Source organism: Streptomyces malachitofuscus (assembly GCF_055571035.1).
The window spans coordinates 56130-113800 of the sequence record NZ_JBVIGA010000019.1 but is presented as its reverse complement, the minus strand read 5'-3'; the positions used below and the strand labels follow the sequence as shown (position 1 = coordinate 113800).

Sequence of the window (57671 nt, the reverse complement as noted above, 5' to 3'; positions counted from 1 at the left end):
CCAGTTGCCCGACGGACGCGCCTGCGCCCGCTTCAGCGCGGCGGCGATGACGGCGGGCCGTGCCTCGCGCCAGGTGGGACGCTGCCGGTCCCACGGCACCGCACGCCGGCGCAGGGACAGCGGCAGACGCCTGCGCCCGCCCGCGGATTCGGAGCTCATGCGACCCCCTCGGAACCGGTCGGGGACAAGGTGAGCGGTCGGACGTCCGGCAGCCGCCGGCCGGCGCGACGGTCACGCAGCCGGGCGGCGGCCACCCGGGCGAGCCCGTCGGCGGCGACCACGGCACGCCGCCGGCGGGGGACCACCGCCCGGCGGTGCAGCACCGCGTAGCCGTCCCGGGCCACGGCGTCCAGGATGCCGCCGTACAGCACGAACGCCGTGCGGATGCACGGCCGGGACACCGGCTCCAGCATGGCGAGCCCCGGTGCCGCCTCCCGGTACACGCCCCGCGTCAGTGCCGCGAACTCCTTCAGCGCCGCGGTGACCCGCCGGTCCCGGCGGCCCGTGTCCCGGCTCCACCGCAGCAGCGCGCGGTCCGCGCCGTGCGCGGCGAGCAGGTCGGCCGGCAGGTAGACGCGCCCCCGGTCGAGGTCCTCGCCCACGTCGCGCAGGAAGTTGGTGAGCTGGAACGCCACGCCCAGGGCGGCCGCGTGCGGCTCGGCGACGCCGCGCGGGACGACCGTGCCGAGGACCGGCAGCATCTGCAGGCCGATGACCGCCGCGGAGCCGTGCATGTACCGTCGCAGCTCCGCGTAGTCGGCGTAGTCGGTCACCACCAGGTCGGCACGCATGGCGGCCATGAAATCGGTGAAGTGGCCGTGGTCGATGCCGTACCGGTGGGCCGTGTCGGCGAGGGCACGCACCACCGGTTCGCCGCTGTCGCCGTCCCGCAGGCCCTTGCCCAGTTCGCGCTCGAGCGCGGACAGCTCCGCGTCCCGGCGTGCCGTGTCCGCCCCCGTGCCGAGGGCGTCGACGATGTCGTCGGCCCACCGGGCGAAGCCGTACAGGGCGTGCACGGCGGGGCGCCGCTCGACGGGGAGCAGCCGGGTGGCGAGGAAGTACGTCCTGCCGTGCCGGGCGTTGAGCACCCGGCAACGGCGGTACGCCTCGCGCAGTGCCGGGTCGGTGACGCCCGCGGCGTCCAGTTCACGGTCGGTCATGCGGAAGCCTCCTGCGTCGCGTCGTGGGGGACACGCGGCCGCCTGGGACCGCCGGTGATACGCGCCGCGGCCAGCTTCCCCGACAGCAGCACGGTCGGCACGCCGACGCCGGGGGTGGTGCCGCAGCCGGCCAGTACGGCGTTCTCGGTGCCGCGGACCAGGTTGCGGGGCCGGAACGGTCCCGTCTGGGCGAAGGTGTGGGCCGTGGCGAACGGAGTACCGGCGGCGAGCCCCTGCGCGTGCCAGGCAGCGGGCGTGACCAGGCACTCGGCCTCGATGGCCGACCCCAGGCCGGCCAGCCCGCGCCGCTCCAGCTCACGCAGCAGCCCGTCCCGGTAGCCCGGGGCCAGGTCGGTCCACGCGGCGGCGCCCGGCCCGATGTCGGTGTTGGGGCAGGGAGCGAGCACGTAGTGCAGATGGCGCCCCGGCGGAGCGAGGCCGGGGTCCGTGGCGGTGGGCCGGGTGATGAGCAGCGACGGGTCGCTCATCAGCCGCCCGGTGCGGGTGAGCTCGTCGAACGTGGTGTGCCAGGCGGCGCCGAAGGAGAGTGTGTGGTGGGCCAGTTGGGGCCAGGTCCGGTCGGTGCCGAGGTGCAGCACGACCGCCGACGGGGAGTGCCGCAGCCGCACCGGCCGCCGTGGTGTGCGTCCCAGGAGCCGGTAGGCGACGGGAAGGTCCGGGGTCAGCACGACCGCGTCGCACGGCACGCGGTCCCGGTCGGTGACGACGGCGGTGATCCGGTCACCGGAGCGCTGCAGCCGGGTGACCTCGTGGCCGAACCGCAGATCGGCGCCCGCTTCGGCGGCGGCGTCCGCCATGGCGCGCGGCAGCGCGTACATTCCGCCGCGCGGGAAGTACACACCGGCGACGGTGTCCATGTAGGCGATGACGGCGTACGCGGCCAGGGCCCTGGCCGGCGGGACGCCCGCGTACAGAGCCTGGAAGGTGAAGACCCGGCGCAGCCGCTCGTCCCGCACGAAGCGCCCGATGCGCGCGTCCAGCCGTCCGAAACCGCCCAGCGCCGCCAACCGGGCGAGGTCGGCGGTCAGCAGGCCGAGCGGGGAGTCGAAGTTGGCGTCGATGAAGCGACGCATCTGCGCCCGGTGGAGCCGCTCCAGCCAGTCGCGCAGCCGCAGGTACCCCGCGGCCTCGCGGGGGCCGGCGAAACGCTCGACCTCCGTCGCCATCGCCTCGGCCCCGGTGTGCACGTCGAGACTGCTCCCGTCGGCGAAGCGGGCCCGGTAGGCCGGATGCAGCGGCACGAGCTCCACGCGCTCGCGCAGACTGCCGCCGACGGCGGCGAACGCCTCGTCGGCGAGGTCCGGCATGGTCAGCACGGTGGGGCCGGTGTCGATCCGGTAGCCGTCGAGATCCAGTCGCCCGGCGCGACCACCGGGCCGCGCCTCCCGCTCGACGACGGTGACGCGCCGGCCCGCGCCCAGCAGGTGCAGGGCCGCCGACAGCCCGGCCAGCCCGGCGCCCACGACCACCACATGATCCGTACGGCCCGCCACGGTGCGCGTCACCGGCGGGCCTCCCCGTCACCGGCGGCCCGGCCGAACACGCCGGACACGTCCCGGTCCTCCTCACCTGTACAGCCCATCCCGGTTCCTCTCGTCGCGAACACCGATCGTTCCGTCACCGATGTGCTTCCGCCCGTGCACGACACGCGGATGCGGGACAACGGAACGGGTGGGTGAACCGCCGCCGCATCTCTTCCCCCGGCCGACCCCGTCCCGGTGGCGGTCCGTCACACATCCGAGTGACCTGAATCCAATCGGGCACACAGCCAGGAATGCTGGCGAGGTGGGTGTGTGCCGAGGAGTGGGAGGAGCGTGCCGTCGTGCTGGACGCCGAGGTGGCGATCGTGGGGGCGGGTGCCGCCGGACTGTCCCTGGCCCACCGGCTGTCGGAGGCCGTGCCGGGAGCCCGGGCCCCGTCGGTCGTCCTGGTGGACGCCCCGCCCGGCCCGTTGCGTCCCCCGCGGCGCACCTGGTGCTTCTGGGAACCGGTCAGGGGCCGCTTCGACGCCGCCGTCACGGCGAGCTGGCGGCACCTGCGGGTGCGTCCGCCCTCGGGCCCGGCGGCACAGGACGACATCGCGCCGCTGCGCTACAAGATGATCCGGTCCGACGACTTCGAGGACCTGGTCGCCCGCGACCTGGCCGGCAGCCCGGTCGTGCGCAGACTGGAGGCGACCGTCGAGACCGTGGAGGACGTGCCCGGGGGAGCGCTGGTCCGTCTGCGGGACCCCGGTGGACGGGCCCGCGCCCTGCGGACCCGCTGGGTGTTCGACTCCCGTCCCCCGGGCAGCCTCCCTGCCGCCCGCACCACCCTGCTGCAGCACTTCCACGGCTGGTTCGTCCGCACCGAACGGCCGGTCTTCGACCCCCGGACCGCGGACCTGATGGACTTCCGCACCCCCCAGCCGGCGACCGGCCTGTCCTTCGGTTACGTGCTGCCCCTCGGGCGGCGCGAGGCACTGGTGGAGTACACCGAGTTCTCCCCGCGCCCCCTCACGGCGGCCGGCTACGCGTCGGCGCTGCGGCACTACACCGAGGAGGTGCTCCGGCTGGGCGACCTGCGGATCCTGTCCGAGGAGACGGGGATCATCCCGATGACCGACGCCCCGATGCCCCGTCAGGTCGGCGCCCGCGTCTTCCGCATCGGCGCCGCGGGCGGCGCCACCCGCCCCTCGACCGGCTACACCTTCGCCGGGATCCAGCGGCAGACGAGCGCCGTCGCCGCCGCGCTGCGCCGGGGCCGCACCCCCGTGCCGCCTCCCGCCCATTCGGCCCGCTCCCGGGCCATGGACGCCGTGCTGCTGCGTGCCCTGGACAGCGGCCGCGCCGACGGCCCCGCGCTGTTCTCGCGCCTCTTCGCCCGCCTGCCCATGCGGCTCCTCCTGCGCTTCCTCGACGGCCGCACCCGGCTCCACGAGGACCTCACCGTCGGCCTGCACACCCCGGTCGGCCCCATGCTCCGCTCGGCGCTGGAACTGCGCACCCTGCCGCGCCGCCCGTTCGACGGCCCCTGATCCGGGCCCGCCCGCACCCGCCCCTTCTGCCCCGGGAGACCGCATGACCCTGCTCCGCGACGAGGATCTCACCGCCGCGTTCGACCACGCCGCCCGCGGCTACGACACCTTGGTGGCAGCCAACCCCGGCTACCACGCCCACCTGCGCCGCTCGGCCCGCCGTCTGGGGCTGCCGCGAGGGGGCGAGGGCCTGCGGGTCCTGGACGTCGGCTGCGGCACCGGAGCGTCGACCGCCGCCCTCGCCGGCGTGCTGCCGGGCGCACGCATCGTCGCCGTGGACGCCTCCGCCGGCATGCTGGCCCGCGCCGCCGCCAAACCCTGGCCCGACCGGGTGACCTTCGTACGGGCGGCGGCGGAGGACCTGGCAGGGGCGGGGGTGGAGGGCCCGTTCGACGCGGTGTTCGCGGCCTATCTCCTGCGCAACGTCTCCGACCCCGACGCGGTGCTCACCACCGTGCGGGACCTGCTGGTCCCCGGCGGGAGACTGGGCGTGCACGAGTACACGCTCGGCGGACGCCGTGCGGACCGCGCGGTGTGGACCCTGGTGTGCCGCGGCATCGTCCAGCCGGCGGCCACCGTGCTCGGGGACGGCGAGCTGTACCGCCATCTGTGGCGCAGTGTCGTGGAGTTCGACACCGCGAGCCGGTTCGCCGGCCGGCTGCGTGCGAACGGCTTCGACGCCGTGCGGGTCCTGCCCCTGCCGGGGTGGCAGACGGGCATCACCCACACCTTCGTCGGCCGCAGGCCGCGCACCGGGAACGGGGCCGAGGGATGACGGGCCCGCGCCCTTCGGCCGCCGTGCGGCCCGGCCGGGACCGCCGTGCCCGGCTGCTGGTGCCCCCGCCCGGAGCACGCCGCACCGAAGGCGTCCGCCCCACGACCGCCGTCGTCGGCGGCGGTGTCGCGGGGCTCGCGGCGGCGACCGCGCTGGCCGAGCGCGGCGTCGCCGTGACCCTCTACGAGCGCGAACCCTTCCTGGGCGGACGGGTCGGCGGCTGGCCCGTCGAACTGGCCGACGGCACCCGGGCGACCATGAGCCGCGGCTTCCACGCCTTCTTCCGTCAGTACTACAATCTGCGCGGTCTGTTGCGCCGTGGCGATCCGGGCCTGGAACGGCTCACCGGTCTGCCGGACTACCCGCTGCGCCACAGCAACGGACTGCGGGACGGCTTCCGAGGCGTTCCGCGCACACCGCCGTGGAGCGCGCTCGGCTTCGCCGCCCTCAGTCCGTCCTTCCGGCCGGGCGACCTGTGCCGGATGAACCCGGTCGCGGCCCTCCCGCTGCTCGACGTGCGCGTGCCCGACGTGTACGAACGCCTCGACGGCGTCAGCGCCCACGACTTCCTCGACGCCATCCGCTTCCCGGAGAGCGCCCGGCATCTGGCGTTCGAGGTGTTCTCCCGCAGCTTCTTCGCCGATCCCCGGCAGCTGTCGGCGGCCGAGATGGTCCTGATGTTCCACATCTACTTCCTGGGTTCCGCCGAGGGGCTGCTGTTCGACGTGCCCGGCGCGCCCTTCCCCACCGCCCTGTGGGACCCGCTGGCCGGCCATCTGCGCCGGCACGGCACCGACATCCGCACCGGCACGGCGGTGGAGCACATCGCCCCCGCCGGGAACGGCGGCTACGTAATCACCACCGCCGCGGAGGAGCGGCGACACGAGTCCGTCGTCCTCGCCCTCGACGCCGAGGGACTGCGGTCCCTGGTCGCCCGCTCCGACCGGCTGGGCGACGGCCCGTGGCGGGAACGGGTCGCCCGTCTGCGCAACGCGCCGCCGTTCCTGGTCACCCGCCTCTGGCTGGACCGGCCCGTGGCACCCGGCCGTCCGGCGTTCCTGGGCACGAGCGGCTACGAGAGCCTGGACAACATCAGCGTGCTCGACCGTTACGAGGACCAGGCGTCCCGCTGGGCCGCGCGCACCGGCGGCTCCGTGGTCGAACTGCACGCGTACGCCCTGGACCCCGAAGCCTCCCGGGAGACCGAGCAGAAGCGGCTGATCGCCCAGCTGCACCGCGCGTACCCGGAGACGGCGGGCGCCGCGATCGTCGACGCCCGCCATGTATGGCGCTCCGACTGCCCCCTGTTCCCCGTCGGCGGGTACGCCGACCGCCCCACGGTGCGCACACCGGACCCCGCGCTGGTGGTCGCCGGAGACCTGGTCCGCACCGAACTGCCGGTGGCCCTCATGGAACGCGCGGCGACGACCGGATTCCTGGCCGCCAACGCCCTGCTGGAACGCTGGGGCGTACGCGGCCAGACCCTGTGGACGGTACCCTCCCGGGGACGCAGCGCCCTGCTGCGCGGCCTGGCCCACTGGGGAAGCCGGCGGTCCGGCTGACGGCATGGCCACCGGGGTTCCGCCCGGCGGCCGGCGTCGGCGGCTTCGCTGCCGCCCCGCACGGCCGGGCGGCACTCGCACCGCGCCGCCGGGGAGCAGGTCCGCGCCTTGTTGCGGGGCCTGGCCGGCCGGTGAGCGCCGGTGATCGGCTGACGTCCTCGCCGCCCGGGCTCGGTCCGCCGACCGCCTGCCCGCGCTGCCTGCGAACATCCCCCGGCCGTGCCTGTCGGCGCGCGCCCTTGTGGGGCGACGCAGGCACCGCGGCCTGGGTGTTGGCGCCGACGGGTTCACCGCCGGTGGTGCTCAGCCCCCGGCGCCGGGAACGGCCGCGTCGGCCGACCGGGCGCGGAGCAGGAGCGCGCCCTCGTGGACGAGGCGCAGGCCCCGGGGGAAGTCGTGCAGTTGTTCCGCGAGGATGTCGAGCCCTGTCACCAGGGAGTGCACCGGGACCCCGCGCGCCGCGAGCACCTCGCAGGTCCATCCCAGGAATTCGGTGAACACCTCCGCGTCGTCCATGTACAGAGCGGTGGCCAGGAAGTCGAGGATGTGGACCAGGTCCTCCGCGGTCCGCTCCCGCTGCGCGTCGCTGTAGCCGCGCATCGCGGGAAAGCGGCTTTCGAGGTCCACCAGCATCTGCTTGACGAGGCGGCTGCGGTCCCGGACCACCATCGTGTACTCCTGGTCCGCCAGGTGCGGCAGGTCGTCGACCGCCTGCCGTACCGCCATGGGGCGCGGCAGACCGGCCTCCAGCACGTCGGCCGCGCCCCGGGCGTCCGGGGCCCACCCGTCGGCGCCCAGGGCCCGTGCGAACCTGCCGTCCGCGCCGAAGGCCCTGCCCCCCGCCAGCACGGGCACCCCGATCGCCCGGCAGGCGGTGATCGCCGCGTGGGCGGCCGGCAGATGGGTGGGAATCGACCCGGAGAGCAGCACGGCGTCGGAGTTGGTGTGGTGCTGATGGGCGACGAGATGAGGCGTCGGCGTCTGGGCACCCAGATAGTCCACCAGCCAGCCCCGCAGCCGCAGGACCTCGGCGACGAGCCGTGCCGGGAAGGCGTGCCACTCGCCGTCGACACAGGCGACCGTCACCCGCCCGCGGTGCGGGACGGGCCGGCCGGCCGCCGGGCCGTGGACCAGTGCGGCGATCACCCGCTCGTTGATGGACGTGGCCGCGTGCTCCTGGGCGACGGTGATCCGGTCGGCGGCCCACTCGGCCCCGATCTTCTCCTGCACCCGGGCGACGACGTCCAGGAGCAGCTCCTCCTCCCGCCACCCCGCGTCGAGACCGGCGCGCACACAGTCGACGGCGTCGTACTCGCCGCCCTCGAGCACCGCCTGCCACAGCCTGTCGCGCAGATCGGCGGCCGACGGGCGGGACCCGCTCACGCCGTCCCCCGCGGTCCGTCCGTGCCGTGGTCCGCCCCCGTCGGCGGGACCGCGCGCGGCGCGCTGACGGCGAGGGTGGCCATGTCGTCGTGGCTGCCGGGACCCAGCCACTGGGCGGCCAGCATCTGCACCCGTTCCACGATCGCCTCTCCCGGAATCCCGCCGCACTCGGCCAGAGCCTTCCGCAGACGGTGCTCCCCGAAGAGCTCGTCGCCCAGCGGCCCGCCACGGGCTTCGGTGATGCCGTCGGTGTACAGCAGGCACGTCTCCCCGGGAGCGAGCCACTCCTCGGCCGTCCGCACCGTGATCGACGGCAGCGCCCCGACGAGGGTGCCGTGGGTGTCCGCCTCCTCGACGCGGCCGTCGGTGCGGACGATCAGCGGCGGCATGTGCCCGGCGCTGGTCAGCCGCAACCGGACCCGGTCGTCGTCCTCGCGCCTGACGCAGGCCAGCACCAGAGTGGCGAACCGGGTGTGGCGGGAGGTGAGCAGCGCTCCGTTCAGCAGGGTCAGGACCTGCTCGTGGTCGGATGCCAGCGGCAGCAGCGCGTGCAGCGTGTTACGGATCTTCCCGGTGAGGACCGCAGCGTCCAGCCCCTTGCCCGCCACGTCGCCCAGGACGACGAACGTCTCCTGCGAGGCGTCGTCCCCGGGGTGGACGTCGTAGAAGTCACCGCCGATCCGCTCGTGGTCGCTGGCGGCCCGGTAGTGCCCCGCGTAGTCCACCCCGTGCAGGCACCCGAGCACGGGCGGCAGCAGCTCCCGCGTGAGCGTCGAGGTGATCGCGCTCTGCTCGCTGTACAGGCGCGCGGCCGACAGCGCGGCGCCCGCGCGGGCGGCGAACAGCCGGGCGAAGGCCTCCTCGTCCGGGGAGAACGCGCGCTCGGCGCTGGAGCGGAGCAGGATCAGCGCACCGGCGGACACTCCGTGGCCGGGAAGCGGCGTGACGATGACGGAACCGACCGGCCCGGTGAAACCCGCAGGGAGGACCCACCCGGGAAGGACATGGGGGTCGATCCAGCGCGCGGGGACCGGCGGGAATCCCTGGAGCGCTTCCGCCAGGCCCGGAACCTCGCGGGGATCGAGCGGGAGCGAGCTGTGCACGGCGGGTTCGCCCCGCAGGGCGTGGGTCACGGCGAAGCGGCGCCCGACGGGGGGCAGGACGAGCAGCGCGGCGTCGGCCAGGTGCTCCGCCGCCAGCTGCGCCGCGACCTCGGCGCAGCGCGGCACGTTCAACGACGACAGCAGGGTGCTGGAGACCATGGCGCGGGTCGCCGCCTGCTCCCGGGCGCTGGTCAGGGCTGCTTCCGCCCGGCGGCGGCCGGTGTCGTCGAGCAGCCACCATGCCACCCCTCCGTCCGCGACCGGACTGGGGTGCGCCGCGAAGAACCGGTCACCGATCTCCCCGGCGGCCGCCACGCCCTCCGGCGGGACACCGCCGTCGACGAGCCCGCGGTGCGCGGACATCAGCCAGGACGGCACCACGACCCGCGGAGCCCCTCCGTCCTGCGGGCGCGCCAGCATCAGCCGGGCGGGCGGGTTCGCGTCCACGACCTCGCCGCTCGCGTCGAGCGCCAGCACCGGACAGGGGGCATCCTTCCACGTCGGAGCGGCACGGACGTCCGTGCCGCGGGGTTGGGCGGGTGAGCCGGGGGAAGGAATCACAAGCGCAGGCACGCGTCGTGCGTACCCCACCACCTCTCTGCCGGGGGGACTGGACTCAGCTGTCACGGTCCCCCATCTCCACCTGCGAAAGCAACCGACCCGGGCGGCGGCCCGCCCGCTGGTGGGCTGCGTACCCCGGCGAGCGGTTCCTACGCCTGTCTCCGTGCGCCCGTTCTCACACCGTCGGCACGGCAGCCCGTACGGCGCGGTGGACGGCACGCGCCAGCCGGGCGCCCCACAGGGAGCGGGGCCCGGCGAAGGCGTGCGTCTCCTCGCCGGGGCCGGGCGTGCGGGCGGTCACGCACACCGCGTCGGTGGGGGTGCCGGAGCAGTCGAGCCCGGCCTCCACGAGGGCCTGCACCTTCGCCTCGGTGACGGTGGCCACGGCGTTGACCAGAGCGGCGTCGCTCAGCGGCACAGGCACGGCGACGACGATGTTGATCGTGCCCGGCGCCTGCGGTCCGCCCAGGTCCGTGCCGGGCGCGGCGGCCCAGCCGCGCACGTCGATGCCGGCCGTGACGAAGGCGTCCGCGCCCTCGTTGTGCGCGTGGGCGCAGGCCGAGACGTCCGCCGCCGTCATCAGCCCCACCCCCGGGCCCCGGGCGCCGGCGGCGTCGGCGAGGCCGGCGAGGTGCCGGTCGGGATCGGTGCGCCGGTAGCCGTGGGAGACCTGGGCGTTCAGGACCCAGGACCGTTCGCCGATGCCTCCGCCGAGCACCGCGCTGCTGATCATTCTGTGGCCGGGCCCCGCGGACCAGAGCAGTGCGTGCAGCCGTTCACCGTCCTCGATACGGGTCAGGCGCCGTGGCGGCGGCAGCGGGCGGACGGTGCGGGGCGGCGGGAGGACGGCGGTCACCGGGCGGGGCTCCTTGCAGGCTCGGACCGGCCGATCGTACGGCCGGGCGGCCGGCCCGCCCGTACCGGGGCGGATCAGCACGGCGCCGCCTCGGGAAGGGGACAGCGGAAACAGGCGGTGACGGTCTTGCCGTGCGGACAGGGGTGGGCCTCCCAGGCGTCGGCCAGGGCGTCGACGAGGAGCATGCCGCGCCCGCCGACGCGTTCGCTGCTCGGTCCCCGGGGCGTCGGCAGAGCGGCGGAGGTGTCGTGCACCGAGACGTGCAGACACCGCTGGTCCCAGGTCATGATCAGCTGGGCGGTGCTGTGGGCGTGCCGGTGGGCGTTGGTGACCAGCTCCGACACGGTCAGCAGCACGGCGTCCGCCGTCTCCGGGGCCGTGGTGGTCCAGCCCAGTGCGTCGAGATGCCCGCGCGCCCAGTCCCGGGCCGGCTTCACCTCGCTGTCCAGCGGCAGTGAGCGCGCCCAGCCCACTGCGCGGACCGACGATCCGGTCATGGTGGTCCTTCCTGGTCACGGACGCGCGGCCCGGCGAGCCCCGGGCCGCGCGGAGGGGGCAGAGGGCTCAGCGGTGGCCACCGCCGCGGAGCCTGCCCAGCAGCCGCTGGGCCTGGGCCCGGCGCCGGGGGTCTGCCGCGGCCCGCCGTACCTGCTCGGCCGTACGGCGTCCCTGAGGGCTCCTGGCGAACTGCTTGATGCGCTCCATCATGGTCGGCATGGGTGCTCCTTTCCGCGGGTGTCCGCTCTGGTGCCCGCCGTACTCCGCCTACCCTCCGTGAGCGGAGTCAGCCCTGCGGCCCGGCCGGGGCAGCCGGGCGGTCTCCCGCGGCGGCGCCACGTCACCGGCATGCCGCACACCACCGCCCCCGTGTCGAACGGCGGCGAATGAGTCAGAACCGCCTCGCCCAACTCCGCGCGCGCCGATGGCCGTTCGGCCGCACCTCCGGCCAACTGGCGTGACGGACAGCCCTCCAGGGTGCGCCGCCCCGTCGGTGTCGTCCCGGCCGCCCCCGAACGCGTCGGAGGGACGGCGTGTTTGCCGGGGGAGTCAGCGGCAAGTCGGTGTCCATGAGTGAACAGAACAAGAATCCGAACCGTAAGACCACGTCCGCCCGGTCCGCCGCGACCAAGGCCCGGGAGACCACCGACAAGGCGACCGCCCCCGCGGAGCGGGCGGCCGGCAGCGCGGCCGGCAAGGCGAGTGACGCGGCGTCGACGGCCGCGTCCGGCGCCGAGCGTGCGGCCCAGGCGGCGAGCGGGGCCGCGCAGACCGCGGCCAAGGGCGTCGAGGCGGGCCGCCGCGCGGTCGTCGCCACCTCGGGCCAGGTCGCCGCCGGGGCCAAGACTGCCTGGACGGTCATCGCCAACCGCAGGATGGTCGCCGCCGGTGCCGCCGCCGGCCTGACCGCGCTGACCGCCGCCTCCTACGCGGTGGGCCGTCGCGCCGAACGCCACACCCACGGCCCCCTCACGCGGATGACCGGCGGACGGATCTGACCCCGGGGCGGCCGGGCGCCGCCCTCGGGCGCCGGGCCCACTCGCGCGCTGCGGTCCCGACGAGGAAAGATGTCTCCGCAAGCGAAGAATCAACCCATGCGGAGGAGTGGGCACATGCAGCACGAGCGAGCGGGCGGCCCGGCCGGACCCGAGGATCTCGTCGACGTCGCTCGGCTGGTCACGGCGTACTACGCACTGCACCCGGACCTCGACGATCCGGGACAGCGCGTCGCGTTCGGGACGTCGGGACACCGCGGTTCGTCTCTGGCGGCCGCGTTCAACGAGGACCACATCGCCGCGACCAGCCAGGCCATCTGCGAATACCGCGCCGGGCAGGGGACCGACGGTCCGCTCTTCCTCGGCGCCGACACCCACGCGCTGTCGGAGCCCGCGCGGGTCACGGCCCTCGAGGTGTTCGCCGCCAACGGGGTCACGGTGCTCATCGACACCGCCGACGGCTACACCCCGACCCCGGCGGTCTCGCACGCCATCCTCGCCCACAACCGGGGCCGCACCACCGGCCTCGCGGACGGCGTCGTCGTCACCCCGTCCCACAACCCGCCCGCCGACGGCGGGTTCAAGTACAACCCGCCGAGCGGCGGCCCGGCGGGTTCGGACGCGACCGGCTGGATCCAGGACCGGGCCAACGAGATCATCCGCGGCGGCCTCAAGGACGTCCGCCGTATCCCGTACGCCCGAGCCCTCGCCGCACCCGGCACGGGACGTTACGACTTCCTCGGCACCTACGTCGCGGACCTGCCCGACGTGCTGGACCTGGACGCGATCCGGTCGGCCGGCGTGCGGATCGGCGCCGACCCGCTGGGCGGGGCGTCCGTCGCCTACTGGGGCCGGATCGCCGAACAGCACAGGCTCGACCTCACGGTGGTCAACCCGCTCACCGACCCCACCTGGCGGTTCATGACCCTGGACTGGGACGGCAAAATCCGCATGGACTGCTCGTCGCCGCACGCCATGGCGTCCCTCATCGGCCGGCGTGACAGTTTCGACATCGCCACCGGCAACGACGCCGACGCCGACCGGCACGGCATCGTCACCCCGGACGCCGGTCTGATGAACCCCAACCACTACCTCGCCACGGCGATCGGCTACCTCTTCGCGCACCGCGAGCACTGGCCGGCGGCGGCCGGGGTCGGCAAGACCCTGGTGTCCTCCGCGATGATCGACCGGGTCGCCGCCGATCTGAAGCGGGAACTCGTCGAAGTCCCCGTCGGTTTCAAGTGGTTCGTGGACGGACTGGTCGACGGCTCCCTCGGCTTCGGCGGGGAGGAGTCCGCCGGCGCCTCCTTCCTGCGCCGGGACGGCTCGGTGTGGACCACCGACAAGGACGGCATCATCCTGGCCCTGCTCGCCTCCGAGATCACGGCGGTCACCGGGAAGACGCCCTCCGAGCACTACGCCACGCTCACCGCACGCTTCGGCGAACCCGCCTACGAGCGCATCGACGCCCCGGCCACCCGCGAGGAGAAGGCCCGCCTGGCCAAGCTCTCCCCGGCCCAGGTCACCGCGGACACCCTGGCGGGGGAAGCGGTCACCGCGGTGCTCACCGAGGCACCGGGCAACGGCGCGTCCATCGGGGGCATCAAGGTGACCACGGACAGCGCCTGGTTCGCCGCCCGCCCGTCCGGCACCGAGGACGTGTACAAGATCTACGCCGAGTCGTTCCAGGGCCCCGACCACCTGCGCCGGGTGCAGGAGGAGGCCCGGTCCGTGGTGCTCGCGGCACTGGGCGGCTGAGCCGGACCCCGTACGTCCCGGTCGCCCGTGACAGGTGGCCGGGACACCTCAGCCGGCCTGGACCGCGGGGCCGGAGGGCGGCGGAGAGGAGACGCCGGGCGGCTCGGACGTCGCCGTGGGCAGCTCCGCGGGAGCCACCTCCGACTGCTGCAGGACGGTGTCGTCGCCGGGCCCCTCGACGGGGGCTCCGGCCCCGGTGGACAACTGGGACCACGCGCCCAGAGCCAGGGCGATCGCGGCGGCCGTGCCCACCACGCGTCCCACGCGGCGCAGCCTGGCGCGACGGTCCATGTCCCGCCAGGACGGGCCCTCCCACGGGTCGTCGGGACGCCACAGATCACCGACCGCCGCGGCCCCGGCGTCGGCCGGGGCCGCACCGTCCGGGTCGGGAGGCTCCGGCCGGGTCCACGGGGTCCGCTGACGCGCCGACGGTTCCCTGGGTGCGGTGGCCCGGATGGCGTGTTCGGTGTCGTCGAGGAACCGCTGCCAGACGTCCTCGGGCACGGACGGCGTACCGTCGTGCTCGTCCGGCGGTCCGCCGGCGCCCGGGGTCTGCGCGGTCACGTGGGTTCATTCCTCTCATGCGCGGGAGCCCGCGACGGCCTCTCGGCCGACGCGCCGGGGTCCCGCCAGGATCATTGCACAGCGCAAAAACGGAAGGACAGGGGGCCGGGCCGCTGTTCACTCCCGATGCGGCCGTTCGTGCCGATACAGCGAGAAAACGCCCCCGCAATCCTTACGGCCGGCTGACGGCGCCTCCCGGCCGCCCCCGCACCGCCTGCCGCACGTGCCACTCTGATGACCGCACCGCAAGCGCCGCGGCACACGGGGAAGCGGCTGCCGCGGACCGGCGCCCCGGACAGTCCCGTCCGGGGCGCCGCGCGTGCCTGCCCGGTCCGCGAGCCGGGACTCGATTGGATAAAGGTCCGTCACGGGGGTCACGACGGCCCCGCGACCTTTGCATAGTCTAAAGGTGGGGGAGGGGCGTCTGCGGAGAAAACGGGCGGCTCTCGAGTGCCCTCGACACCGCTGGAGCAGTGCATGACCGACGTGAAACCGCCCCCCGGCCAGCGGGCGCTGGCCTGGATGCCGATCCTGGTGATGGCGGTGATCGCGGTCGTCGACGTCCTGGCGGGGCCGACGATCGGACTGCTGCCGCTGGTGTCGCTCGGGCCTGCCTTCGCCGGGCTGGTCGGGGGATGGCGCCGCACCGCGGTGATCGGGGCACTGGCGCTGCTGCTCTGCATCGGACTGGGGCTGTACAACGGGCTGTTCGTGAAGCCCCGGGGCTACACCGCCATGGTGTCGGTGGCCGGGGTGACCGGCGTCGGCATCGCGGCCGCCGTGGCCCGCTCGCGGCGGGAGGCGGAGCTGGCCAGCGTGCGGTCGATCGCCGAGGTGGCGCAGCGGGTGCTGCTGCGGCCGGTGCCGCTGACCGCCGGCCCCGTGCAGGTGGCCGTCTCCTACACCTCCGCCGTCGCGGAGGCCCGCATCGGCGGTGACCTCTACGAGGTGGTGGCCTCGCCGCACGGTGTGCGCGTCATCCTCGGCGATGTGCAGGGCAAGGGCCTGGCGGCCGTCGAGACGGCCGCCGTGGTGCTGGGCGCGTTCCGGGAGGCCGCCTACGACGAGCCCGACCTGGTCGGGCTGGGGGAGCGCGTGGAGCGCAGCGTGGCCCGGGAGCTGGAGGGCGAGCGGTTCGTCACCGCCGTTCTCGCCGAGATCGGCACCGACCACGAGGTCGTCCTCCTCAACTACGGCCATCCGGCGCCCCTGCTCGTGCGCCGCGACGGCCGCGCCGACTTTCCCGAGCCGCCGGCGTTCGCGCTGCCGCTGGGCCTGTCCGCGCACGGGGCCGACGGCCCGCAGCCCTACCGGGTGGCGTTTGCCCCCGGTGAGCAACTGCTGCTCTACACCGACGGCGTCACCGAGGCCCGCGACCGCGACGGCCGCTTCTACCCGCTGGGCGAGCGCACGCACCTGCTGAAGGAACCCGACGCGCACCGCGCCCTGGAAGGCCTGCGCGAGGACCTGGTCCAGCACACGGGAGGGCCGCCCGACGACGACGCCGCGATGCTCCTCCTCCGCTACCACCGGCATCAGGAGCCGGGGCCCGCTCCCGGATGAGCCGCGGCTCCTGGAGGGAGGTACAAAGGACACATGCCGGAGCGTGCGGCCCCCGACGGGGCCCTGGACGACGTCGAAGAGGTCACCCGCGCGGTGCTGACCGCCTCACGGCTGCTGGTGGCCGTCTCGGCGCGGTCCCTGGCCGCCGTCGAGGACCGGGTGACGCTGCCGCAGTTCCGGATGCTCATGGTGCTCTCCACCCGTGGCGCCACCAAGCTCGTCGCACTCGCCGACCTGCTCCATGTCGCCCCGTCCACCGCCATGCGCATGGTGGACCGGCTGATCGCGGCCGGCCTCGCCGACCGGCAGACCAATCCCGTCAACCGCAGGGAGACACTGCTGCGGCTCACCGACGAGGGCCGGCGCACGGTCGAGGACGTCACCGCGCGCCGCCGGGCCGAGATCGCAGCGATCGTCGAGCGGCTGGGCCCGCGGCAGCGGGCCGCCCTGGTCGGCGCGCTGACCGCCTTCAACGAGGCCGGCGGCGAACCGCCCGCCGGCGAACCGGAACCGTACCCGCTCGGCTGGGCGATGGACGGGGCGGGCGCGCACGGCGGTTGAGCCCGGCGGGCGCCCTCTTTTGCCGGACCGGCAACACCGCTCGTCCCGCCGAGGCCGCCGCGGCCATGCTCGACGGACGAGCTCCGGCGCCGCGCGGACAGAGCGGCCCGGAGACCGCGGACAACCCTGGAGCTCACATGTCACAGCACCCGGCGAACGGTCCCACGCACCGGCTCGTCCCTTCGCCCGCCGGCCGGACACACGTGGTGGAGCAGGGCAGCGGCCCCCTGGTGCTGCTCGTCCACGGCTTCCCCGAGTCCTGGTACTCCTGGCGCCACCAGTTGCCGGTCCTGGCGGCGGCCGGCTACCGCGCGGCGGCGGTCGACGTGCGCGGCTACGGCCGTTCCTCCCGCCCGGCCGCCGCGGAGGCCTACCGGATGCGGGAACTGGTGGCGGACGCCGTCGCCGTGGTGCACGCCCTCGGGGAACGAACCGCCGTGATCGTGGGCCACGACTGGGGATCGGCCGTCGCCTCCAACGCCGCCCTGATCCGGCCCGACGTCTTCCGCGCGGTGGCCATGCTCAGCGTCCCGTACGCGCCGCGCGGCGGCCCGAGGCCGAGCACGGTCTTCGCCTCGATGGGCGGCGACGACGAGTTCTACGTCTCGTACTTCCAGGAACCGGGCCGAGCCGAGGCCGAGATCGAGCCCGACGTACGCGGCTGGCTCGCCGGGTTCTATGCGGCGCTGTCCGGCGACACCATGCCCGCACCCGGCGCACCCCTGCCCCACTTCGTGAGCCCGGGCGGAACCCTCCGTGACCGGTTCCCCGCCGGCCGTCTCCCCGCCTGGCTGAGCGAGACGGACCTCGACGTCCTCGCCGGGGAGTTCGAACGCACCGGGATGAGCGGAGCCTTGGCCCGCTACCGCTCCATGGACCGCGACTGGGAGGACCTCGCCGAACACGACGGCGCGCCCGTGACCCAGCCGTCCCTCTTCATCGGCGGAGCACTCGACGCGTCCACCACCTGGATGGCCGACGCGATCAGCGCCTTCCCCGTCACCCTCCCCGGCCTGGTGTCCTCCCACATCCTCGACGGATGCGGACACTGGCTCCAGCAGGAACGCCCCGCCGAGACCGGCCGCATCCTCACCGACTGGCTCAGCGCGCTGCCCAAATCTGCGTGTTAGGTTCCCATGTGGAAGGCGACCGCGGACAGCGCGTCCACGCACAGGGCACGGTGACACCTCATGACGTCGGAGAGCAGCGGAAGACCGGACGACGAGGTGCCCCTCCCGCGGATCCTGTGCGACACGGCCGCGCTGGCCGCCGCCGGTGACGCGTCCGCCGGTGCCCTGTGGCGGCTCGCGGAGTCCGGCCGCCAGCTCGACGCCAACGTCGTGCACCTTCCGCCCGGACACGGGGTCGACACCCACCGCGAACCGGACCTCGACGTCCTCCTGCTCGTCCTCGCCGGCCACGGCACCCTCACCGCCCCCGACGGCCCGCGCGCCCTCACCGCCGGCACCCTCACCTGGCTCCCGCACGGCTCCACCCGAAGCCTCGCCGCCGGCACCGAGGGCCTGACCTACCTCACCGTGCACCGCCGCCGTCCCGGGATGCGCATCCAGAGCCGCCGTCCCGGCAGTTGACCACATGTGACCACCACGGCCACAGACTGATAACAACGGACAACTCCTGAACGCCGAACGCGGTCTAGTCCGCCATGAAGATCTCCTTCCTGCTCCATAACGCCTATGCGATCGGAGGCACGATCGCCACCACGTTCAACCTGGCCGGCGCGCTGGCCGAGCGGCACGACGTGGAGATCGTCTCGGTGTTACGGAACCGGGAGCGTCCCAGCCTCACCCTCCACCCCCGGGTGCGGCTTCGGGCGCTGGTGGATCTGCGGCACGAGGAGGACCACCCCCTGCACGGCAGACCGGCCAAGGTGTTCCCGTCCGCCGAGTACCGGCACGGACAGTACAGCGAACTGACGGACCAGCGGATCGGCGCGTGCCTTCGGGACATCGACGCGGACGTCGTCGTCGGTACCCGGCCGGGGCTCAACGTGCACCTCGCCCTCCAGGCCCCCGACCGCGTCCTGCGCGTCGGCCAGGAACACCTCACCCTCGACAACCACCACGCGGGGCTGCGCACCGTGCTGCGCCGCGCCTACCGCCGGCTCGACGTGCTCACCACCGTCACCCGGGCGGACGCGGACTCCTACCGCCGCAAGATGCGGCTCCCCGGCGTCCGGGTGGAGGCGCTGCCCAACAGCGTCCCCGACCCCACGCTGTCCGCCGCCGACGGCACCGGCCGGATCGTGATCGCGGCGGGCCGGCTGGTCCCGGTCAAGCGCTACGACCTGATCATCGACGCGTTCGCCCGGGTCGTCGCCGAGCACCCCGACTGGCAGCTTCGCATCTACGGCAGGGGCGAGGAGAAGGCGGGGCTGCGCGCCCGGATCGAGCAGCTCGGCCTGTGGAACAACGTCTTCCTCATGGGCGCGGCGACCCCTATGGAAGCCGAGTGGGTCAAGGGCTCCATCGGCGTCTGCGCCTCCGACTTCGAACCGTTCGGCATGACCATCGTCGAGGCGATGCGCTGCGGACTGCCCGTGGTGAGCACCGACTGCCCCTACGGGCCCGGGGAGATCATCGAGGACGGCGTGGACGGCAGGCTGGTGCCCGTCGGGGACGCCGCCGCCCTCGGCGCCGCCCTCCTGGACCTGGTCCGCGACGACGAGCGGCGCCGCCGCATGGGCGGGGCGGCCCTGGACAACGCACGTCGGTTCGCTCCCGGCCCGGTCGTCGCGCAGGCCGAACGCCTCTTCCAGGAGGCGATCGAGGCCCGCGGCGGCGCAGGACACCGCACACCCGCGCTCGCCGGGCTGCCCCACACCCTCCGCACCGGGGGCTACGCCGCCCGTGACCTCGTCCGCGCCGCCGCATCCGGCGCGCTGCGCACCGTACGGAAAGGACGCCGATGAGCACCGAACCCCGCGCCGACTGCTGCGCCGACACCGGTGGAGGAGTCACCTTCCGGCTGAGGCTGCCGTCGGCCACGCACCCCCGGCTGCTGCTGGCGCTCCGCCCCAAGAAGGGCCGGCCCGAGCAGAAGACCCGCGTGCTGGACCTGGAACCGGCCGGCGACGACGGCGCGTTCGGCGCCGTGCTCGAACCGGGGCCCCCGCTCGAGGAGGGCCGCTGGGACGCGTATGTGCTGCGCGGCCCCGACGCGGAACGCGAACGGCTGCGCCCCGGTCTGCGCGACGTCCGTGCGCTCGTCGACGGCGGCTCGCGCGACCGGCCGTCACCGGTCGCGGTGAGGGTGCCCTACACCACCCTCGACGGCTTTCTCTCCCTGCGGGCCTGGCGGCGCACCGCCCACGCCGAGGCGGGCGCCATCGCCATCGCCGACGGGGCCATGACGGTCCGCGTCCGGCCGCACGGCGCCCCGCTCTCCGCGGCTGCCGTGGCCCTGCTGCGGCTGCGGGGCGACAAGGACACGGTGCGCGACGTCCCCGTGCGGCCGGCGGAGGACGGCGACTTCACGTTCACCGTCGACTACGGGGCACTCGTGGCCGAGGACGGCGGCGCCCGGGTCTGGAACGTCTTCCTCCGCCCCGCGCCCGGGGCGCCCCTGATCCGGGTCGGCCGGATCCTCGACGATCTGGCGGATCGCAAGGGCTCGTTCGTCTATCCCCAGGTCACCGTGGGCGGATCCGTCGTGCGGCCCTACTACACGGTCGACAACGACCTCTCCGTCGAGGTGACCGCCGCGAGCTGACTTCAACAGCGGCCTGTCATGTGACGGGTCGTCAGTTCCGTCAGGGGTCTTGACCCCTCGCGCCCGCTCCTTCAGATTGCTGGTTAATGCGCATTACCTAATGCGCATTAACGCGGTCGGAAGGAGCAGAGGTGGCCAAGGACGGTGCCGGGGGACGGGCCAGACCGGGCAGGGCCCCCGCCCCGGCGGGACGCCGGTCACGGCCCAGGCAGGCCGAGGTGGCCGAGCTGGCCGGGGTCTCCCAGGCGACGGTCTCCCTGGTGCTGTCGGGCCGCGACGACGCCACCGGACGGGCGATCTCGCAGGAGACCCGCCGCAAGGTCATGGACGCGGCACGGAGCCTCGGCTACGTCCCCGACCCGGCCGCCAGCCGGCTGGCCGCCGCCCGCAACAACCTGCTCGGCGTGTTCAGCTTCACCGCGACCTTCCCGACCGACGTCCGGCACTCCTACTACCCCTTCCTGGTGGGCGTCGAGCAGGAGGCCGCCGCACAGGGCTACGACCTGGTGCTGTTCACCGGGTCGAGCACCGGGGGAGCGGGCGCCGGGGAGTCCTCCGCGCTCCACCGGGTACGGCTGGCCGACGGCTGTCTCTTCCTGGGCCGCCACGCCCCCACGGACGAACTGCGCCGCCTGGTCGCCGACGGCTTCCCCGTCGTCCACCTGGGCCGCCGGGCGGAACCCGAGGGCCTGGCCTGGGTGGGCGCCGACTACGTCAGCGCCAGCCGGGACGTCGTCACCGCGCTGGCCGCACTGGGCCACCGCCGCGTCCTGCTGGTCCGCGAGGACGACGACGCCCCCGCCTCCGCCGACCGTGAGCGCGGCTTTTGCGAGGGGCTGCGGGCCGCGGGGCTGCCCGACGGCCCCGGCGCGGTGTGCCGTTCCGGAGCTCCCGGCCGGGAGATCACGGCCGAGCGGGTACGGGAGTGGCTCGACGAGGGCGTCACCGCCTTCGTCGCCGAGGAGACCGACACCGGCGCCGCCTGGCGGGCCCTGCGCGCCGCCGTCGACAAGACCGGGGCGAGCTGCCCCGACGACGTGTCGCTCGCCCTGCTCGGCAGCCCGCCCGCGGACCTGGCCGGGGAACCGCCGCCGCTGGGCTTCGACATCCCGCGCCCCCAACTGGGCGCCGAAGCCGTCCGGTTGCTGTCCGCCCTCATCTCGGGCGAACCGGCCGGGAAGAAGCTCGTCACCTGCACCTTCCGGCCGGGGCGGACGGCGGGCCCGCCGCCCGCACGGCCGGCCGCCACCTGACCCCGTGGCCGGCCGCCCACTGCAGGCGGCCGGCCGCACCGACGCACAGCAAGGAGAAGCGTGATACGGGAAGCCGACATCCTCATCGTGGGCGGCGGACTCGGCGGGGTCGCCGCCGCACTCGCCGCCTGCCGGGCGGGGCGCAGCGTCGTCCTGACGGAGGAGACGGACTGGATCGGCGGCCAGCTCACCAGCCAGGCCGTACCGCCCGACGAACACCCGTGGGTCGAGCAGTTCGGCACCACCGCGAGCTACCGGCGGCTGCGTGAGGGCATCCGGCGCCACTACCGCCAGTGGTATCCCCTGCGCGCCGAGGCCCTGGCACTGACCGAACTCAACCCGGGCGCGGGCCGCGTGAGCAAGCTCTGCCACGAACCCCGGGTGGCCCTCGCGGTCCTCGAGGCCATGCTCGCCCCGCACCGGGCGGCCGGACGCCTCACCGTCCTCACCGAGCACCGGCCGGTCGCCGCCGAGACCGACAACGATGTCGTACGCGCCGTCACCGTGCAGGACCTCCGCGACGGCACCCGCCGCGTCCTCACCGGCCGCTACGTCCTGGACGCCACCGAGACCGGCGAACTCCTGCACCTGGCCGGCGTGGAGCACGCGGACGGCGCCGAGTCCCGCGCCGAGTTCGACGAACCCCACGCCCCCGACCGCGCCCAGCCGGACAACCAGCAGGGCATCACCGTCTGCTTCGCCCTCTCCCACCACGACGGCGAGGACCACACCATCGACCGCCCCGCCGACTACGACTTCTGGCGCTCCTACCGCCCCGGCTTCTGGCCGGGCCCCCTCCTCGGCTTCGAGGCTCCCGACCCCCGCACCCTCGAACCGGTGCCGCGCACCTTCGTCCCCAACCCGGACCTCGACCCGCTCGCCGTGCACGCCGACCAGAGCGCCGACGCCGGCGACAAGGAGCTGTGGGGCTTCCGCCGCATCCTCGCCCGCAGGCTGCACACCGAGGGCGCCTTCGACTCCGACATCACCCTCGTCAACTGGCCGCTCAACGACTACTGGCTGAAGCCCTACATCGGCCAGGAGACCGAAGCACTGCGCGAGGCACGGCAGTTGTCCCTCTCGGTGCTGTACTGGCTGCAGACCGAGGCACCGCGCACCGACGGCGGCACCGGCTTTCCCGGGCTGCGGCTGCGCCCCGACGTGACCGGCACCGCGGACGGGCTCGCCAAGGCCGCCTACGTACGGGAGTCGCGGCGCATCAAGGCGGTCACCACCGTCACCGAGCACGATGTGGCCATCGACCTGGTCGGCCCCTACGGCGGCACCCGTCACCGGGATTCCGTAGGGGTGGGCGCCTACCGCATCGACCTGCACCCGTCCACCGGCGGCGACACCTACGTCGACATCGGCTCGGTCCCCTTCGAGATCCCGCTCGGCGCCCTGGTGCCCCGCCGGGTGCGCAACCTGCTGCCTGCCGGCAAGAACATCGGCACCACCCACATCACCAACGGCTGTTACCGGCTGCACCCGGTGGAGTGGAACGTCGGAGAAGTCGCCGGCGCCCTCGCCGCGCACTGCCTCACCGAGAACGTCCAACCGCACGAGGTGCAGGCCGAGGACAAACGGTTCGAGGAGTTCGCAGCACTGCTCGACCGCGGCGGCGTCCAGCGCCACTGGCCCGACGTACGCGGCTACTGAACCGCCCCGCGCCGCGGGGGAGTCGGGCGGGGCAGGTGGAGCTGCCCCGCCCGGTGACCGCCCGCGCGCGCGGACCGACCCAGCACAAGGAGGTGCCCGGACATGACCACCCACCGCATCCGCGTCGGCATCGACGTGGGCGGAACCTTCACCGACGCCGTGGCGGTCGACGCCACGACGCTCGGCCTCGTGGGCCAGGTGAAGGTCCCCACGAGCCACCATCACGAGGACGGTGTCGCCCACGGCATCGTCGAAGCGCTCGACCGGCTGCTGCGGCAGACCGGACACGCGCCCGCCGACATCGCCTTCCTGGCACACGGCACCACCCAGGCTACCAACGCGCTGCTGGAGGGCGACGTCGCCACCGTCGGGCTGCTCGGCATCGGCACCGGCTTCCCGGCCGTGCTCACCCGCCGCCTCGCCGCGCTCGCCAAGCTCGAACTCACCCCCGGCAAACGGCTCCCCCTGCTCTACGAACACATCGCCGATCCGGACGACGCCTCCGCCGTACGCGCCGCGGTCGACCGGCTGACGGAGGCCGGAGCCCGGGCCCTCGTCGCCACCGAACCGTTCGGCGTCGACCGGCCCGAGGGCGAACAGGCCGTCGCCGAGGCGGCCCGCGCCTCGGGACTGCCGACCACCGCGGCCCATGAGATCACCTCGCTGTACGGGCTGCACAAGCGCACCCGCACCGCCGTCGTCAACGCGGCCATCCTGCCGCGCATGCTCGCCACCGCCGACCTCGTCGACGCCTCCATCACCAAGGCCGGCGTCACCGCGCCGCTGATGGTGATGCGCTGCGACGGAGGAGTGATGTCGCTGGACGAGATGCGCCGCCGGCCCCTGCTGACCGTGCTCTCCGGACCGGCCGCCGGTGTCGCCGGCGCGCTGATGCGGGAACGGGTCAGCGAGGGCGTCTTCCTGGAGACCGGCGGCACGTCCACCGACATCAGCGTCGTCCGGCGCGGCAGGGTCGCCGTGCGCCACGCCACCGTGCTCGGCCGCACCTCCTACCTCAACGCCCTGGACGTGCGCACCGTCGGCGTCGGCGGCGGCTCCATGCTGCGGATCGCGGGCGGACGCGTCATCGCCGCGGGTCCGCGCAGCGCCCACATCGCGGGACTGCCGTACGCCTGCTTCGCCACGCCCGACGAGCTGCGGAACGCCACGCTCACCACCGTGCGCCCGCTCCCCGGCGATCCCGGCGACTACGCCGTGATCGACGCGGCCGGCGGCCGGTACGCCCTCACCATGACCTGCGCCGCCAACGCGCTCGGCCGCGTCCCCGAGGGCGACTTCGCCCACGCCGACCCCGAGACCGCGCGCACCGCCCTGGCGCCGCTCGCCGCCGCGCTCGGAACCGACGTCGCCGGCGCCGCCGCGCGCTTCCTGGACGCGGGCACCGATCAGGTGAAGTCCGTCGTCGACACCCTCGTCCGCGCGTACCGCCTCGACACCGACACCGCGGTGCTCGTCGGCGGAGGCGGCGGCGCGGCCTCCGTCACCCCGCACTTGGCCGGACGGGCCGGCATGACCGGCCGGATCGCCCGGCACAACGAGGTGATCAGCCCGATCGGCGTCGCCCTGGCCCTGGTCCGGGAACAGGTCGAGCGGATCGTGCCCGGCGCAGGACAGGAGGAGATCCTCGCGGTGCGCGCCGAGGCCGAACGGGCCGTCGTCGCTCAGGGCGCCGCCCCCGACGGCGTCGAGGTCGAGGTCACCGTCGACCCGCAGACCCACGCGGTGCGCGCCATCGCCACCGGAGCCACCGAACTGCGCACCCAGGACCGCACCCACCGCACCGACGACACCGAACGGCTGCGCCTCGCGGCCACCAGCCTCAAGACCGACCCCTCCCTGGTCCGGGTGCTCGCCGGCACCCCCGCGCACACCGTGTACGGCACCGAGCACCGCCGCCGGTTCCGGCCCGCCCGGCAGCCCGTACGGGTCGTGGACGCCGACGGGGTCGTACGTCACCACGCCCCCGACGCCCGGGTGGAGACCACCACCGTGGCCGCCGCCCCCGAAGTCCTCGCCCGTCTCGTGGCCGAGACCACCTCCTACGGCGACGGCGGCGTCCGCGCACCGGCCCTGCGGCTGCTGCTCGGCTCCCGCATCGCCGACCTCTCCGGCGTCCTGGATCCGCAGCCGCTGCTGGCGCTGGCCCGCAGCGAACTGCGCACCCGCGCCGCGGACGAGCCGGTCGTCGCCGTCCTGGAGGTACGGACATGACCACCGCCCTGGAAGCGGTCGACGACATCGAGTGGGCCGTACGCCTGCTGGCCGGCACCCCCACCCACGAGGGCCGCGACCCGGAGCTGCTGCGCCGGTGGGCCCACGCGGCCGACGCGTTCGGCTCCCGTCTCGCCCCCCTCCCCTGCACGGCCCGGATCGTCGAGCGGGACGACGGCCTCGCACGGGGACTGCTGGCCCGCTACACCTCCCGCCCGCCCACCGTCGAGCTCTACACCGACACCCTCGCCCTCGCCGAACGGCTCGTCGACGACCGCGGCTGGCGCGCCTGGTACCCGCCGGGCTCGGTGCGCGCGGCGGCCCTCGCCCACGAGACCGCGCACGTCCACCTCCACCACGGCCCCGAGCGCGCCGCGCTCAAGCGGGCCCTCGGCCACACCGCCCTGCGCCTCGGCCGGCTCCGGGTGCCCGGCCACGTCGCGGGTGCGGAGGAGATCGCCGCCCACGCCCACGCCCGTACCGTCTGCGGGCTCGGTCGCAGCCCGCTGCTCCTGACGGCCGCGCTCGCCGAGGCGGCCGCCGCCCCTGACCGTCCCCGCCCCGCAGGAAAAGAGAACTGACCCATGGGTGTCGTCATCCTCCTCGTCATGGCGGCGGGTGTCGCCGCGATGCTCACCCGCAGACTGCCCACGGCCTTCGCCCTCGTCCTGCTCGCCGTGGTCATCGCCTTCCTGGCCGGAGCACCGCTCACCGGCGAGAACAGTGTCCTGGACACCGTCCTCCAGGAGGGCGCCCCCGCGCTCGCCGCCACCATGGTCGCGATCATCCTCGGCTCGTGGCTCGGCCGGCTCCTCGACGAGACCGGCATCGCCGGCACGCTCGTCCGCAAGATCGTGGAGTTCGGCGGCGACCGGCCCACCGTGGTCGCGCTCGGCGTCCTCGGTGTCTCCGCGCTCGTCGGCACGGTGACCGGCTCGGCGCCCGCGGCCATGCTCGCCGGCATCATCGGCATCCCCGCCATGGTCGCCGTGGGCGTACCGAAGGTGACCGCCGCCGGCACCGTGCTGATGGGCATCGCGGTCGGCGTCCCCTTCGAACTGCCCGTCTGGCAGTTCTTCTCCACCGCCCTGGACCTGCCGATCCCGACCGTGCGCGGCTTCATGGTGAAGCTGTTCCCGTTCGCCCTGGCCGCCGCACTCGCCTACGTCGTGATCGAGACCCGGCGGCGCGGCACCGAGCACGCCTGGTCGCTCACGTCGGTGTCCGACCGCCCGGCCTCACGCCGCGAGCGGCTCGGCGACGCGCCCTGGTACGCGCTGCTCGCCCCCGTGATCCCGCTGGTCCTGGCCCTGGGCCTGGAGGTGGCCATCATCCCCTCCATGCTGGCCGGCGTGCTCTACGCCCTGGTCACCACCACCCGGCCGCGCGAGATGAACCGGCGCATGCTGCGCACCCTGTACGGCGGCTTCGAGGTGGCGGCCCCGCCGCTCGCCCTGTTCGTGGCCATCGGCATCCTGCTGGCCGCCGTGCGGCTCCCCGGCGCCGTCGAGGCGCTGGAGCCGTTGATGAAGGCGGTCAGCCCGCACAACCCGGTGCTGTTCGTCCTCGTCTTCACCCTGCTGGTGCCGCTGTGCCTGTACCGCGGCCCGCTCAACGTGTTCGGCCTGGGCGCGGGCATCGCCGGGGTCCTCATCGCCACCGGCATCTACCCTGCCGCCGCCGTGCTCGGCATGGCCACCTCCTACAACCAGGTCTTCGGAGTCGCCGACCCGACCAGCACACAGACCGTGTGGAGCGCCCAGTACGCGGGCGTGAGCCCGCAGCAGGTCATGGTGCGCACCCTGCCCTATGTCTGGGCCGTCGCCTGCGGCGGCCTGTGCGTCACCGCCTCCCTGTACCTCTGACGCCTTCCCCTTCACTCCTGGAGCCGATCATGCACGAGCCGCACGTCGACCGCCGGCTGTTCCTGAAGGGCACCGCCGCCACGGGAGCCGCCCTCACCCTGGGCACCGCCGGCGCCCCGTCCGCCACGGCGGCGCCCGGCGGATTCCCCGACTACACCTACGTCCGCACCCTGCTGACGCCGTCCCAGCTCCGCTACAACCCCACCGGAGAGATCATCTTCCCCACCGTGCGCGGGGTGTACGACCGGCTCCGCTCCCCGCTCGGCCGCTACTACCTGTACTACGCCCCGCACGACGCCCCCGGCGGCATCTGTCTCGCGTACGGCGACTCCCTGGAGGGCCCGTTCACGGAGTACTCGGCCAACCCGATCGTGAGCCGCTCCTGGGCCGGCCACTACTCCGTCAGCCATGTCTCCTCCCCGCACGTGATGTGGAACGCCGACGAGAAGGAGATGTGGCTCTACTTCCACGGCGAGAACACCACGACCCGGCTCGCCCGCTCGTCCGACGGCATCCACTTCACGTACGACAAGGTGGTCCTCACCACCTCGATGCTCCCGGCCGGCACCACCGAGACCTCCTACGCCCGCGTCTTCCGGCACGACCTGCCCTCGCGCGGCGCCCGCTACGTCATGGTCTTCATGCTGAACAACACCACCAACCACCGGGACATCGGCTGGGGCTGGTCCCCGGACGGCCGCACCTGGACCTTCGCGCAGCAGCCGCTGATCCGGCACGGCGACGTCGGCGCGGCCGACGTGGGCGGCCCGCACCTGCTGCACCGGGCGGGCAGCACCTACGTCGTCTACAACAAGGACAGGGCCAGCGGCGGCGACATCATGATCACCGAGGTCGGCGACGACTTCACCCGCCGGAACCACCTCGGGGTCTTCTACGACTCCCGCTCCTCTGCCCCGGACAACGGCCGCGCGGCGGCACCGTCCTTCGGCACGGACCGCGGCGTCCCGTACATGATCTACGAGGCCGGCGACCGTCTGGCGGGTTCCATCGCCGTGGCACGCGGCTGACCTGCCGGAATCTCCAGCAGTCCGGGTGGCCGGTGGCACACGCCGCGACCGCTCCCGGGTGTCACGTTCCGCCGTCCCGCGCGGGCATCACGGTGACGGACGAGGAACAGAGCACACCATGCGAGAGATACTGATCGTCGGCGGCGGTTACGCGGGCCTCTACACCGCGTGGGGCCCGGAGAAGACGCTGCGCACGGGCGAGGGCGCGGGTCACGGTCGTCGGCCCGCGCCCGTACATGACCTACCAGCCGGTCCTGCCGGAGGTGACCGCCGGATCCGTCGAGGCGCGGCACGCGGCCGTGTCACTGCGCCGTCATCTGCGCCGTACACGGATCGTCGCGGGCACGGTGCGCGGACCTGCGCGGGCGCCGGGTGCGCCCGTACCGGCACAGCAGCCTCGGAGTGGTGGCCACGCCGGGTCTGGGCCGGGGGATCTTCGAGTTCCGGGGCATCGTCGTCACAGGCTTCCCGGTATGGCTGATGCACCGCGGCCACCACGTGCTCGCGGTGCCCACCTGGGAGCGGAAGAACCGCGTCCTGGCGGTCTGGCTGACCGCCGCCCTCTTCGGCCGCGACCTCGTCTCCCTGGCGTCGGTGCAGCACCCGCGCGAGGCCTTCCTCGCCGGCGCCGCCGCGGGGGAGCGGCGCGCGCCCCCGGTCGTGGACCGCGCGGCGTGACCGCTGCCGCAGGCCGCTCCCTCGGCTCGGCAACGGGGTTCCCGGACCCTCGACGATCGTTATGATGCCCCGCACCGTTCAAACGGACATCCAGGTGCGGGGAGGGGCCTCATGCGGGAGCCGGTCGAGCACAGGAGGCAGCGGATCCTGGCCGCGGTCGAGTCCCGGGGCTCGGCACGCGTGAGCGATCTGGCCGGCGAACTCGCGGTGTCGGTGGTGACGGTGCGGCGGGACGTGGAGCAACTGGCCCGCGAAGGCAGGCTGCGACGCGGCCACGGCGTGGTCCGCTCCGTCCTCGCCGCGCAGAACCTGCCGGCGCCCCGGGCACCGGCCGGCGACACCGTGGCCGTCGTCGTGCCGGAGCGGCACACCTACCTGTACGAGTCCCTGCACGGCGCCCGCTCGGTGCTGGAGGCGGCCGGCAAGCGCATCGCGCTGCACATCGCGCCCCTGGCGGGCGGGTCCGAACGGCCGCTGGTGGAACGGGCCCTGGCGGACGGCGCGGCGGGGCTGCTGCTGGCCCCGCGCTGGCGCACCCGGGCCGACGAGGAGGCCGACCACGCGTGGCTCGCGGCGCTGGACGTGCCGGCGGTGCTGATGGAGCGGCGGCCCGGGCCGGGCACGCTGCTGCACGCGATGGACTCGGTCTGCTCCGACCACGCCCACGGCGCCCGTCTCGCCGTGGAGCACCTGGTGGGCCTCGGCCACCGGCGGATCGTGTTCGCCACCCGTGACGACAGCCCCACCGCGCGCACGCTGCGGTCCGCGTGCGCGCGGATCGCCGACGCGCATCCGCTGGTGCGGGAGTGGGCGTGGACGCTGAGCGCGCCGGAGGCCGGCCAGGACGGTCCGTACGCGGCGGCGGAGACGGCGCCGTTGCACGAACTCCTGCGCGAGGTGGGTGCCACGGCGGCGGTGCTGCACGGTGACGTGGACGCGCTGATGCTCGTTCAGCGGCTCGCGGACCACGGGGTGCGGGTGCCGCAGGACTGCTCGGTCGTGGCCTACGACGACGTGGTGGCCGGGCTCGGGACGACCCCGCTGACCGCCGTCGCCCCGCCCAAGGCGGAGGTCGGCCGGGTGGCGGCGGAGCTGCTGCTCCAGCGGCTCGACACCGCAGGGGACAGCGGGGCCCCGGTGCGGCGGATCGAGCTGCTGCCCGCGCTCAGCGTGCGCGGATCGACCCGGACGCGGACCGGCGACGGGGAGACAGAGCGAACAGAGTGATCGTATGAACGCTTCATTTGCCTCTGAACGGTCCATTGACCGTTCGCCGGTCGGGCGTTGACGATTTCCCCGTACCGAACAGGCGTGTCCCGGACACGGAGGAGCCGCGGGAGGCGCCCCGCCCGCACAAGGAGTTCCCCCGCCACCATGACCGAGTCCACGCCCGGCCCGGGCCGCCGCCCCCGCGCCGCACTGGCCATGTCCCCCGACGTCGCCTCCGCGGTCCTCGACGACGCGTCGCTGACGGCGCTGGGCGCGCTGTGCGACCTCGCCCCGCTCCCGGTGCTGGACGACCTGACCACGCCACGGGCCCGCACCGTGCTCGCCGACGTCGAGCTGCTGGTCACCGGCTGGGGCTGCCCGCCCCTCGACGCGGACGTGCTGAACGCGGCGCCCCGGCTGCGGGCCGTCGTCCACACCGCGGGCAGCGTACGCGGCCATGTCACCGACGCCTGCTGGGAGCGCGGCATCGAGGTGTCCTCCGCCGCCGCGGCCAACGCCGTCCCCGTCGCGGAGTACACCCTCGCCATGATCCTGCTGACCGGCAAGCGGGTGCTGGAGCGCGCGCGTGACTACCGCGCCACGCGTACCGGGCCCGACTGGCTCCGCACCCCCCGCACGGTCGGCAACCACCGGCGCACCGTGGGCATCCTCTCGGCGTCCCTCATCGGCCGCCGGGTCATCGACCTGCTGCGCCCGCACGACGTCGAGGTGCTGCTGCACGACCCGTACGTCGACGACCGCGAGGCCGGGGAGCTCGGTGTGGAACCGGTCGGGCGGGCCGAGCTGTTCCGGCGCAGCGACACGGTGAGCGTGCACACCCCGTTGCTGCCCGAGACCCGCGGGCTGGTCGGCCGTGAACTGATCGACTCCATGCGGCCGGACGCCGTACTGATCAACACGGCGCGCGGTGCGGTCGTCGACCAGGACGCGCTCACCGACGCGGTGCTGGCCGGCCGGATCCGCGCCGTGCTCGACGTGACCGACCCCGAAGTCCTGCCGCCCGAGCACCCGTTGTGGAGTTGCGACAACGCACTGATCACCCCTCATCTCGCCGGCTCCCAGGGGAACGAGTGGGGCCGGCTGGCGGATCTCGCCCTCTGCGACATCGCGCGCTGGGCCTCCGGCAGGGACTTCCTCCACCCCGTACGACGCGAAAGGCTGGCCTTCCTGGCATGACCGTCCCGTTCGCACTTCCCGTCGACGACCACGACGTCAGCCCCCGTACCGGATACACCCGCGCCCACTGGGAGGCGGTGGCGGACGGACTGCTCGCCGCGGCCTGGCGCTGGAGCACCCCCGGCTGCGCCCTGCTGGACCTGCCCGGGCGTCCCTCCCGCTCGGGGGTGCGCTCCGACGGACTCGAGGGCTATGCCAGGACGTTCCTCGCCGCCGCCTTCCGCGTGGCGGGCGCCGACGGGGACGACCCCCACGGTCTGCTGGAGCGGTACGCGAACGGGCTCGCGGCCGGCACCCGCACGCCCGGCCGCGACGACACCGAGTCCTGGCCGCTGATCCTCGACTTCGACGTGCGGGGCCAGCCGATGGTCGAGTCGGCGTCGGTCGCGCTGGGACTGCGGCTGACCGCGCCCTGGCTGTGGAAGCACCTGGACCCCGGTGTGCAGGACCGCGCGGAGGAGTGGCTGCGGGGTGCGCTGCGCCACACCCCGGCGCCCAACAACTGGTACCTGTTCCCGTACACCGTCGCCGGCTTCCTGGAGTCCGTCGGGCGCGGTGACGCCGGGACGGCGGCGGCGCGGCAGCGGGCACTGGAGCTGCTGGACGGCTGGTACCGGGGCGACGGCTGGTACGCCGACGGGGACGGGCGCGCCTTCGACCACTACAACGGCTGGGCCCTGCACCTCTACCCGGTCCTCGACGCGCTTCTCGCGGACGACCGGGAGGCACTGGCGCACCACGGCCGGCGCCTGCACGCCCATCTGGAGAGCTACGCCCTGATGTTCGGCGGCGACGGCGCGCCGCTGCACTTCGGCCGGTCGCTGACGTACCGCTTCGCCGCATCGGCGGCCGTCTCACTGGGCGCGGTCACCGGGCACACCCCGCTGACACCGGGTGCCTCGCGCCGTATCGCCGGAGGCAGTCTGCGCCACTTCCTGGACCGGGGCGCGGTGACCGCCGACGGACTGCTCAGCCCGGGCTGGTACGGCCCGCACGAGGCCAGTCTGCAGAGCTATTCGGGACCGGCGTCACCGTACTGGGCGTCGAAGGCGTTCGTCGCCCTGCTCGCCCCCGCCGACCACGCCTTCTGGACGGCACGCGAGGAGCCGGCACCGGTGGAGGATTCCGACAGGGTGCTGGCCCTGCCCGCTCCGGGACTGCTCGTCCAGGCCACACGGGCCGACGGGATCGTCCGGCTCCACAACCACGGCAGCGACCATGTGCGCCCGCACGAAGGGGAGACGGCGGACGAGGACGACCCGCACTACGGACGCCAGGCCTACTCCACCCGCACCGGACCCACCGCACCCGGAAACCTCGCCGACAACCACCTGTCGGTGGAGACCGGCGGCCGGTGGAGTGTGCGCCGCCGTATCCACCCTCTGGGCGCGGGCCACGGCGACGGCTGGGGCTGGGCCGCATCGTGGCACCGGCCCGTGTTCGCCGGCGGTCCGCCGATGGTGCCGGGTCTGCGGGTGGAGAGTGTCACCGTGGCACACGGCCGGTACGAGCTGCGGGCCCACCGGGTGGTGGGCGCACCGGCGGGATCCCGTGTCACCCACACCGGCTGGGCCACGGGCCCCGGGGAGTCCCTGACCTCCGCCCTGTACGGACTGCACGGCTGGGGCGAGTCGTCCCCGGGCCTCGTCCGCGCCCCCCGGGGAACGGCCTGGACGCCCTGGGCCCAGGTTCCGTGCCTGACCGGTGACTGCGGGGGCACCTCCGTGCATGTCGCGCTGGCGTCCCTCACCGGGGACACCGACGCCGCGCCCCTGTCGGAGGCCGTGGAGCGCGTACGGGTGGACGACGGGACGATCGAGGTCGTCTGGAACGGCGGTACGGCCCGCACCCGGATCAGCTTCGAGCCGATGGAGGTGCGGCACACGGAGCGGTGAGCGTCCGACGCCGTGTCAGGACGGGTCGGTGTCCCCCTTCGGGGCCTGGGTGTCGGTGTCGGACGCGGTGTAGAAGACCGACGACCCCTGCTTGGTGCGCTGGGCCTGGTTGCGGGCGACGAGGCCCTCCAGGGTGCTGCGCACCACCGTGGTCCTGATGGTGCGCTCCGGGTGCGCGGTCCCGAGCGCAGCGGTGACCTCCGCCGCCGAACGCGGCTCCTTCTGCTCACTCAGGTGCCGGCGGACGAGTTCGACCAGCTTGGGGCCCTCCGTCCTGGCCGTCTGTGACGCGCGCCGCTCCGCCTTCGCCGCGGAGGACTTGCGCACCTGCTTGCCCGGCGTGGTGCGCGCGGCCGCCTTCTTCGTCCGCCTGGGCTTCTCCGCCCTCGACTTGGCGCTGCCCCTCCGGCGCGGCGCCGGCACGGTCGCGGCGCCGGGTGCCGCCTCGTCCGCGGCCGTCTTCGCGGGCTCGGGCACGGCGGTGGGCTCAACGGGCGCCGGGACGAGGCCCAGCGCCTGCTGCATGTTCACCAGGATCGTGTGGTTGTGCTGAAGCACGGTCAGCTGCTCCTGCAGCGCGGCGATCTCGGCGGTGACCCGCTCCTGCTCCTTCACGTTGCGCTCCAGGTCGCTTGCGACCTGAGCGGTGTACTGCGACGTGAGGTCGGTGGCGGCGGTCGAGTTCTCGGACATGACGATGCCTCTTTCTTCCCGTTGGTTCGCCTGGTGGCCAGCCATGGTACGGCCGGGCACGGTTGACCGTTTCTTCTGACCGTTCCCGGTTGACGGTCCCACGGGGCGCCGGGGACGACACGACCCGACGGGGACGTTGTGCGCATGCCATTGACAAGAGGGGCACGAGCCGGAAAGTTCTCTCCCCGAGACGCAATAAATGAACGATGTGATGCAAAAGATGCACTGGCTCATGGCAATCCATGGCAGTCGCATGGACTGCTCCTTCGGCACTCGCCCTCAACACCCCCCGTGGAACGAGGACTTCATGAGACGGAAGCGTTTCGGCCCACGGACGATCACCGGCCTGCTCCTGGCCGGCCTGATCGCCGTAGGTCTCCAGCCCGGTACGGCCACCGCCGCAGGGACAGCGGTCCGTGGCCCCAATCTGGCGCTCGGCAAGAGCGTCACGGCGAGCGGCTCCCATGCCGGTTACCCCGCCGCCCACCTCAGCGACGGAAGCCAACTCAGCTACTGGGAGGGCCCGGCAGGGGCGTTCCCGCAGTGGGTGGGCGTCGATCTCGGCGGCACCGTGGAGGTGGACCAGGTCGTTCTCGAACTGCCCACCGCATGGGAGACCCGCACCCAGACCCTCGCGGTCGAGGGCAGCACCGACGGCACCTCCTTCACCAGCCTCTCCGGTTCCGCCGCGCACCGCTTCGACCCCGAGCGCGGCAACACGGTCACCGTGGACTTCACGGCCCGGGGTGTGCGTCACATCCGTGTCCGGGTGAGCGCCAACACCGGCTGGAACGCTGCCCAGTTGTCCGAGATCGAGGTCTACGGCGACAGTCCGGAGGAACCGCCCGCGGACGGCACCGATCTGGCGCTCGGCAAGCCCGTCGAGGCCTCCTCCACAATTCACTCGTTCGTGGCGACCAACGCCAACGACGGTGACCTGGGCACCTACTGGGAGTCCCATGGCCATCCCGCCGACCTCACGGCCGAACTGGGCGCCGACGCCGACCTCGACGCCGTCGTCGTCAGGCTCAACCCCGACCCCCTCTGGGCGAAGCGCACACAGGGCATCGAGGTCCTCGGCCGCAAGCAGACCTCGGACACCTTCACCTCGCTCAAGCCCCGCGCCGACTACACCTTCGACCCCGGCTCGAACGACAACACCGTCACCATCCCGGTCGGCGGCCGCTACGCCGACGTACGGCTGAGGTTCACGCACAACTCCTCCGGATACGGCGCCCAGGTGGCCGAGTTGGAAGTCATGGGCACGGCCGCCCCCAACCCCGATCTGCTCGTCTCCGACCTCACCTGGACCCCCTCCTCACCCACCGAGGCGGACGCCGTGACCGCCCGCGCGACCGTGCGCAACGCCGGCACGGCCGCCTCCGCCGCCGCCACCGTCGACGTCACCGTCGAGGGCTCCGTCGCGGGCAGCGCCCCCGTCGGAGAACTCGCCGCTGGTGCCTCCACGACCGTGTCCGTGGACGTGGGCAGACGGCCCGCGGGCAGTTACACCGTGTCCGCCGTGGTGGACCCGACGGACACCCTCCCCGAGCTGGACGACACCAACAACAGCCGCACCGCCGCCGACCGGCTGACCGTGGGCCGGAGACCGGGCCCCGACCTCGAGGTCCGGGGCATCAGGACCGACCCCGCGAGTCCCGCCACGGGCGCCCCGGTGTCCTTCACCGTCTCCGTGCACAACCGCGGCACCTCACCGGCCCCCGCCGGTTCGGTGACCCGTCTCGCCGTGGGTGACACCACCCTCGACGGAGCCACCGGGGAGATCGCCGCCGGTGAGACCGCCGAGGTCGCCGTCGACGGCACCTGGACCGCCACCGGCGGTGCCGGTGTCCTCACCGCCACGGCGGACGCCACGGACACCGTCGACGAGACCGACGAGAACAACAACGTCCTCACCCGCCCGATCGTGGTCGGCCGGGGCGCCGCGGTGCCGTACACCGAGTACGAGGCGGAGGACGGAACCTACCGGGGCACCCTCCTCACCGCCGACGCCAAGCGGACCTTCGGCCACACCAACTTCGCCACCGAGTCCTCGGGACGCGAGTCGGTCCGGCTCGACTCCACCGGCCAGTACGTGCAGTTCACCTCCACCGGCCCGGCCAACTCCGTCGTCGTGCGCAACTCGATCCCGGACGCCCCGGGCGGAGGGGGCACCGAGGCCACGCTCAGCCTCTACGCGGACGGCGCGTTCGTGCGGAAGATCGGACTCAGTTCCAAGCACAGCTGGCTGTACGGCAACACCGACGCCCCCGAGGGACTCACCAACACGCCGCAGGCGGACGCCCGCAGGCTGTTCGACGAGTCCCACGCGCTGCTCGGCACGACCTATCGGGCGGGCACCGTCTTCCGGCTCCAGCGCGACACCGACGACACCGCCGCCTTCTACGTCGTCGACCTGGTCGATCTGGAGCAGGTGGCGCCACCCTCCGACAAGCCGGCCGGATGCGTCTCCATCACCGAGTACGGGGCGGTCCCGAACGACGGCATCGACGACACCGACGCCCTCCAGCGTGCCGTGTCCGCCGACCAGAACGGGCAGATCGACTGCGTGTGGGTCCCGCCGGGCCAATGGCGCCAGGAGCAGAAGATCCTCACCGACGACCCGCAGAACCGCGGCCAGTACAACCAGGTCGGCATCCGGGACGTCACCATCCGGGGCGCCGGCATGTGGCACTCGCAGTTCCACACCCTGACACCACCGCACCAGGCGGGCGGCATCAACCACCCGCACGAGGGCAACTTCGGCTTCGACATCGACGACAACACCAGGATCTCGGACATCGCCATCTTCGGCTCCGGCACCATCCGGGGCGGTGACGGCGGTGCCGAGGGCGGAGTCGGTCTCAACGGCCGGTTCGGCAGGAACACGAAGATCAGCAACGTATGGATCGAGCACGCCAACGTCGGTGTGTGGGTGGGCCGCGACTACAGCAACATTCCCGAGCTGTGGGGTCCCGCCGACGGACTGCAGTTCAGTGGCATGCGCATCCGGAACACCTATGCGGACGGCATCAACCTCGCCAACGGAACACGCAACTCCAGCGTGCAGAACTCGTCGTTCCGCAACACCGGCGACGATGCGCTCGCGGTGTGGGCGAGCAAGTACGTCAAGGATCCGTCGGTCGACGTCGGCCATGACAACCACTTCCGCAACAACACCGTCCAGCTGCCCTGGCGCGCCAACGGCATCGCGGTCTACGGCGGCCACGGCAACACCATCGAGAACAACCTGATCCACGACACGATGAACTACCCGGGCATCATGCTGGCGACCGACCACGACCCCCTCCCCTTTTCCGGGCGGACACTCATCGCCGACAACGGCCTGTACCGCACCGGCGGCGCCTTCTGGAACGAGGACCAGGAGTTCGGGGCCATCACCCTGTTCGCCCAGGGTCCGGACATCCCGGGTGTGGTCATCCGTGACACCGACATCCACGACTCGACCTACGACGGCATCCAGTTCAAGTCGGGCGGGGGAGCGGTGCCGGACGCCCGGATCTCCGGCGTCACCATCGACCGGTCCACCAACGGGTCCGGCATCCTCGCCATGGGCGGCGCCCGCGGCAGCGCCACTCTGACGGACGTCACCATCACCGGTTCGGCCGAAGGGGACGTGGTGATCGAACCCGGCTCGCAGTTCGTCATCAACCGCTAGCGCCGCACCCGCGCGCTGCTCCGTCCGGCGGGCCCGTACTCCACCCGGGGTGCGGGCCCGTCACCCGCGCGGGTGTCTTCCCGGGCCGGTTGATTCCCTCCGAAGGTGCGCAGACGGGGGACTTCACGGGACGCGCGCGGGGGAGCCGAGGCGAATCCGGTGAGTCGAAGTCAGGCTGAGGGCATGGCTTCATCGACCGACTGCCCGCACCGTCCGCGTCACCGAGCTCCGTCCCGGGCCGCGCGGCGGGCCGGCGTACCCGTCCGGGCGCGCGGCCGCGTGTCGTTTCCGGCCGTCGTCCTCGCCGTAGTGGCAGCCCTGACCGGATGCGGGGCGGGCACCGGAACCACCACGCCGGACGTACCCGCCGCCACCGCACCGGCGGCCGGGCCGCCCGGCACCGCGAGCACCGCCCAGGGCCGGGCCGGGACGGAGACCCCACCGCCCGCCCGGATCCCCGGCCTCGGTCCCCGGACGAGGGCGTGGATTCCCGACAACGCCCGCCAGGTGCTCGTCGTCACCGGCCGCGGCAGGGACGCCAACCGCTCCGAGGCCGTGCTGTACGAACACACCGGCTCCGGCTGGGAGGCGGGCCCGGCGTGGCCCGCCCGCAACGCCCTCAAGGGCTGGACCGACGACCACTGGGCGGGCGACCTCCGTTCACCGATCGGCGTGTTCACCCTCACCGACGCCGGGGGCCTGCTGCCCGATCCCGGAACCGAGCTGCCGTACGACCGCTCGGATGGGTTCCGCGCCGGCGGCACGGGCTTCAGGGGGGAGCCGCTGGAGGGGTCCTTCGACTACGTCATCGCCATCGACTACAACCGCGAACCCGGTACCACTCCACTGGACCTGACCCGTCCGCGCGGCGCCGACCGGGGCGGCGGCATCTGGCTGCACGTCGACCACCAGGGACCCACACAGGGCTGTGTCAGCCTCGAAAGGCCCCACATGAAGGAACTGCTGCGCACCCTCGACCCGGACCGCCACCCGGTGGTCGTCATGGGGGACGCCGGCTCCCTGGCCGATTGACGCGTGACCGGGCCGCCCGTCCCCCCGACGGTCAGGGAGCGATGCCGACCCCCTCGACACGGCTCCAGGACTTCTCCTGTGCGGCCGTCATGGCGGGCCAGGCGGTACCGCCCGGACGCGGCCGGATCCGTGAGGCGTACGGCGACGGCACGTACTCGGGGTCGTAGAAGCACCCGGTGCCGTACGTCCGGTCGAACGCGGCGCACGACGCGGCGACCGACCGGGGCGCCGGCCGGTCGCCGGTACGGACCCAGTGGTCCAGGGCCGCGAGGGAGTTGGCGTACTCGGACGTGCTGAGCGTGCTGTGCTCCTTCTCGTCGGTGAACGTCTGCACCAGGTACCGGTCCCGGTGGGCACCCCTGAGGGTGTCGCGGTAGGCGGCCTCGTGCTCGACGAACGCGGTGGGGTCGTCCTTGGCGTGCAGCGTGAGGACCGGGATCCTCACCTTGCCGGTGAGGTCACTGTCGTAGGACAGGTCGCGCTCGGCCGTCGGATCGGCGGTGAACCGTTCCACACCGGCGTTGAGCGCTTCGTCGTCGTGCGAACCGGAGTACCGCACACCCTCGTTGGTGAACGGGTTCCGGTCGCCCAGCCGCTGGTGCACGATGTCCCGGAACGTGAAGACCGAGAAGCGCAGGTGCGACTCCAGTGTGCGCTCGGGGATCTTGGTGACGGCGAGGATGTCGTCCAGGTTGCGCTGCTGGAGCACGGTGCGCTCCTCCGGAGGGGACGCGTAGCCGGTGCACTCCTGCAGCCGGGCGCGCATCCCCGCCGTCGTCAGCGTCGAGGCGGGGCGCAGCCCCTGCCACAGCGGGTACTGCGGCTCACCGGGACGCGGCAGGTTCCGGCAGTAGTACTGGTAGACGACGCGCAGGTCGACGCGGTAGTCGTAGCCGCGCGAGCCGCCACCGAGGACGCCGTTGGTGAGCAGCGCGCCGTCGTAGGGGCCGTTCGCCCCGCCGTACGTCTCGACCGCCTTGGCGGCCACGTTGCCTCCCCAGGACTGGCCGTGCAGATACGTCCGCCGGGGCGGGCCGAACTCCCGGGCGAACAGGCGGCGGAGGTTCTCGGTGTCGGCCGCGGCCATGCGGGTGCCGTATCCGCCCCGGCGGTAGGACGAGCCGGCCCAGGCGTATCCCTGGTCCACCATCACCTGCCAGCGGTCCAGGTCCTCGACGCTGCGCTCCGGGTCGGATTCCGCACCCAGGCCGGGGCCTCCGTGGGCATGGACGACGAGTGACCTGTTCCAGCGCTCGGGGATCGCGATCGCGTAGTGGGCGCCGTTCGCGTCCCGGCCGGTGTAGCAGGTGGCCTCACCCGCCAGGCCGGAGGGGCAGGCGACGGGGGCGGGCCCCGGTTCCTCGGCGTGTGCGGCCGGGGCCTGGGTGAGGGCGCCGGTGACGGCGCCGGCGAGACCCAGACCCACCACCTGCCACAGGCCTCGACGGAGGCGGGACGATCGGGGGACGCGGGTGGGAGGAGGAACTCTGTTCAAGGCGCGGCTCCTGGTTCGACGGCGCGTGATCGCGCACGGGCCGTGATGCTAGGAACCCGGGCGTCCCGGGACCATGCCGCCGGCGGTTGCGTTCATACTGTTCGTCCCCGCCGCCCCCTTCCTGTCCCTGGGAGGGCTGCGCCCGCGGGGACGCAACCGGGTCAGTCCGCGTCCCGCGGCGGCCGCCCTCCGGACTCGCCCGCCGTCAGATGCCCCAGCACCTCCACCAGTTCCTGACACGCATGCTCCACGGAGCGTCTGGTGTTGTGCTGCTCGGTGATCACCGCCGACAGCAGCAGCGAGGTCAGGGCCATCGCCCCGTTGAACGACTGCAGATTGAGCATGACCTCCACCGAGGTCATGTGCTCGAAGGGCCCGAGACGGTCGGTCGCCGCGATGGTGGCCATGACGGACGCGAACACGGCGCACAGCATGCTGCCGGGCAGCTGGAACCGCAGCGCCGCCCAGATCAGCAGCGGGTAGATGGTGAACAGCAGACTCGCCGGACTGCGCGTGGCCACCGGCACCAGGAAGCCCGCGATCACCATCAGACCCACCGCCTCCTTCCACCTCGACCAGGACGGCGGGGCACGCAGACGCACAAGCAGCAGCAGGACGGGGGTGATGAGCAGCACGCCCATGGCGTCACCCACCCACCAGGCCAGCCACACCGCCCAGAAGTCCTTCCCCGGAAGATCGCCCGTGGCGACGAGCAGCCCGACGCCGGTCGACGAGCTGATCAGCATGGCCGCGAAGGCACCGAGGAACACCAGGGCGAGACAGTCGCGCAATCGGCTGAGGTCGGTACGGAAGCCCACCCTGCGCAGCAGGAGATACCCGCACACCGGAGCCGCGGTGCTGCCGACGAGTACGCCCACGGAGGACCACCGCAGGGTGGTGAGGTGCAGCAGGACCAGCAGGGCACCGAGGGCGATTCCCACACAGGAGCGCAGTCCGAAGATCAGCAGAGAGGCCACGGCCACCCCGGTCGGGGGCCACAGGGGCGAGACCACCGCACCCGCGACGGTCAGTTCGCGCAGCAGCCCCAGTCGTCCCCCGGCGTAGTAGCAGGCGGCGACGGCCAGCGTCTCGAGCACGAAGACGGCCGGTGTACGAAGATCCTTGCGAGCCACCACACAAGCCATCACACACCGGGGCCGCCGTGTCGGCGAGGCGAGACGTGCGCTCCTGTCGGCCCTATGGATGAGTGTCCCGTCCGTCGTGCCCTATCACCAGGACGGCCGCGTCGTCGTCGTGCCCCACCCGCTCCGCGCCCTTGATGACGGCCGCGGCGAGGGCGTCGGTGTCCATGCGGGCGACGGCCGCGATGCCCGCGAGCCGCACCACCTGGTCCAGGCCCTCGTCGAGCCGCATGGACGGGCCCTCGACCACCCCGTCGGTGACCATCACGAACACCCCGCCCGTGTCGAGCCGGTACCGGGTGACGGGGTAGACCACCCCGGGCTGGACGCCCAGCGGCGGGCCCCCCTCGTCCTCGGTCACCCCGGACCGGCCGTCCGCGGTGGCCCACACGCACGGCAGATGCCCGGCGCGGGCGCTCTCCAGCAGCCGGGTTCGCGGGTCGAGCCGCATGAAGGTGCAGGTGGCGAAGAGATCGGAGTTCAGCGACAGCAGGAGTTCGTTCGTCCGGGCGAGCAGCTCGCCCGGATCGCTGTCGACGGAGGCGAGTGCGCGGAGCCCGACCCTGACCTGCCCCATGAAGGCGGCCGCCTCGATGTTGTGCCCCTGCACGTCACCGATGGACAGGCCGATCCGGCCGTCGGGCATGGTGAACGCGTCGTACCAGTCGCCGCCCACGTTGAGACCCTGGTAGGCGGGCGCGTAGCGCACCGCCAGCCGCACACCGTCGGCGACCGGCAGCCCCCGCGGCAGCATGCCGCGTTGCAGGGCGACGGCCAGTTCCACCCGGGAGCGCTGCACCTCCGCCAGTGCCCGTGCCTGAGCCGTCAGCGTCCCGAGCCTGATCAGAAGCTCGTCGCCGTCGTCCGTGGAGCCGGTGCGGGACATGGATCACTCACTCGGGCGAGGACGCTCACACAGTCGGTGGACGCTCTCGAGGGGCAAAACGTGCATTCATGTATGAGAAGGATGATATCCGGCAGGTGAACGGCCGGGCCAGTCGCGTACCCGGCGGGACCGCCGGTGGAGGCGACCGCGTTCCCGCCCTGCCCGCCGCCGGTCCTGTCTAGGCTGTGCACATGGAGCAGCGGGAGATCATGCAGCGGAGCGTCGGCATCCTCACCGAGGCCCTCGAGATGCGACGGCGGCTGCGTGAGGACCCGGGCGCAGACGTGGCCGGCAACGGAGCGATCGCCACGCTCCTGGAGGAGATGCTGCCGCACGTCCAGCTGCCCGCCGGTGCGAGCGCGCGCGAGGTGGCGGACATCGTCACGGAGAAGCTGGGTCCCGCCATCGTGCACATCACGTCCGCGCTCACCTTCGCCTTCGTCCAGCTCGCCGAGGTCCACGACGAGGGCCGCACCGACGTGTCCTCCGCCGACGTCCTGCGCTCGATCTCCCTGCACTACGAGACCGGCGGCAGGGGCTAGCCAGGTCACGTCGACTCCTCGCGCGGCGGTCGGACGCGGGCGACGCGGGTACTTGACGGCGTACCCGTCAGTAGCGATCCTCCCTCCAAGTGGCTGTACAGGTCATGACAACTCCCGTCGGCGGAGGGACGTGCGCAGTGACCACGTATCGCACACGACGAGACCTGAGGATCGTCACGCTTCTCCTTCTCGTGCTGGCCGCGGCCCTGGGCCCCACCCCCGGTGCCGCCGCCGACGGGGACTGGTGGGATCCGCCCGCCCGGCCCACGCCCGACTCGGGGGTCGGCGTCACCGGCGAGCCGTTCACGGGGACGGACTCCGCCGGTGAGGTGCGCGGGTTCGTCGACGCGCACAACCACATCATGTCCAACGAGGCCTTCGGCGGCCGGCTCATCTGCGGCAAGGCGTTCTCCGCCGAGGGGATCGCCGACGCGCTCAAGGACTGCCCCGAGCACTACCCCGACGGCTCGCTGGCCGTCTTCGACTTCATCACCAACGGCGGTGACGGCAGGCACGATCCGGTCGGCTGGCCCACCTTCGCCGACTGGCCCGCCCACGACTCGCTGACCCATCAGCAGAACTACTACGCCTGGATCGAGCGGGCCTGGCGCGGCGGCCAGCGAGTGATGGTCAACGACCTCGTCACCAACGGCGTGATCTGCTCCGTCTACTTCTTCAAGGACCGCGGCTGCGACGAGATGACGTCCATCCGGCTGCAGGCCCGGCTGACGTACGACATGCAGGCCTACATCGACGGCATGTACGGCGGACCGGGAAAGGGCTGGTTCCGGATCGTCACCGACAGCGCCCAGGCCCGTGACGTCATCGCGCAGGGCAAGCTCGCGGTCGTCCTCGGCGTCGAGACCTCCGAGCCCTTCGGATGCAAGCAGATCCTGGACGTCCCGCAGTGCGACAGGGCCGACATCGACGCAGGCCTCGACGAACTGCACGCGCTGGGCGTGCGCAGCATGTTCCTGTGCCACAAGTTCGACAACGCGCTGTGCGGGGTGCGCTTCGACTCGGGGACGCTCGGCACCGCGATCAACGTCGGGCAGTTCCTGTCCACCGGCACCTTCTGGCGGACCGAGGAGTGCCGCGGCCCGCAGGCCGACAACCCCATCGGTCTCGCCCCCGCGCCCGGCGCCGAGAAGAAGCTGCCGGCAGGCGTGCGGGTACCCGCCTACGACGCCGGCGCGCGGTGCAACGTCCGCGGGCTCACCGCACTCGGTGAGTACGCCGTGCGCGGCATGATGGAACGCAACATGATGCTCGAGATCGACCACATGAGCGTCAAGGCCACCGGCAGGGTGCTCGACATCTTCGAGGCCGAGTCGTACCCCGGTGTCCTCTCCTCGCACAGCTGGATGGACCTGAACTGGACCGAACGGGTCTACGGCCTCGGCGGCTTCGTCGCCCAGTACATGCACGGCTCCGAGGGCTTCGTGGCCGAGGCCGGCCGCACGGCTGCGCTGCGCGACGAGTACGGCGTGGGCTACGGCTACGGCACGGACATGAACGGTGTCGGCGGTTGGCCCGCCCCGCGCGGCGCGGACGCCCCCGATCCCGTCACCTACCCCTTCCGCAGTGTCGACGGGGGCTCCGTCCTGGACCGGCAGACCACCGGCGAACGCACCTGGGACCTGAACACCGACGGCGCCGCGCACTACGGCCTCGTCCCCGACTGGATCGAGGACATCCGCCGCGTCGGCGGGCGGCACGTGGTGGACGACCTCTTCCGTGGTGCCGAGTCCTACCTCGACACCTGGGGGGCCTCCGAGCGGCACCGGGCCGGGGTGAACCTCGCCGAGGGCGCCCGGGCGACGGCCAGTTCGGCGGAGTGGAACCCGTTCACGAGTTACGCGCCCGGCAGGGCGGTGGACGGCGACCGGGGCACCCGCTGGGCCAGCGACTGGAGCGACGGTCAGTGGCTCCGTATCGACCTCGGTGACACGCGCCGGATCGGGCGGGTCACCCTGGACTGGGAACGCGCGTACGGCACCTCGTACCGCATCGAGTTGTCCGCCGACGGCACGGACTGGCGCACCGTGTGGTCCACCACCTCCGGCGACGGCGGTCTGGACACGGCCGTGTTCACCCCCTCACCGGCCCGGTACCTCCGCATCCACTTCCTGGACCGGGGCACCGACTGGGGCTACTCGCTCCACGAGGTCGGCGTCCGCGCACGCTGACCGCGGACTCAACCGCCGTGGGAGAGCGCTCGGGTGAAGACCGCGCGTACCTCCTCCAGCGCCATGGTCCGGTCGGCGGGGACGAGGCCGATGCGGGTGCGGCGGTCGAGCACGTCCTCCTCGTCGAGCGCTCCCTCGTGGCGCACGGCCCAGAGCAGTTCGGCGCCGGTGACCGGATACCCGGGCAGCACCGGCTCGCCCAGCCGGGGATCGCGGGCGGCGAGAGCCTGGACGGCGGGTGCCTCGGCGCCGTAGAGCCGCACCAGCCGGCGCGGTACGGGCAGTGCCGCGAGGACGTGCGGCGGCGCGGCGCCCACCAGGGGAAGGGACGCGGTGGGGGACGGGCCGGCCGCCAGCCCGCGGACCCGGACCGCGGCGTCGACGGCGTCCTCGGCCATGCGCCGGTAGGTGGTGAGCTTGCCGCCGACGACGGTGATGACGCCCTCGGAGGAGGTGAGCACCGCGTGCCGGCGGGAGAGGTCGGCGGTCCTGGGAGCCGTGTCCGTGCGCTCCGCCGTGGTGTCCAGCAGCGGGCGCAGTCCGGCGAAGGCGCCGACGACGTCACCGCGGTGGACCGGGACGTGCAGTACGGAGCACAGGACGTCCAGGAGGAACCCGATGTCCGTCTCCGGTGCCTGGGGGACGTCGGGGATGTCGCCGTCCACGGGCTCGTCGGTGAGACCGACGTAGACCCGGCCGTCCTCCTGGGGGAGGACGAGCACGAAGCGGTTGTTCTCCCCGGGGATGGGGATGTGCAGGCCGGCGGCCAGAGTCCCGAGGCTCTCGGGACGCAGGACGAGATGGGTGCCGCGGGAGGGCCGGATCCGGACGCCGTCGACGAGGCCGCCCGCCCAGACGCCCGACGCGTTGATCACCGCGCGGGCGCGGATCTCGCCGGTACGCCCGGTGAGTTCGTCACGGACCCGGGCCCCCGTCGAGGTCAGTTCCAGGGCCCTGACCCGGGTCAGTATCCGCGCACCGCGCGCCGCGGCCGTGCGGGCGAGGGCGGTCACCAGACGGGCGTCGTCGGTGAGCCGGCCGTCCCACGACAGCAGGCCGCCGCGCAGGCCGTCGCGCCGCAGGGCGGGGGCGAGATGACGGGTCTCCACCACGGAGAGCCGGCGCGGCGGGGGAAGGGTGGCCCGGGCCGTGCGGGCGGCCAGCCGCAGCGCGTCGCCCGCACGGAACCCGGCCCGCGCCAGGGCGGCCTGACCGCGCGAGACCAGCGGGGTGAGGGGCAGCACGAACGGCTGGGCCTGAACGAGATGGGGAGCGGTGCGCTCCATCAGCACCCCGCGTTCGACCGCGCTCTCGTGGGCGACGTCCAGCCGTCCGGAGGCGAGGTAGCGCAGCCCCCCGTGGATGAGCTTGCTGCTGAAGCGGGAGGTGCCGAAGGCCAGGTCGTGGGCGTCGACGGCGACCACGCTCAGTCCGCGCGCCGCGGCGTCCAGCGCGGCGCCCGCGCCGGTGGCGCCGAGCCCGACGACCAGGACGTCGACGACGGGTCCGCCCACGGAGTCGGTCAGTTCGCGCGAGCGCCGGGCGGCGGAGAGGGAGGACGCGGGAGCCGGGCCGTTGGGGGAGGTCATGGCGTGAGGGTCCTCTCCAGGATGTCGTGCAGTTCGCCGAGGAAGGCCTCGGCGGCGAGTTCGGGGTCGTCCTCTTCGGCCATGGTCCGCAGGGACAGGGTGAAGGACTGCACGATCAGCAGCACCGACCGGGCCTGCCGCACCGGATGGCCGGCACGTACCGAGCCGTCGGCGTGTCCCTCGCGCAGGACGGCGGCCAGCATGTCCAGCAGGGCCTCCTGGCTCGCCCCCCGGCGGTCCAGCACATAGGGCAGCAGCAGTTCGGGATCCACGTCGAGGATCTTCCGGAAGAGCGGATGGGCGCCGAAGGCACGCACCGCCGCCACCAGCCCTTCGGTGATCACCTCGCGTGCGGGCACCCCCGGCCGGCGCTCGGGCATCGCCCCGGTGGCGACCCCGATCCACTCCCGGGTCATCAGGTCACCGACCAGCGTGCGCACATCGGGCCACCGCCGGTACAGCGTCATCCGGGAGACCCCGGCGCGGCGGGCCACGTCGGTGAGCGTGGTGCGGCGGACCCCGACGGCCAGGACGCAGTCCCGTACCGCGTCGAGCACCGCGTCGTTGTCCGAACCGCCGGAAGCGTTGTGACGAATAGGCGTCATGTGTCACAGTGTAACGCCAGGTGAGGCCGTCGGGCGACGGCATCGCTCGTTTCCGACCGATGAGGACGACAGTCATGGACATGCTGTGGAGCGGCTGGGGGGACCCGGCCAAGGCGACGCCGCTGCCCGACACGGTGATCGGGCTGTTGCGCGATCTGCTCGGTGTGAAGCCGCGCGAGGCCGCCCCCGTCGCCATCGAGGACATGGCCGTCCCCACGAGCCCGCTGGCACCCGCCGCGCACCGCGCCCTGGCCGAGGCGCTCGGCGACGAGGCCCATGTGCGCACCGACGCGGAGTTCCGCGTCCGGCACACGCGTGGCAAGTCCACCCCCGACCTGCTGCGCATTCGCGAGGGCGACATCTCCGCCGTCCCCGCGGCCGTACTCCTGCCCTCCACGCACGAGGAGGTGCTCGCCGTCCTACGGGTGTGCGCCGAGCACGAGCTGCCGCTGGTGCCCTTCGGCGGCGGCACCTCCGTCGTCGGCGGCCTGGCCCCCGAACGGCGCGGCGCCTTCGTCGCCCTGGACCTGCGGCGCATGGACGCCCTGCTCGACCTCGACCCGGTGTCCCGCACCGCCACCCTGCAGCCCGGCCTGCGCGCCCCGGCGGCCGAGGCGCTCCTCGCCGAACACGGCTTCACCCTCGGTCACTTCCCCCAGTCCTACGAGTGGGCCACCATCGGCGGCTTCGCCGCCACCCGCTCCAGCGGCCAGGCGTCCGCCGGCCACGGGCGGTTCGACGAGATGGTCCTCTCCCTCACCCTCGCCACCCCCGAGGGCACCCTCGACACCGGCCGCGCCCCCCGCTCGGCCGCCGGACCCGACCTGCGCCAGCTGATCCTCGGATCGGAGGGCGCGTTCGGCGTCATCACCTCGGTGACCGTGCGCATCCGCCCCGTCCCTCCGGTCGCCGTGTACGAGGGCTGGCACTTCCCCTCGTTCGACCAGGGGACCACCGCGCTGCGCCGGCTCGCCCAGGACGGACCGCGGCCCACCGTGCTGCGCCTGTCCGACGAGACCGAGACGCTGATCGGCCTGGCCAACCCGCAGGCCATCGGCTCGGTCGCCGAACAGGCCGCCGGCTGCACGGCCGTCGCCGGATACGAGGGCACGGAGGAGGACACCGCGCACCGCAGGGAGCGCGCCGCGGCCGTCCTGCGCGACTGCGGCGGCACACCCCTGGGCGAGGAGCCGGGCAGGCGCTGGGCGCACGGACGCTACTCGGCCCCGTACCTGCGCGACGCGCTCCTGGACGCCGGGGCGTTCGCGGAGACGCTGGAGACGGCGACGTTCTGGTCCCGCGTGCCCGGGCTGTACGCCTCCGTCCGCGACGCGCTCACCACCACGCTCACCGAGGCCGGCACCCCGCCGCTGGTCATGTGCCACATCTCCCACGTCTACGAGAACGGCGCCTCCCTGTACTTCACGGTCGTCTCGGCCCAGGGCGAGGACGCCGTGGCGCACTGGACGCGCGCCAAGCACGCCGCCAACGAGGCGATCCTCGCCGCCGGCGGCACGATCAGCCACCACCACGGGGTGGGCACCGACCACCGGGACTGGTACGTCCGCGAGGCGGGTCCCCTGGGCATCGACGCCCTGCGCGCCGTGAAGCGGCGGCTGGACCCGGCGGGACTGCTCAACCCCGGCGTCCTCCTGCCCGCCGACTGACCGGTACGTCCCGTCGGCCACCTGTCCGTTCCCCACCCGTCGGCCCGCCCCGGAGGCACCCCGATGCGCCAGTTCACCGCCGTCGTCAACCCCACCGCGGGCGCGGCCACCTCAGCGGCAGCCCTGCTCGCCCTGGCCCGGCACCTCCGTGAGAAGGGCGCCGACCTGCGGACCGCCTACAGCCGCAGCCTGGCCCACGCACGGGAACTGGCCCGCGACGCGGGACAGCAGGGGCGGGTCGTGCTCGCCGTGGGCGGCGACGGCATCGCCGGCGGCGTCGGCGGCGCCCTCAGCGGCACCGGCGCGACCCTCGGGCTCGTCCCGGCCGGACGCGGCAACGACTTCGCCCGCGCCCTGGGCCTGCCCCGCGACCCGGAGGAACTGGCCCGCATCCTGCTGCACGGTGAGCCGCGGCAGGTCGACACCATCGAGGTCACCTCGGCGGTCCACGACCGCACCGTGGTGCTCGGCAGCGTGTACGCCGGTGTGGACGCGCTCGCCAACCGCCACGCCAACCGGTCCAGGCTGCTGAAGGGGTCCGCCTCCTACTACGCGGGCGGCCTGCGGGCCGTGGCGGGCTGGCGGCCCGCCCGCTACCGCGTCACCGTCGACGGCGAGGAACACCCGCACACCGGGTACACCGTGGTCGCCGCGAACTCCGGCTTCTACGGCTCCGGCCGCGCCATCGCCCCCGACGCCCGCGTCGACGACGGCCTGCTGGACGTCGTGATGATCGAGGACGCGCCCAGGCGGCTGTTCTTCGCCCTGATGCAGGAGCTCAGGACCGGCGCACACGTGCGCCGGCCCCAGGTGCGGATCCTGCGGGGCAGCGAGATCCGCATCGAGGCCGACCGGGACATCCCCTACGGCACCGACGGGGAGGTCGACGCGGCCCTCCCCGTCACGGTCCGGGTCCTGCCCGGAGCGCTGCGCGTCCTGTACTGACGTCAGGGCCGGGTGCCGTGGTGGCGCTGGGCCAGCCGTGCCAGCGCCACCGCGCCGAGCAGCAGTCCGAAGTCGCGCAGCGCGACGTCGTAGTAGCCGGAGAGCGTGAGCAGGTTGACGATGATGCCCGCGAGCCAGCCGGCGACCAGCCAGCCCCCGAAGCGCGGCGCGATGCCCACGACGACACCGGCGACGATCTCGATCACTCCCACCGCGTACATCGCCGACTGGGCACTGCCCGGAACGACGTCGTCGATCCACGGCGCGAGGTAGCCGGGCCAGTCCACGAGCAGGTTCGCGAACTTGTCCAGCCCGAACAGGATCGGGGCCACGGTGAAGCCGGTGCGGAGGATGACGTACGCCTGGTAACCGGGGTCGGTGAGCGCGGCCCGCCGGGGCGTGACCGGCGTGCCACTCGTGGTTGTGGAGGCCATGGCCTGCACCTTTCTTCTATCGACAACTCTCATTAACGATAGAAGCGCGGTTCCGCTCTTTAGTCAATGCCTGTTGCTTTTACACTGGTGTTCGTGGACGACACGGAAGAAGTGCGCGACAAGGACATCTCGGCCATTGCCGCTCTCGACGAGCCCACCCGCCGGCGGCTCTACGACTACGTGGTGGGCCGGGGCCACCCGGTCGGCCGGGACGAGGCGGCGGAGGCGTTGGGGCTGGCCCGGCAGACCGCGGCCTTCCATCTGGACCGGCTGGCCGCCGAGAACCTGCTCGACGTGCTCCATGTGCGGCGCAGCGGACGCAGCGGACCCGGTGCGGGCCGCCCGGCCAAGCTCTACCGGCGCTCGGCCGCACAGATCGCCGTCAGCCTCCCGGACCGGCGCTACGAACTCGCCGGCCGGCTGCTCGCCCAGGCCGTGGAGGAGTCGGGCGCCACCGGCGAACCCGTGCGCGAGGTGCTGCACCGCCGGGCCCGGGAACTGGGCGTACGGCTGGGCGCGGACGGCGACGAGGCGCAGCTCCTCCGTGTGCTGGAGCGCCACGGCTTCGAGCCGCGGCACGACGGCGGGTCCGTCGTGCTGGGCAACTGCCCCTTCCACGCACTGGCCCGCGCCCACACGCAGACGGTGTGCGGCATGAACCTGCACCTGATGCGGGGCATGCTCGAAGGGCTCGGCGCAACGGGATTCGAGGCCTGTCTCGCGCCGGAAGCGGGCCGGTGCTGCGTCCGTCTGGACCCCGCCGCCTGACCCTCGGCACACGGAACAGCCGGGGAGACACCCGCAGCAACCGGACACGCCCCAAGACTGGACCGGTTCGTTCTCTGGAATTATTCGTGTCTGGGCCTATAGGTTCGGCGCATGACCGCATCCCGGCCGTCGACCACCGCCGAGGAGCTCCGCGGTGCGGGCCTGCGCGCGACGGCGGCCCGCGTCGCCCTCCTGGAGACCGTCCGCGAGGGCGGCCACCTCGGAGCCGAGGAGCTCGCCACCGAGGTGCGCCGGCGCATAGGGCACGTCTCCCTGCAGGCGGTGTACGAGGCGCTCCACGCGCTCACCGAGGCGGGGCTGGTGCGCCGTATCGCACCGGCAGGGGGCCCCGCCCGCTACGGGGGCCGCGTCGGGGACAACCACCACCATCTGGTGTGCCGGTCCTGCGGTCTGGTCGTCGACGTCGACTGCGCGGTCGGCGACGCGCCCTGTCTGACCGCGTCCGACGGTCACGGCTTCGTGATCGACGAGGCCGAAGTCGTCTACTGGGGCCTGTGCCCCGGCTGTTCCTCCTCCCGCAGTACCTGACTGCGCGAACGTTTTCGCCCGGAAGGATCCCCATGACCGAGAACCATGACGCGATCGTCACCGAACCCAAGGCGGAGGAAGCGGGTGGCTGCCCGGTCGCGCACGGGCGCGCCCCGCACCCCACCCAGGGCGGCGGAAACCACCGGTGGTGGCCCGAGCGCCTCAACCTGAAGATCCTCGCCAAGAACCCGGCCGTGGCGAACCCGCTCGGTGAGGACTTCGACTACGCCGAGGCGTTCCGGTCCCTCGACCTGCCGGCGGTGAAGCGGGACATCGCCGAGGTGCTGACCACCTCCCAGGACTGGTGGCCCGCCGACTTCGGCCACTACGGCCCGCTCATCGTCCGGATGGCCTGGCACAGCGCGGGCACCTACCGCATCAGCGACGGCCGCGGTGGCGCCGGCGCCGGCCAGCAGCGCTTCGCCCCCCTCAACAGCTGGCCGGACAACGCCAACCTCGACAAGGCCCGCCGCCTGCTGTGGCCCGTGAAGAAGAAGTACGGCAAGAGCCTGTCGTGGGCCGACCTGCTGATCCTCTCAGGCAACGTCGCCCTGGAGTCGATGGGCTTCGAGACCTTCGGCTTCGCCGGCGGCCGCGCCGACGTCTGGGAGCCGGAGGAGGACGTCTACTGGGGCCCCGAGTCCACCTGGCTCGGCGACGAGCGCTACACCGGTGACCGGGAGCTGGAGAACCCGCTCGGCGCCGTGCAGATGGGCCTCATCTACGTCAACCCCGAGGGCCCGGGCGGCAACCCGGACCCCATCGCCTCGGCCCGCGACATCCGCGAGACGTTCCGCCGCATGGCGATGAACGACGAGGAGACCGTCGCCCTGATCGCCGGTGGCCACACCTTCGGCAAGACCCACGGTGCCGGCCCGGCCGACCACGTAGGCCCCGACCCCGAGGCCGCCGGCTTCGAGGAGCAGGGCCTGGGCTGGAAGAGCACCTACGGTACCGGCAAGGGCGCCGACACGATCACCAGCGGTCTCGAGGTGACGTGGACGAACACGCCGACGACCTGGGACAACAGCTTCTTCGAGATCCTCTTCGGCTACGAGTGGGAGCTGTTCGAGAGCCCCGCCGGCGCCCACCAGTGGCGGCCGAAGGACGGCGCGGGGGCCGGCACCGTGCCCGACGCCCACGACCCGTCCAAGAGCCACCAGCCGACGATGCTCACCACGGACCTCGCGCTCCGCTTCGACCCCGTCTACGGCCCGATCTCCCGGCGCTTCCTGGAGAACCCGGACGAGTTCGCGGACGCCTTCGCCCGCGCCTGGTACAAGCTGACCCACCGCGACATGGGACCCAAGTCCCTCTACCTCGGCCCGGAGGTGCCCGAGGAGACGCTGCTGTGGCAGGACCCGCTGCCGGAGCGGACGCACGACCTCGTGGACGCCGCGGACATCGCCGCCCTCAAGGAGCAGGTCCTCGCCTCGGGCCTGTCGGTGTCCGATCTGGTGTCGACGGCGTGGGCGTCGGCGTCCTCCTTCCGCGGCAGCGACAAGCGCGGCGGCGCCAACGGCGCGCGCATCCGCCTGGAGCCGCAGCGCGGCTGGGAGGCCAACGACCCCGACCGCCTGGCGACGGTGCTGCGCACCCTGGAGGGCGTCCAGGGCTCCTTCAACTCCGCGCAGACCGGCACCAAGCAGATCTCGCTCGCCGACCTGATCGTGCTGGCCGGCGCCGCGGGCGTCGAGAAGGCCGCCAAGGACGGCGGCGTCGACATCGAGGTCCCGTTCACGCCGGGCCGCGTGGACGCCTCGCAGGAGGAGACCGACACCGAGTCGTTCGCCGCGCTGGAGCCCACCGCCGACGGCTTCCGCAACTACCTCGGCAAGGGCAACCGTCTGCCCGCCGAGTTCCTGCTGCTGGACAAGGCCAACCTGCTGACGCTCAGCGCCCCCGAGATGACCGTCCTGGTCGGCGGTCTGCGGGTCCTGGGCGCGAACCACCGGCAGACGGCGCACGGCGTGTTCACCACCGCGCCCGGCACGCTGACGAACGACTTCTTCGTCAACCTCCTCGACCTGGGCACGACGTGGAAGGCGACGTCGGAGGACCAGACCACCTTCGAGGGCCGGGACGCGGCCACCGGCGAGGTCCGGTGGACCGGTACCCGCGCCGACCTGGTGTTCGGATCCAACTCCGAACTGCGCGCGCTCGCGGAGGTCTATGCGAGCGACGACGCCCGGGAGAAGTTCGTGCAGGACTTCGTCAACGCGTGGGACAAGGTCATGAACCTCGACCGGTTCGACCTGGTCTGAGCCACCCGCCCCGCCGATCCGGGCCGGCCCGCAGGGGCCGGCCCGGACGTGTGCCCGCTCCGAGATGCGCGTGGGCCGCCCTGCCACCAGGGTGGAACCGAGCCGACCGCCACGCGAAGGAGGCCTGGGATGAGCAAGGACGGCGACCGGGGGAAGGATCTCCACCAGGGCGACGAGGTCGCCTGGAGCAGCCACGGCAGCGAGACGACGGGCAAGGTCGAGAAGAAGATCACCGAACGCACCGAGGCGGCCGGGCGCACGGTCGCCGCCTCCGAGGAGGAGCCGCAGTACGAGGTGCGCAGCGACAAGTCGGGCAAGCCGGCGGTCCACAAGCCCTCCGCGCTCAGGAAAAAGAAGAAGTGAGCGCCGTGGACCCGGAGCGCAAGGACGAGACCTGGGACGAGTTCCGCGAGCTGGTCAACATGAAGCCCGGCGACCTGGAGAAGTGGCTGGACACGGACGAGTCCCACACTGCGGGGCAGCACAAGGACGGTGGCGAGTCGACCGGCCACGCGTCCGGCCGCCGCATCGTCGGCATCCTCCGCGCCGGCCGCAAGGAACTCTCCGACGACGACTACGAGCACATGCGCAAGGTGGTCGGCTACATCCGCCGCCACCTCGCCCAGCGCCCGTCCGGCGACGTGGGCGACACCCGCTGGCGCCACTCGCTCATGAACTGGGGCCACGACCCGCTCGCCGAGGGGTCACCCCACCGGTGAGGGACGGCCCCGGCGGCACGGTCCCCCGACCGACACCGCCGTGACCGCCCCGCGCCCGCGCCCTACGCGCGTCCGGTGAACTCCCACGTCCCGTGCGGCACCCGGTAGACCACGAACCCCGGCTCGGTGCGCAGGACTTCCGCGCCCTCGGGAGCGGTCACCCGGGACCGGTCGTCGCCCGGCACATGGACGTCGGCGGTCGCGCCCACGGGAACCCGCACCGTCAGCCGCAGCCGGTCGTCGATCCGCGACCAGGACACCGCGGCCGTGCCGCGCACGGTGCGGATCGAGGTGCGCGCCCAGTCCACCCCCGTGCGGGCGTCGGGCCGCACCACGAAGGTCCGGTATCCGGCGTCACCGGGACGCAGACCGGCCACGTTCTCGTAGAGCCACTGCACGACCGTGCCCTGGAAGTAGTGGTCGCGGGAGCGTGAGTCCAGCGGCCACATCTCCCACATGGTGTCGGCGCCGTTCTCCTGCCAGTACCCCCAGCTCGGATACGTCCGCTGCGTCGCCACGGCGTGCGCCACGTCCGGCCGCCCGTGGGCGCACAGCACCCGCAGGAGCACGCTGGTGCCCAGCGCGCCTGTGTCGAGATGGTTGCCGCGCTCCTCGATGTCCTTCACCAGGCTGTCGACGACGGAGGCGCGGGCCCCCGGCGGCACCAGACCGAAGGCCAGGGGCACGGCGTTGGAGGTCTGCCGGTAGCCGGGGTCCTTCGCCGTGCGGTAGTGCCCCGCCGGACCGAGGAACTCCGCGTTGAGGGCGTCCTTGAGCTTCCCCGCCGCCTCCCGGTAGCGGGCGGCGGTTGCCTTCTCGCCCAGCAGGTCACCCGTCTCCGCCGTGTGCAGCAGCGCGCGGTACAGATACGCCGTCGCCGTGAGCCGGGTGTCCTCGGGCGGATTGCCCCCGTATCCCGGCGGCAGATAGTCGCCCAGCGCGGTGACCGCCAGCCCGTCCTCGAGCCGGTTCAGCTCCCAGTCCAGGTAGCGCACCAGGGCGTCCCAGTGCTCCCGGGCCGCCCGTTCGTCGCCGTACACGCGGTACATCTCGCGCACCACGAAGGGGTACACCGTGGTCCACTCCGGGGAGGGTGCCGCCTCCCGGTACCCCCAGCCGCCGCTCGGCACGATCACCGGCAGCTGTCCCGCCCGCGTCTGACTGTCCGCCAGGTCCCCGAGCCACTTGGACAGGAACCGGTGCATCCCGAAGGCGTACGCCATGACGGGCGCCCCGAGCTGGGCGTCACCGGTCCACCCGTTCTTCTCGTACATCGGAGTGTCGGTCGGTATGCCGTGCAGGTTGTTCAGCACGGTCCGCCGCATGGCACCGTCCAGCCACTCGTAGAACGGCTCGGAACACGCGAAGTCGCTGACCTCCTCGACCCCGGTGTGCACCACCCGGCCCAGCACCTGGCCGGGGGAGGGCCGGGCCGGCAGCCCGCTGATCTGCACATAGCGGAAGCCCTTGTACGAGAACGAGGGCTCCCAGACCTCCTCGCCGCCGCCCGCGCACACGTACTCGTCCGTCTGGAAGCGCCCCGGCACATGGCCCGTCTCGGCGTGCACACTGCCGTCGTCCTTCAGCTTCTCGCCGTGCACCAGCCGCACCACGGTGCCCGCGGCGGCGTTCCGCACGGTCAGCCGCGTCCAGCCCGCCATGGTGCGGCCCATGTCGGCCACGTACACCCCGGGACGCAGCTCGCTGATCTTCTCGGGCCGCACCGTCTCGGTGATCTCGATCGGGTCGTGCGGCTGGGCCCGCAGTGTCCCGGCCGGCGCCTCCTGCACTCCCGCGGGGCGCCATGCGCTGTCGTCGAACCCCGGACGGGTCCAGCCATCGGGGGACAGCCGGGCGTCGAAGGTCTCACCGGCGTACAGGGAGTCGGAGCGGGTCGGGCCCTCGGTCAGCCGCCAGTCGCCGTCCGAGACGACCGTGGTGAGGGAGCCGTCGGGGTGGTCGATCTCCAGCCGGGCGAGCAGACGCGGCTCCCCGTGCCAGGGCGCACGGTGCCAGTTCCACACGTTCGGGGTGGTCATGCCGTAGAACCCGCGCCCGAGGGTGACACCGAGGGCGTTCTCGCCGCGCTCCAGCAGACGGGTCACGTCGTGCACCGCGTACAGCACCGTCTCGTCGTAGTCGGTGAAGCCGGGATCGAGGACCTGCCGTCCGACCCGGCGGCCGTTGAGGTGCGCCTCGTAGTAGGCGAGGCCGCTGATGTACAGCCGCGCCCGGGAGATCTTCTTGCGCACCGTGAAGCTCCTGCGGAGCAGCGGCGCGGGCTGCTCCGGCACCGGTACCGACACGCCGGAGCCCCACGGCCCCTGTCCGTACGGCGCGAGAACGGCGGCCTCCGGCCACGCCCCGTCGTCGAAGTCCGGCTGCTGCCAGCCCGGTTGCTCCGTCTCCGCGACGCTCCACCCGTGCCCGGTGACCAGCTCGTGGTGCTCCCCGTCGGCCGTGTCCACGAGCAGACGGACCAGCAACCCGCCGGGGTTGACGGACGCTCCGCCGCGGTTGGTGGCGAGCGCGGCGAGGACGATCCCCCCGGGTGAGGCGCCGCCGACGAGTCCGGTGACGTCCGCGGTGCGGCCGGTGCGCCAGCCGTCCCGCTGCTCGGGAGCGTGCGCCGCGCGCTGCCCGTCGACGTACAGCGTGAAGTCGTCGTCGGCGGTGGCGACCAGCACCGCCCGCCGGACCGCCGCCCCCTCGGGCAGGGCCAGCCGTGCCCTGAACCACCGGGGGCCCTCGGGCGCGTCGGAGGAGGTGGCGTCCGGTGACCAGATCCATGAGGCGCCCTGGAACGACGGCGGCTGCGGCGGGGCGTCGGCGCCGATCCAGCCGGCCCCCCAGTCGTCGTTCGACAACGTTGTCTCCCACCAGCGGGGCTCGCTCCAGCGGGACGCGCGCCCCTTCGCGTCCCACACCCGCACGCGCCAGTGGTAGCGGGTGCGGGGGAGCAACGCCGGGCCGTCGTAGACGACTCCGACCGTCCGGTCGGAGTCGACCTTCCCGGAGTCCCAGACCTTGCGGCCGTCCCAGCGGGCGCGGTCGCGGACCACTTGGATGCGGTAGGCGCTCTGCCGGGCCCCGTGTCCAGGTGCCGTCAACTCCCAGGAGAGGCGGGGGCGGTCGACGTCCGTGCCGAGGAGCGTGTCGGCGTACTCCACACGGGTGCGCACGATGCGCAGCCCGCCGGCTCCCGGCCCGCGTGACGGCGCGGCCACCGCCGACGGGGCGGCGGCGGTGGGCGCGGCGTGGGGTACCCCTGTTGTCACCATTCCCCTCAAGAAGACTCCGCCCCTCCCCCCCTCAACTACGTTGCGTCTACTTCTCGTTTCTTACAGAA

The 57671-nt window shown here is 73.4% G+C and carries 49 protein-coding genes (1 of these 49 only partly in view); 32 read left to right on the top strand and 17 right to left on the bottom strand.

Going from position 1 to position 57671, the window contains the following annotated elements:
* The 3 genes in view from ACZ44S_RS26170 to crtI are tightly spaced (each overlapping or abutting the next) and all read right to left on the bottom strand, a layout consistent with a single transcriptional unit that may run on beyond the window.
* Positions 1–159: the 5' end (the start) of a DUF5914 domain-containing protein gene (locus ACZ44S_RS26170; RefSeq protein ID WP_466933060.1), read on the bottom strand. The gene continues 849 nt to the left of window position 1, outside the view; only the first 159 of its 1008 coding nucleotides appear in the window; its start codon is at positions 157–159; its stop codon lies beyond the left edge, outside the window.
* Complete coding sequence (locus ACZ44S_RS26165; protein ID WP_466933058.1) at positions 156–1160, bottom strand: phytoene/squalene synthase family protein; 1005 nt, start codon at positions 1158–1160, stop codon at positions 156–158. Before ACZ44S_RS26165 ends, ACZ44S_RS26170 begins: the two co-directional genes overlap by 4 nt.
* Positions 1157–2686 carry a phytoene desaturase family protein gene (crtI, locus tag ACZ44S_RS26160; protein WP_466933056.1) on the bottom strand — a complete coding sequence of 510 codons (1530 nt, stop codon included), beginning with the start codon at positions 2684–2686 and terminating at the stop codon, positions 1157–1159. The genes ACZ44S_RS26165 and crtI overlap by 4 nt, the downstream gene beginning before the upstream one ends.
* 269 nt (positions 2687–2955) lie before the next feature.
* On the opposite strand from crtI, the gene ACZ44S_RS26155 reads away from it, so the two are divergent.
* Genes ACZ44S_RS26155 through ACZ44S_RS26145 form a run of 3 tightly spaced genes read left to right on the top strand, consistent with a single transcriptional unit; the run spans position 2956 to position 6534 of the window.
* Positions 2956–4197 (top strand): lycopene cyclase family protein, encoded by a 1242-nt coding sequence (locus tag ACZ44S_RS26155; protein WP_466933054.1) that lies wholly within the window; start codon positions 2956–2958, stop codon positions 4195–4197.
* 43 nt (positions 4198–4240) lie between these two features.
* Positions 4241–4972, top strand: coding sequence for a methyltransferase domain-containing protein (locus tag ACZ44S_RS26150; protein WP_466933052.1), 732 nt, complete (start codon positions 4241–4243; stop codon positions 4970–4972).
* Positions 4969–6534 (top strand): FAD-dependent oxidoreductase, encoded by a 1566-nt coding sequence (locus tag ACZ44S_RS26145; protein WP_466933050.1) that lies wholly within the window; start codon positions 4969–4971, stop codon positions 6532–6534. Before ACZ44S_RS26150 ends, ACZ44S_RS26145 begins: the two co-directional genes overlap by 4 nt.
* A 303-nt stretch (positions 6535–6837) precedes the next feature.
* On the opposite strand, the gene ACZ44S_RS26140 is transcribed toward ACZ44S_RS26145, so the two are convergent.
* The 5 genes from ACZ44S_RS26140 to ACZ44S_RS26120 all read right to left on the bottom strand — a co-directional run bounded on the left by ACZ44S_RS26140 (position 6838) and on the right by ACZ44S_RS26120 (position 11154).
* The gene (locus ACZ44S_RS26140; RefSeq protein WP_466933048.1) at positions 6838–7917 is read right to left on the bottom strand and encodes a cobalamin B12-binding domain-containing protein; all 1080 of its coding nucleotides are present in this window, start codon (positions 7915–7917) and stop codon (positions 6838–6840) included.
* A complete protein-coding gene (locus ACZ44S_RS26135) occupies positions 7914–9440 on the bottom strand; it encodes a PP2C family protein-serine/threonine phosphatase (protein WP_466933206.1) in 1527 nt (508 codons plus the stop codon). Before ACZ44S_RS26135 ends, ACZ44S_RS26140 begins: the two co-directional genes overlap by 4 nt.
* A gap of 316 nt (positions 9441–9756) precedes the next feature.
* A complete protein-coding gene (locus ACZ44S_RS26130) occupies positions 9757–10437 on the bottom strand; it encodes an adenosylcobinamide amidohydrolase (RefSeq protein WP_466933045.1) in 681 nt (226 codons plus the stop codon).
* 74 nt (positions 10438–10511) lie between these two features.
* Positions 10512–10934: an ATP-binding protein gene (locus tag ACZ44S_RS26125; RefSeq protein WP_466933043.1), complete on the bottom strand. Its 423-nt coding sequence runs from the start codon at positions 10932–10934 to the stop codon at positions 10512–10514.
* A 67-nt stretch (positions 10935–11001) separates the two neighbouring features.
* Positions 11002–11154 (bottom strand): hypothetical protein, encoded by a 153-nt coding sequence (locus ACZ44S_RS26120; protein ID WP_190162898.1) that lies wholly within the window; start codon positions 11152–11154, stop codon positions 11002–11004.
* A 350-nt stretch (positions 11155–11504) separates the two neighbouring features.
* On the opposite strand from ACZ44S_RS26120, the gene ACZ44S_RS26115 reads away from it, so the two are divergent.
* Complete coding sequence (locus ACZ44S_RS26115; RefSeq protein WP_466933041.1) at positions 11505–11933, top strand: hypothetical protein; 429 nt, start codon at positions 11505–11507, stop codon at positions 11931–11933.
* 114 nt (positions 11934–12047) lie between these two features.
* A complete protein-coding gene (pgm, locus tag ACZ44S_RS26110) occupies positions 12048–13688 on the top strand; it encodes a phosphoglucomutase (alpha-D-glucose-1,6-bisphosphate-dependent) (protein WP_466933039.1) in 1641 nt (546 codons plus the stop codon).
* Between the two features lie 48 nt (positions 13689–13736).
* Here the strand turns inward: pgm and ACZ44S_RS26105 are convergent, their stop codons facing one another.
* On the bottom strand, positions 13737–14252 hold the full coding sequence (locus ACZ44S_RS26105; protein ID WP_466933038.1) for a hypothetical protein: 516 nt from the start codon (positions 14250–14252) through the stop codon (positions 13737–13739).
* 477 nt (positions 14253–14729) lie between these two features.
* Here ACZ44S_RS26105 and ACZ44S_RS26100 point away from each other — a divergent pair, with 477 nt between their 5' ends.
* The 16 genes from ACZ44S_RS26100 to ACZ44S_RS26025 all read left to right on the top strand — a co-directional run bounded on the left by ACZ44S_RS26100 (position 14730) and on the right by ACZ44S_RS26025 (position 33124).
* Positions 14730–15815, top strand: coding sequence for a PP2C family protein-serine/threonine phosphatase (locus tag ACZ44S_RS26100; RefSeq protein ID WP_466933036.1), 1086 nt, complete (start codon positions 14730–14732; stop codon positions 15813–15815).
* A 33-nt stretch (positions 15816–15848) separates the two neighbouring features.
* Positions 15849–16376, top strand: coding sequence for a MarR family winged helix-turn-helix transcriptional regulator (locus tag ACZ44S_RS26095; protein ID WP_466933033.1), 528 nt, complete (start codon positions 15849–15851; stop codon positions 16374–16376).
* A gap of 137 nt (positions 16377–16513) precedes the next feature.
* Complete coding sequence (locus ACZ44S_RS26090) at positions 16514–17506, top strand: alpha/beta fold hydrolase (RefSeq protein WP_466933031.1); 993 nt, start codon at positions 16514–16516, stop codon at positions 17504–17506.
* 60 nt (positions 17507–17566) lie between these two features.
* Positions 17567–17968: a hypothetical protein gene (locus ACZ44S_RS26085; RefSeq protein ID WP_466933029.1), complete on the top strand. Its 402-nt coding sequence runs from the start codon at positions 17567–17569 to the stop codon at positions 17966–17968.
* 74 nt (positions 17969–18042) lie between these two features.
* Positions 18043–19308 carry a glycosyltransferase family 4 protein gene (locus ACZ44S_RS26080; protein ID WP_466933027.1) on the top strand — a complete coding sequence of 422 codons (1266 nt, stop codon included), beginning with the start codon at positions 18043–18045 and terminating at the stop codon, positions 19306–19308.
* Positions 19305–20108 (top strand): transferase, encoded by an 804-nt coding sequence (locus tag ACZ44S_RS26075; protein ID WP_466933025.1) that lies wholly within the window; start codon positions 19305–19307, stop codon positions 20106–20108. The genes ACZ44S_RS26080 and ACZ44S_RS26075 overlap by 4 nt, the downstream gene beginning before the upstream one ends.
* Before the next feature lie 131 nt (positions 20109–20239).
* Entirely contained in the window at positions 20240–21361 is a 1122-nt protein-coding gene (locus ACZ44S_RS26070) for a LacI family DNA-binding transcriptional regulator (RefSeq protein ID WP_466933023.1), read from the top strand.
* Between the two features lie 60 nt (positions 21362–21421).
* Positions 21422–23020 carry an FAD-dependent oxidoreductase gene (locus ACZ44S_RS26065; protein ID WP_466933021.1) on the top strand — a complete coding sequence of 533 codons (1599 nt, stop codon included), beginning with the start codon at positions 21422–21424 and terminating at the stop codon, positions 23018–23020.
* A gap of 102 nt (positions 23021–23122) precedes the next feature.
* Positions 23123–25252: a hydantoinase/oxoprolinase family protein gene (locus tag ACZ44S_RS26060; RefSeq protein WP_466933019.1), complete on the top strand. Its 2130-nt coding sequence runs from the start codon at positions 23123–23125 to the stop codon at positions 25250–25252.
* Positions 25249–25833: a hypothetical protein gene (locus ACZ44S_RS26055; RefSeq protein ID WP_466933017.1), complete on the top strand. Its 585-nt coding sequence runs from the start codon at positions 25249–25251 to the stop codon at positions 25831–25833. Before ACZ44S_RS26060 ends, ACZ44S_RS26055 begins: the two co-directional genes overlap by 4 nt.
* 3 nt (positions 25834–25836) lie before the next feature.
* Positions 25837–27117, top strand: coding sequence for a TRAP transporter large permease subunit (locus ACZ44S_RS26050; RefSeq protein WP_466933015.1), 1281 nt, complete (start codon positions 25837–25839; stop codon positions 27115–27117).
* 29 nt (positions 27118–27146) lie between these two features.
* On the top strand, positions 27147–28145 hold the full coding sequence (locus tag ACZ44S_RS26045; RefSeq protein ID WP_466933013.1) for a twin-arginine translocation signal domain-containing protein: 999 nt from the start codon (positions 27147–27149) through the stop codon (positions 28143–28145).
* Positions 28146–28550: 405 nt separating this feature from the next.
* Positions 28551–28823 (top strand): hypothetical protein, encoded by a 273-nt coding sequence (locus tag ACZ44S_RS26040; RefSeq protein WP_466933011.1) that lies wholly within the window; start codon positions 28551–28553, stop codon positions 28821–28823.
* Between the two features lie 111 nt (positions 28824–28934).
* On the top strand, positions 28935–30050 hold the full coding sequence (locus ACZ44S_RS26035; RefSeq protein WP_466933009.1) for a substrate-binding domain-containing protein: 1116 nt from the start codon (positions 28935–28937) through the stop codon (positions 30048–30050).
* A gap of 147 nt (positions 30051–30197) precedes the next feature.
* Positions 30198–31229 (top strand): hydroxyacid dehydrogenase, encoded by a 1032-nt coding sequence (locus ACZ44S_RS26030; RefSeq protein WP_466933007.1) that lies wholly within the window; start codon positions 30198–30200, stop codon positions 31227–31229.
* The gene (locus tag ACZ44S_RS26025) at positions 31226–33124 is read left to right on the top strand and encodes a DUF2264 domain-containing protein (RefSeq protein ID WP_466933005.1); all 1899 of its coding nucleotides are present in this window, start codon (positions 31226–31228) and stop codon (positions 33122–33124) included. Before ACZ44S_RS26030 ends, ACZ44S_RS26025 begins: the two co-directional genes overlap by 4 nt.
* A 15-nt stretch (positions 33125–33139) precedes the next feature.
* Here ACZ44S_RS26025 and ACZ44S_RS26020 read toward each other — a convergent pair whose 3' ends face one another.
* Entirely contained in the window at positions 33140–33817 is a 678-nt protein-coding gene (locus ACZ44S_RS26020; protein ID WP_466933003.1) for a hypothetical protein, read from the bottom strand.
* A gap of 307 nt (positions 33818–34124) precedes the next feature.
* Between ACZ44S_RS26020 and ACZ44S_RS26015 the strand changes: the two genes are divergently transcribed.
* Positions 34125–37496 (top strand): CARDB domain-containing protein, encoded by a 3372-nt coding sequence (locus ACZ44S_RS26015; RefSeq protein WP_466933001.1) that lies wholly within the window; start codon positions 34125–34127, stop codon positions 37494–37496.
* A 183-nt stretch (positions 37497–37679) separates the two neighbouring features.
* Positions 37680–38528 (top strand): L,D-transpeptidase family protein, encoded by an 849-nt coding sequence (locus tag ACZ44S_RS26010; protein WP_466933000.1) that lies wholly within the window; start codon positions 37680–37682, stop codon positions 38526–38528.
* A gap of 31 nt (positions 38529–38559) precedes the next feature.
* Here the strand turns inward: ACZ44S_RS26010 and ACZ44S_RS26005 are convergent, their stop codons facing one another.
* The 3 genes from ACZ44S_RS26005 to ACZ44S_RS25995 all read right to left on the bottom strand — a co-directional run bounded on the left by ACZ44S_RS26005 (position 38560) and on the right by ACZ44S_RS25995 (position 42051).
* Positions 38560–39966: an alpha/beta hydrolase family protein gene (locus ACZ44S_RS26005; protein ID WP_466933204.1), complete on the bottom strand. Its 1407-nt coding sequence runs from the start codon at positions 39964–39966 to the stop codon at positions 38560–38562.
* A gap of 218 nt (positions 39967–40184) precedes the next feature.
* Positions 40185–41168 carry an MASE1 domain-containing protein gene (locus ACZ44S_RS26000; RefSeq protein WP_466932998.1) on the bottom strand — a complete coding sequence of 328 codons (984 nt, stop codon included), beginning with the start codon at positions 41166–41168 and terminating at the stop codon, positions 40185–40187.
* Positions 41169–41220: 52 nt separating this feature from the next.
* A complete protein-coding gene (locus tag ACZ44S_RS25995; protein WP_466932996.1) occupies positions 41221–42051 on the bottom strand; it encodes a PP2C family protein-serine/threonine phosphatase in 831 nt (276 codons plus the stop codon).
* Positions 42052–42242: 191 nt separating this feature from the next.
* Between ACZ44S_RS25995 and ACZ44S_RS25990 the strand changes: the two genes are divergently transcribed.
* Both ACZ44S_RS25990 and ACZ44S_RS25985 read left to right on the top strand, forming a co-directional pair.
* Complete coding sequence (locus ACZ44S_RS25990) at positions 42243–42593, top strand: hypothetical protein (RefSeq protein WP_466932994.1); 351 nt, start codon at positions 42243–42245, stop codon at positions 42591–42593.
* A 104-nt stretch (positions 42594–42697) separates the two neighbouring features.
* Positions 42698–44782: a discoidin domain-containing protein gene (locus tag ACZ44S_RS25985; protein WP_466932992.1), complete on the top strand. Its 2085-nt coding sequence runs from the start codon at positions 42698–42700 to the stop codon at positions 44780–44782.
* A gap of 8 nt (positions 44783–44790) precedes the next feature.
* Here ACZ44S_RS25985 and ACZ44S_RS25980 read toward each other — a convergent pair whose 3' ends face one another.
* Together ACZ44S_RS25980 and ACZ44S_RS25975 are read right to left on the bottom strand one after the other, a co-directional pair.
* Positions 44791–46371 (bottom strand): glycerol-3-phosphate dehydrogenase/oxidase, encoded by a 1581-nt coding sequence (locus tag ACZ44S_RS25980; RefSeq protein WP_466932989.1) that lies wholly within the window; start codon positions 46369–46371, stop codon positions 44791–44793.
* A complete protein-coding gene (locus ACZ44S_RS25975; RefSeq protein ID WP_466932987.1) occupies positions 46368–46976 on the bottom strand; it encodes a TetR/AcrR family transcriptional regulator in 609 nt (202 codons plus the stop codon). Before ACZ44S_RS25975 ends, ACZ44S_RS25980 begins: the two co-directional genes overlap by 4 nt.
* A gap of 74 nt (positions 46977–47050) precedes the next feature.
* Here ACZ44S_RS25975 and ACZ44S_RS25970 point away from each other — a divergent pair, with 74 nt between their 5' ends.
* Positions 47051–48643: an FAD-binding oxidoreductase gene (locus ACZ44S_RS25970; RefSeq protein WP_466932985.1), complete on the top strand. Its 1593-nt coding sequence runs from the start codon at positions 47051–47053 to the stop codon at positions 48641–48643.
* Between the two features lie 63 nt (positions 48644–48706).
* Positions 48707–49588, top strand: coding sequence for a YegS/Rv2252/BmrU family lipid kinase (locus ACZ44S_RS25965; protein ID WP_466932982.1), 882 nt, complete (start codon positions 48707–48709; stop codon positions 49586–49588).
* A 2-nt stretch (positions 49589–49590) separates the two neighbouring features.
* Here ACZ44S_RS25965 and ACZ44S_RS25960 read toward each other — a convergent pair whose 3' ends face one another.
* Positions 49591–50022, bottom strand: coding sequence for a hypothetical protein (locus ACZ44S_RS25960; protein ID WP_466932980.1), 432 nt, complete (start codon positions 50020–50022; stop codon positions 49591–49593).
* 87 nt (positions 50023–50109) lie between these two features.
* Between ACZ44S_RS25960 and ACZ44S_RS25955 the strand changes: the two genes are divergently transcribed.
* The 5 genes from ACZ44S_RS25955 to ACZ44S_RS25935 all read left to right on the top strand — a co-directional run bounded on the left by ACZ44S_RS25955 (position 50110) and on the right by ACZ44S_RS25935 (position 54322).
* Positions 50110–50790, top strand: a complete 681-nt coding sequence (locus tag ACZ44S_RS25955) for a helix-turn-helix transcriptional regulator (RefSeq protein ID WP_466933202.1) — start codon at positions 50110–50112, stop codon at positions 50788–50790.
* Positions 50791–50901: 111 nt separating this feature from the next.
* On the top strand, positions 50902–51339 hold the full coding sequence (locus ACZ44S_RS25950) for a Fur family transcriptional regulator (protein ID WP_466932978.1): 438 nt from the start codon (positions 50902–50904) through the stop codon (positions 51337–51339).
* A 32-nt stretch (positions 51340–51371) separates the two neighbouring features.
* Complete coding sequence (gene katG / locus ACZ44S_RS25945) at positions 51372–53603, top strand: catalase/peroxidase HPI (RefSeq protein ID WP_466932976.1); 2232 nt, start codon at positions 51372–51374, stop codon at positions 53601–53603.
* A 129-nt stretch (positions 53604–53732) separates the two neighbouring features.
* Positions 53733–53966 (top strand): hypervirulence associated TUDOR domain-containing protein, encoded by a 234-nt coding sequence (locus ACZ44S_RS25940; protein WP_190162932.1) that lies wholly within the window; start codon positions 53733–53735, stop codon positions 53964–53966.
* Positions 53963–54322 carry a DUF3140 domain-containing protein gene (locus ACZ44S_RS25935; protein WP_466932974.1) on the top strand — a complete coding sequence of 120 codons (360 nt, stop codon included), beginning with the start codon at positions 53963–53965 and terminating at the stop codon, positions 54320–54322. The genes ACZ44S_RS25940 and ACZ44S_RS25935 overlap by 4 nt, the downstream gene beginning before the upstream one ends.
* Before the next feature lie 62 nt (positions 54323–54384).
* Here ACZ44S_RS25935 and ACZ44S_RS25930 read toward each other — a convergent pair whose 3' ends face one another.
* Positions 54385–57603, bottom strand: a complete 3219-nt coding sequence (locus ACZ44S_RS25930; protein ID WP_466932972.1) for a family 78 glycoside hydrolase catalytic domain — start codon at positions 57601–57603, stop codon at positions 54385–54387.
* Positions 57604–57671 lie beyond the last annotated feature (68 nt).

Bases quoted from the DNA above. Each gene is read 5' to 3' on its own strand.
- ACZ44S_RS26165 (WP_466933058.1), bottom strand. From the start codon at position 1,160: ATGACCGACCGTGAACTGGACGCCGCGGGCGTCACCGACCCGGCACTG.
- ACZ44S_RS26155 (WP_466933054.1), top strand. From the start codon at position 2,956: ATGCTGGCGAGGTGGGTGTGTGCCGAGGAGTGGGAGGAGCGTGCCGTC.
- ACZ44S_RS26150 (WP_466933052.1), top strand. From the start codon at position 4,241: ATGACCCTGCTCCGCGACGAGGATCTCACCGCCGCGTTCGACCACGCC.
- ACZ44S_RS26145 (WP_466933050.1), top strand. From the start codon at position 4,969: ATGACGGGCCCGCGCCCTTCGGCCGCCGTGCGGCCCGGCCGGGACCGC.
- ACZ44S_RS26135 (WP_466933206.1), bottom strand. From the start codon at position 9,440: ATGCTGGCGCGCCCGCAGGACGGAGGGGCTCCGCGGGTCGTGGTGCCG.
- ACZ44S_RS26125 (WP_466933043.1), bottom strand. From the start codon at position 10,934: ATGACCGGATCGTCGGTCCGCGCAGTGGGCTGGGCGCGCTCACTGCCG.
- ACZ44S_RS26120 (WP_190162898.1), bottom strand. From the start codon at position 11,154: ATGCCGACCATGATGGAGCGCATCAAGCAGTTCGCCAGGAGCCCTCAG.
- ACZ44S_RS26115 (WP_466933041.1), top strand. From the start codon at position 11,505: ATGAGTGAACAGAACAAGAATCCGAACCGTAAGACCACGTCCGCCCGG.
- pgm (WP_466933039.1), top strand. From the start codon at position 12,048: ATGCAGCACGAGCGAGCGGGCGGCCCGGCCGGACCCGAGGATCTCGTC.
- ACZ44S_RS26100 (WP_466933036.1), top strand. From the start codon at position 14,730: ATGACCGACGTGAAACCGCCCCCCGGCCAGCGGGCGCTGGCCTGGATG.
- ACZ44S_RS26095 (WP_466933033.1), top strand. From the start codon at position 15,849: ATGCCGGAGCGTGCGGCCCCCGACGGGGCCCTGGACGACGTCGAAGAG.
- ACZ44S_RS26090 (WP_466933031.1), top strand. From the start codon at position 16,514: ATGTCACAGCACCCGGCGAACGGTCCCACGCACCGGCTCGTCCCTTCG.
- ACZ44S_RS26085 (WP_466933029.1), top strand. From the start codon at position 17,567: ATGACGTCGGAGAGCAGCGGAAGACCGGACGACGAGGTGCCCCTCCCG.
- ACZ44S_RS26080 (WP_466933027.1), top strand. From the start codon at position 18,043: ATGAAGATCTCCTTCCTGCTCCATAACGCCTATGCGATCGGAGGCACG.
- ACZ44S_RS26075 (WP_466933025.1), top strand. From the start codon at position 19,305: ATGAGCACCGAACCCCGCGCCGACTGCTGCGCCGACACCGGTGGAGGA.
- ACZ44S_RS26060 (WP_466933019.1), top strand. From the start codon at position 23,123: ATGACCACCCACCGCATCCGCGTCGGCATCGACGTGGGCGGAACCTTC.
- ACZ44S_RS26055 (WP_466933017.1), top strand. From the start codon at position 25,249: ATGACCACCGCCCTGGAAGCGGTCGACGACATCGAGTGGGCCGTACGC.
- ACZ44S_RS26050 (WP_466933015.1), top strand. From the start codon at position 25,837: ATGGGTGTCGTCATCCTCCTCGTCATGGCGGCGGGTGTCGCCGCGATG.
- ACZ44S_RS26045 (WP_466933013.1), top strand. From the start codon at position 27,147: ATGCACGAGCCGCACGTCGACCGCCGGCTGTTCCTGAAGGGCACCGCC.
- ACZ44S_RS26035 (WP_466933009.1), top strand. From the start codon at position 28,935: ATGCGGGAGCCGGTCGAGCACAGGAGGCAGCGGATCCTGGCCGCGGTC.
- ACZ44S_RS26030 (WP_466933007.1), top strand. From the start codon at position 30,198: ATGACCGAGTCCACGCCCGGCCCGGGCCGCCGCCCCCGCGCCGCACTG.
- ACZ44S_RS26025 (WP_466933005.1), top strand. From the start codon at position 31,226: ATGACCGTCCCGTTCGCACTTCCCGTCGACGACCACGACGTCAGCCCC.
- ACZ44S_RS26020 (WP_466933003.1), bottom strand. From the start codon at position 33,817: ATGTCCGAGAACTCGACCGCCGCCACCGACCTCACGTCGCAGTACACC.
- ACZ44S_RS26015 (WP_466933001.1), top strand. From the start codon at position 34,125: ATGAGACGGAAGCGTTTCGGCCCACGGACGATCACCGGCCTGCTCCTG.
- ACZ44S_RS26010 (WP_466933000.1), top strand. From the start codon at position 37,680: ATGGCTTCATCGACCGACTGCCCGCACCGTCCGCGTCACCGAGCTCCG.
- ACZ44S_RS26000 (WP_466932998.1), bottom strand. From the start codon at position 41,168: ATGGCTTGTGTGGTGGCTCGCAAGGATCTTCGTACACCGGCCGTCTTC.
- ACZ44S_RS25995 (WP_466932996.1), bottom strand. From the start codon at position 42,051: ATGTCCCGCACCGGCTCCACGGACGACGGCGACGAGCTTCTGATCAGG.
- ACZ44S_RS25990 (WP_466932994.1), top strand. From the start codon at position 42,243: ATGGAGCAGCGGGAGATCATGCAGCGGAGCGTCGGCATCCTCACCGAG.
- ACZ44S_RS25985 (WP_466932992.1), top strand. From the start codon at position 42,698: ATGACAACTCCCGTCGGCGGAGGGACGTGCGCAGTGACCACGTATCGC.
- ACZ44S_RS25980 (WP_466932989.1), bottom strand. From the start codon at position 46,371: ATGACCTCCCCCAACGGCCCGGCTCCCGCGTCCTCCCTCTCCGCCGCC.
- ACZ44S_RS25975 (WP_466932987.1), bottom strand. From the start codon at position 46,976: ATGACGCCTATTCGTCACAACGCTTCCGGCGGTTCGGACAACGACGCG.
- ACZ44S_RS25970 (WP_466932985.1), top strand. From the start codon at position 47,051: ATGGACATGCTGTGGAGCGGCTGGGGGGACCCGGCCAAGGCGACGCCG.
- ACZ44S_RS25965 (WP_466932982.1), top strand. From the start codon at position 48,707: ATGCGCCAGTTCACCGCCGTCGTCAACCCCACCGCGGGCGCGGCCACC.
- ACZ44S_RS25960 (WP_466932980.1), bottom strand. From the start codon at position 50,022: ATGGCCTCCACAACCACGAGTGGCACGCCGGTCACGCCCCGGCGGGCC.
- ACZ44S_RS25950 (WP_466932978.1), top strand. From the start codon at position 50,902: ATGACCGCATCCCGGCCGTCGACCACCGCCGAGGAGCTCCGCGGTGCG.
- katG (WP_466932976.1), top strand. From the start codon at position 51,372: ATGACCGAGAACCATGACGCGATCGTCACCGAACCCAAGGCGGAGGAA.
- ACZ44S_RS25940 (WP_190162932.1), top strand. From the start codon at position 53,733: ATGAGCAAGGACGGCGACCGGGGGAAGGATCTCCACCAGGGCGACGAG.
- ACZ44S_RS25930 (WP_466932972.1), bottom strand. From the start codon at position 57,603: ATGGTGACAACAGGGGTACCCCACGCCGCGCCCACCGCCGCCGCCCCG.